The 57671-nt window shown below is 37.8% G+C and carries 58 protein-coding genes (2 of these 58 only partly in view); 32 read left to right on the top strand and 26 right to left on the bottom strand.

Translation table 11 applies throughout. The annotated features are described in order from the left end of the window. The 5 genes from hisB to hisIE all read left to right on the top strand — a co-directional run. On the top strand, positions 1-77 hold the final stretch of the coding sequence (hisB, locus tag AC4IF5_RS09700; RefSeq protein ID WP_490733976.1) for a bifunctional histidinol-phosphatase/imidazoleglycerol-phosphate dehydratase HisB. It extends 1018 nt beyond the left edge of the window; only the last 77 of its 1095 coding nucleotides appear in the window; the start codon falls outside the window, past its left edge; it ends in the stop codon at positions 75-77. Positions 78-199: 122 nt separating this feature from the next. Further along, positions 200-781 carry an imidazole glycerol phosphate synthase subunit HisH gene (gene hisH / locus AC4IF5_RS09705; protein ID WP_490733977.1) on the top strand — a complete coding sequence of 194 codons (582 nt, stop codon included), beginning with the start codon at positions 200-202 and terminating at the stop codon, positions 779-781. Positions 782-881: 100 nt separating this feature from the next. After that, entirely contained in the window at positions 882-1604 is a 723-nt protein-coding gene (gene hisA / locus AC4IF5_RS09710; protein ID WP_490733979.1) for a 1-(5-phosphoribosyl)-5-[(5-phosphoribosylamino)methylideneamino]imidazole-4-carboxamide isomerase, read from the top strand. Next, on the top strand, positions 1597-2349 hold the full coding sequence (gene hisF, locus AC4IF5_RS09715) for an imidazole glycerol phosphate synthase subunit HisF (RefSeq protein WP_490733981.1): 753 nt from the start codon (positions 1597-1599) through the stop codon (positions 2347-2349). Before hisA ends, hisF begins: the two co-directional genes overlap by 8 nt. After that, positions 2346-2933, top strand: coding sequence for a bifunctional phosphoribosyl-AMP cyclohydrolase/phosphoribosyl-ATP diphosphatase HisIE (hisIE, locus tag AC4IF5_RS09720; protein WP_490733983.1), 588 nt, complete (start codon positions 2346-2348; stop codon positions 2931-2933). Before hisF ends, hisIE begins: the two co-directional genes overlap by 4 nt. A gap of 149 nt (positions 2934-3082) precedes the next feature. Here the strand turns inward: hisIE and AC4IF5_RS09725 are convergent, their stop codons facing one another. The 8 genes from AC4IF5_RS09725 to thrS all read right to left on the bottom strand — a co-directional run bounded on the left by AC4IF5_RS09725 (position 3083) and on the right by thrS (position 12180). After that, positions 3083-4258: a M28 family peptidase gene (locus tag AC4IF5_RS09725; protein WP_490733985.1), complete on the bottom strand. Its 1176-nt coding sequence runs from the start codon at positions 4256-4258 to the stop codon at positions 3083-3085. A 194-nt stretch (positions 4259-4452) separates the two neighbouring features. Continuing rightward, complete coding sequence (locus tag AC4IF5_RS09730) at positions 4453-5631, bottom strand: M28 family peptidase (protein WP_490733987.1); 1179 nt, start codon at positions 5629-5631, stop codon at positions 4453-4455. Between the two features lie 74 nt (positions 5632-5705). Next, the gene (locus AC4IF5_RS09735; RefSeq protein WP_490733989.1) at positions 5706-6890 is read right to left on the bottom strand and encodes a M28 family peptidase; all 1185 of its coding nucleotides are present in this window, start codon (positions 6888-6890) and stop codon (positions 5706-5708) included. A 560-nt stretch (positions 6891-7450) separates the two neighbouring features. Further along, on the bottom strand, positions 7451-7795 hold the full coding sequence (gene rplT, locus AC4IF5_RS09740; protein WP_490733991.1) for a 50S ribosomal protein L20: 345 nt from the start codon (positions 7793-7795) through the stop codon (positions 7451-7453). 119 nt (positions 7796-7914) lie between these two features. Then, positions 7915-8112, bottom strand: coding sequence for a 50S ribosomal protein L35 (rpmI, locus tag AC4IF5_RS09745; protein ID WP_002979658.1), 198 nt, complete (start codon positions 8110-8112; stop codon positions 7915-7917). A gap of 504 nt (positions 8113-8616) precedes the next feature. After that, the gene (locus AC4IF5_RS09750) at positions 8617-9438 is read right to left on the bottom strand and encodes an alpha/beta fold hydrolase (protein ID WP_490733994.1); all 822 of its coding nucleotides are present in this window, start codon (positions 9436-9438) and stop codon (positions 8617-8619) included. Between the two features lie 155 nt (positions 9439-9593). Continuing rightward, a complete protein-coding gene (gene infC / locus AC4IF5_RS09755) occupies positions 9594-10094 on the bottom strand; it encodes a translation initiation factor IF-3 (RefSeq protein ID WP_172617123.1) in 501 nt (166 codons plus the stop codon). Between the two features lie 166 nt (positions 10095-10260). Continuing rightward, complete coding sequence (gene thrS / locus AC4IF5_RS09760; RefSeq protein ID WP_490733996.1) at positions 10261-12180, bottom strand: threonine--tRNA ligase; 1920 nt, start codon at positions 12178-12180, stop codon at positions 10261-10263. 92 nt (positions 12181-12272) lie between these two features. Between thrS and AC4IF5_RS09765 the strand changes: the two genes are divergently transcribed. Both AC4IF5_RS09765 and AC4IF5_RS09770 read left to right on the top strand, forming a co-directional pair. Continuing rightward, entirely contained in the window at positions 12273-13460 is a 1188-nt protein-coding gene (locus AC4IF5_RS09765) for a DUF4932 domain-containing protein (RefSeq protein ID WP_490733998.1), read from the top strand. Between the two features lie 23 nt (positions 13461-13483). Further along, entirely contained in the window at positions 13484-14458 is a 975-nt protein-coding gene (locus AC4IF5_RS09770) for a dipeptidase (protein WP_490734000.1), read from the top strand. A gap of 193 nt (positions 14459-14651) precedes the next feature. Here the strand turns inward: AC4IF5_RS09770 and AC4IF5_RS09775 are convergent, their stop codons facing one another. Beyond that, a complete protein-coding gene (locus AC4IF5_RS09775) occupies positions 14652-16196 on the bottom strand; it encodes a hypothetical protein (protein ID WP_490734002.1) in 1545 nt (514 codons plus the stop codon). Positions 16197-16344: 148 nt separating this feature from the next. Between AC4IF5_RS09775 and AC4IF5_RS09780 the strand changes: the two genes are divergently transcribed. Genes AC4IF5_RS09780 through leuB form a run of 4 tightly spaced genes read left to right on the top strand, consistent with a single transcriptional unit; the run spans position 16345 to position 20656 of the window. Continuing rightward, positions 16345-17508 (top strand): 2-isopropylmalate synthase, encoded by a 1164-nt coding sequence (locus AC4IF5_RS09780; RefSeq protein WP_490734004.1) that lies wholly within the window; start codon positions 16345-16347, stop codon positions 17506-17508. Between the two features lie 29 nt (positions 17509-17537). Continuing rightward, positions 17538-18926 carry a 3-isopropylmalate dehydratase large subunit gene (gene leuC, locus AC4IF5_RS09785; RefSeq protein ID WP_490734006.1) on the top strand — a complete coding sequence of 463 codons (1389 nt, stop codon included), beginning with the start codon at positions 17538-17540 and terminating at the stop codon, positions 18924-18926. A 16-nt stretch (positions 18927-18942) separates the two neighbouring features. Continuing rightward, positions 18943-19551 carry a 3-isopropylmalate dehydratase small subunit gene (gene leuD / locus AC4IF5_RS09790; RefSeq protein ID WP_490734008.1) on the top strand — a complete coding sequence of 203 codons (609 nt, stop codon included), beginning with the start codon at positions 18943-18945 and terminating at the stop codon, positions 19549-19551. Further along, entirely contained in the window at positions 19532-20656 is a 1125-nt protein-coding gene (gene leuB, locus AC4IF5_RS09795; protein WP_490734010.1) for a 3-isopropylmalate dehydrogenase, read from the top strand. Before leuD ends, leuB begins: the two co-directional genes overlap by 20 nt. A 171-nt stretch (positions 20657-20827) precedes the next feature. Here the strand turns inward: leuB and AC4IF5_RS09800 are convergent, their stop codons facing one another. From AC4IF5_RS09800 to AC4IF5_RS09845, 10 genes are all read right to left on the bottom strand, one after another. Continuing rightward, positions 20828-21013, bottom strand: a complete 186-nt coding sequence (locus AC4IF5_RS09800) for a hypothetical protein (protein WP_490734012.1) — start codon at positions 21011-21013, stop codon at positions 20828-20830. A gap of 77 nt (positions 21014-21090) precedes the next feature. Then, positions 21091-21696: a DUF4230 domain-containing protein gene (locus AC4IF5_RS09805; RefSeq protein WP_490734014.1), complete on the bottom strand. Its 606-nt coding sequence runs from the start codon at positions 21694-21696 to the stop codon at positions 21091-21093. A 3-nt stretch (positions 21697-21699) separates the two neighbouring features. Further along, positions 21700-22263, bottom strand: a complete 564-nt coding sequence (locus tag AC4IF5_RS09810; protein ID WP_490734016.1) for a TlpA family protein disulfide reductase — start codon at positions 22261-22263, stop codon at positions 21700-21702. Positions 22264-22266: 3 nt separating this feature from the next. Beyond that, positions 22267-22734 carry a pyrophosphohydrolase domain-containing protein gene (locus AC4IF5_RS09815; protein WP_490734018.1) on the bottom strand — a complete coding sequence of 156 codons (468 nt, stop codon included), beginning with the start codon at positions 22732-22734 and terminating at the stop codon, positions 22267-22269. Positions 22735-22983: 249 nt separating this feature from the next. Further along, positions 22984-23403: a hypothetical protein gene (locus AC4IF5_RS09820; protein WP_490734020.1), complete on the bottom strand. Its 420-nt coding sequence runs from the start codon at positions 23401-23403 to the stop codon at positions 22984-22986. A gap of 11 nt (positions 23404-23414) precedes the next feature. Further along, positions 23415-24128, bottom strand: a complete 714-nt coding sequence (locus tag AC4IF5_RS09825) for a hypothetical protein (RefSeq protein ID WP_490734022.1) — start codon at positions 24126-24128, stop codon at positions 23415-23417. A gap of 476 nt (positions 24129-24604) precedes the next feature. Continuing rightward, complete coding sequence (locus AC4IF5_RS09830; RefSeq protein WP_490734024.1) at positions 24605-26839, bottom strand: zinc-dependent metalloprotease; 2235 nt, start codon at positions 26837-26839, stop codon at positions 24605-24607. Between the two features lie 190 nt (positions 26840-27029). Further along, entirely contained in the window at positions 27030-29963 is a 2934-nt protein-coding gene (locus tag AC4IF5_RS09835) for a reprolysin-like metallopeptidase (RefSeq protein ID WP_490734026.1), read from the bottom strand. A 411-nt stretch (positions 29964-30374) separates the two neighbouring features. Continuing rightward, positions 30375-30872, bottom strand: a complete 498-nt coding sequence (locus AC4IF5_RS09840) for a DinB family protein (protein ID WP_490734028.1) — start codon at positions 30870-30872, stop codon at positions 30375-30377. A 15-nt stretch (positions 30873-30887) separates the two neighbouring features. Further along, entirely contained in the window at positions 30888-32027 is a 1140-nt protein-coding gene (locus AC4IF5_RS09845) for an acyl-CoA dehydrogenase family protein (protein ID WP_490734079.1), read from the bottom strand. 190 nt (positions 32028-32217) lie between these two features. Here AC4IF5_RS09845 and AC4IF5_RS09850 point away from each other — a divergent pair, with 190 nt between their 5' ends. From AC4IF5_RS09850 to AC4IF5_RS09880, 7 genes are all read left to right on the top strand, one after another. After that, the gene (locus AC4IF5_RS09850; RefSeq protein WP_490734030.1) at positions 32218-34131 is read left to right on the top strand and encodes an endonuclease; all 1914 of its coding nucleotides are present in this window, start codon (positions 32218-32220) and stop codon (positions 34129-34131) included. Positions 34132-34504: 373 nt separating this feature from the next. Next, positions 34505-35110, top strand: a complete 606-nt coding sequence (locus tag AC4IF5_RS09855) for a SatD family protein (protein ID WP_490734032.1) — start codon at positions 34505-34507, stop codon at positions 35108-35110. 2 nt (positions 35111-35112) lie between these two features. Continuing rightward, positions 35113-35808, top strand: a complete 696-nt coding sequence (locus tag AC4IF5_RS09860; RefSeq protein WP_490734034.1) for a DUF3307 domain-containing protein — start codon at positions 35113-35115, stop codon at positions 35806-35808. Positions 35809-35844: 36 nt separating this feature from the next. Next, positions 35845-36567: a phosphoribosylaminoimidazolesuccinocarboxamide synthase gene (gene purC / locus AC4IF5_RS09865; RefSeq protein WP_050020993.1), complete on the top strand. Its 723-nt coding sequence runs from the start codon at positions 35845-35847 to the stop codon at positions 36565-36567. A 97-nt stretch (positions 36568-36664) separates the two neighbouring features. Further along, positions 36665-36787 (top strand): hypothetical protein, encoded by a 123-nt coding sequence (locus tag AC4IF5_RS09870; protein WP_490734081.1) that lies wholly within the window; start codon positions 36665-36667, stop codon positions 36785-36787. 149 nt (positions 36788-36936) lie between these two features. Beyond that, complete coding sequence (purF, locus tag AC4IF5_RS09875) at positions 36937-38436, top strand: amidophosphoribosyltransferase (protein ID WP_490734036.1); 1500 nt, start codon at positions 36937-36939, stop codon at positions 38434-38436. 264 nt (positions 38437-38700) lie between these two features. Further along, entirely contained in the window at positions 38701-39648 is a 948-nt protein-coding gene (locus AC4IF5_RS09880; RefSeq protein WP_490734038.1) for a glycerophosphodiester phosphodiesterase family protein, read from the top strand. A gap of 103 nt (positions 39649-39751) precedes the next feature. Here AC4IF5_RS09880 and AC4IF5_RS09885 read toward each other — a convergent pair whose 3' ends face one another. The 4 genes from AC4IF5_RS09885 to aroB form a co-directional block, all read right to left on the bottom strand. Continuing rightward, positions 39752-40459 carry a porin family protein gene (locus tag AC4IF5_RS09885; RefSeq protein WP_490734039.1) on the bottom strand — a complete coding sequence of 236 codons (708 nt, stop codon included), beginning with the start codon at positions 40457-40459 and terminating at the stop codon, positions 39752-39754. Positions 40460-41673: 1214 nt separating this feature from the next. After that, a complete protein-coding gene (locus tag AC4IF5_RS09890; RefSeq protein WP_490734040.1) occupies positions 41674-42264 on the bottom strand; it encodes a porin family protein in 591 nt (196 codons plus the stop codon). Between the two features lie 635 nt (positions 42265-42899). Beyond that, positions 42900-43529 (bottom strand): porin family protein, encoded by a 630-nt coding sequence (locus tag AC4IF5_RS09895; RefSeq protein ID WP_490734042.1) that lies wholly within the window; start codon positions 43527-43529, stop codon positions 42900-42902. A 277-nt stretch (positions 43530-43806) separates the two neighbouring features. After that, positions 43807-44853, bottom strand: a complete 1047-nt coding sequence (gene aroB, locus AC4IF5_RS09900; protein WP_490734043.1) for a 3-dehydroquinate synthase — start codon at positions 44851-44853, stop codon at positions 43807-43809. A 101-nt stretch (positions 44854-44954) separates the two neighbouring features. Between aroB and AC4IF5_RS09905 the strand changes: the two genes are divergently transcribed. Continuing rightward, positions 44955-46136: a pseudouridine synthase gene (locus tag AC4IF5_RS09905; protein ID WP_490734045.1), complete on the top strand. Its 1182-nt coding sequence runs from the start codon at positions 44955-44957 to the stop codon at positions 46134-46136. Between the two features lie 215 nt (positions 46137-46351). Here AC4IF5_RS09905 and pncA read toward each other — a convergent pair whose 3' ends face one another. Continuing rightward, positions 46352-46957, bottom strand: coding sequence for a bifunctional nicotinamidase/pyrazinamidase (gene pncA, locus AC4IF5_RS09910; RefSeq protein WP_490734046.1), 606 nt, complete (start codon positions 46955-46957; stop codon positions 46352-46354). Positions 46958-47172: 215 nt separating this feature from the next. On the opposite strand from pncA, the gene AC4IF5_RS09915 reads away from it, so the two are divergent. The 5 genes from AC4IF5_RS09915 (at position 47173) to AC4IF5_RS09935 (ending at position 50498) form a co-directional block, all read left to right on the top strand. After that, positions 47173-48315 (top strand): DEAD/DEAH box helicase, encoded by a 1143-nt coding sequence (locus AC4IF5_RS09915; protein WP_490734047.1) that lies wholly within the window; start codon positions 47173-47175, stop codon positions 48313-48315. A gap of 218 nt (positions 48316-48533) precedes the next feature. Beyond that, positions 48534-49070 (top strand): YfiT family bacillithiol transferase, encoded by a 537-nt coding sequence (locus AC4IF5_RS09920; protein ID WP_490734048.1) that lies wholly within the window; start codon positions 48534-48536, stop codon positions 49068-49070. Then, positions 49064-49525 carry a DUF1569 domain-containing protein gene (locus AC4IF5_RS09925; protein WP_490734049.1) on the top strand — a complete coding sequence of 154 codons (462 nt, stop codon included), beginning with the start codon at positions 49064-49066 and terminating at the stop codon, positions 49523-49525. The genes AC4IF5_RS09920 and AC4IF5_RS09925 overlap by 7 nt, the downstream gene beginning before the upstream one ends. Further along, positions 49522-49905: a bacillithiol system redox-active protein YtxJ gene (gene ytxJ / locus AC4IF5_RS09930; protein ID WP_490734051.1), complete on the top strand. Its 384-nt coding sequence runs from the start codon at positions 49522-49524 to the stop codon at positions 49903-49905. The genes AC4IF5_RS09925 and ytxJ overlap by 4 nt, the downstream gene beginning before the upstream one ends. Continuing rightward, positions 49902-50498 carry a Crp/Fnr family transcriptional regulator gene (locus AC4IF5_RS09935; protein ID WP_047099259.1) on the top strand — a complete coding sequence of 199 codons (597 nt, stop codon included), beginning with the start codon at positions 49902-49904 and terminating at the stop codon, positions 50496-50498. The genes ytxJ and AC4IF5_RS09935 overlap by 4 nt, the downstream gene beginning before the upstream one ends. 9 nt (positions 50499-50507) lie before the next feature. Here the strand turns inward: AC4IF5_RS09935 and AC4IF5_RS09940 are convergent, their stop codons facing one another. Continuing rightward, entirely contained in the window at positions 50508-51923 is a 1416-nt protein-coding gene (locus tag AC4IF5_RS09940; protein ID WP_490734053.1) for an aminotransferase-like domain-containing protein, read from the bottom strand. A gap of 96 nt (positions 51924-52019) precedes the next feature. Here AC4IF5_RS09940 and AC4IF5_RS09945 point away from each other — a divergent pair, with 96 nt between their 5' ends. The 7 genes from AC4IF5_RS09945 (at position 52020) to AC4IF5_RS09975 (ending at position 56078) form a co-directional block, all read left to right on the top strand. Then, positions 52020-52904 carry a DMT family transporter gene (locus tag AC4IF5_RS09945; protein ID WP_490734056.1) on the top strand — a complete coding sequence of 295 codons (885 nt, stop codon included), beginning with the start codon at positions 52020-52022 and terminating at the stop codon, positions 52902-52904. 694 nt (positions 52905-53598) lie between these two features. After that, a complete protein-coding gene (locus AC4IF5_RS09950; RefSeq protein ID WP_490734058.1) occupies positions 53599-54213 on the top strand; it encodes a Crp/Fnr family transcriptional regulator in 615 nt (204 codons plus the stop codon). A gap of 32 nt (positions 54214-54245) precedes the next feature. Further along, positions 54246-54413, top strand: coding sequence for a hypothetical protein (locus AC4IF5_RS09955; protein WP_490734060.1), 168 nt, complete (start codon positions 54246-54248; stop codon positions 54411-54413). 112 nt (positions 54414-54525) lie between these two features. Then, entirely contained in the window at positions 54526-54858 is a 333-nt protein-coding gene (locus tag AC4IF5_RS09960; protein WP_490734062.1) for a hypothetical protein, read from the top strand. A 15-nt stretch (positions 54859-54873) separates the two neighbouring features. Continuing rightward, positions 54874-55251, top strand: coding sequence for a hypothetical protein (locus tag AC4IF5_RS09965; RefSeq protein WP_490734064.1), 378 nt, complete (start codon positions 54874-54876; stop codon positions 55249-55251). Between the two features lie 59 nt (positions 55252-55310). Then, a complete protein-coding gene (locus AC4IF5_RS09970; protein WP_490734066.1) occupies positions 55311-55517 on the top strand; it encodes a hypothetical protein in 207 nt (68 codons plus the stop codon). 60 nt (positions 55518-55577) lie between these two features. Next, positions 55578-56078, top strand: coding sequence for a CinA family protein (locus tag AC4IF5_RS09975; RefSeq protein WP_490734068.1), 501 nt, complete (start codon positions 55578-55580; stop codon positions 56076-56078). Between the two features lie 110 nt (positions 56079-56188). On the opposite strand, the gene AC4IF5_RS09980 is transcribed toward AC4IF5_RS09975, so the two are convergent. Continuing rightward, the gene (locus tag AC4IF5_RS09980; protein ID WP_490734070.1) at positions 56189-56992 is read right to left on the bottom strand and encodes a helix-turn-helix domain-containing protein; all 804 of its coding nucleotides are present in this window, start codon (positions 56990-56992) and stop codon (positions 56189-56191) included. A gap of 84 nt (positions 56993-57076) precedes the next feature. Between AC4IF5_RS09980 and AC4IF5_RS09985 the strand changes: the two genes are divergently transcribed. Next, a protein-coding gene (locus AC4IF5_RS09985; protein WP_490734072.1) for an Atu1372/SO_1960 family protein crosses the window boundary here: on the top strand, positions 57077-57671 show its 5' portion. Its footprint extends 542 nt past the window's final position; the window shows 595 of its 1137 coding nt (coding positions 1-595); the start codon lies at positions 57077-57079; its stop codon lies off the right edge, out of view.

Below are 57671 nucleotides of genomic sequence, written 5' to 3' on the forward strand. Positions count from 1 at the left end.
TTGCAAAAGCGATGAAAATGGCTGTCAACCAATCGGATGCTAATTACAGTCTGCCTTCTACAAAGGGGAGTTTATGAATATGTAGCAATTAGAAATTAGACATTAGACATTAGAAGTTAGAAACTGCTGATTGGATTCTGATTTAAAATCAGCTGTATCAGCTTCAGGCTGAAGTAAACTATTCAATTATTTTAAAACTATGATAGCAATAATAAAATATAATGGAGGAAATGTCAATTCTGTTCAGAATGCTTTGGACAGGTTGAAAGTAAATTCTGTCATCACGGATGATCCGGAACTGATTATAAAAGCTGATAAGGTGATATTCCCTGGTGTGGGTGAGGCATCATCTACCATGAAACTGTTAAAGGAAAAAGGACTTGATGCACTTATTCCAGGCTTGAAGCAGCCTGTTTTGGGAATATGTCTGGGAATGCAGCTGATGTGTAAGCATAATGAAGAAGGAAATACTGAAGGAATGGGGATATTTGATATCAGGGTCAGAAAGTTTCCACCACAGGATCTGGTTCCTCATATGGGCTGGAATACAGTTTCAGGACAGGATTCTCCGGTGCTCTCCGGGATCAGGCGGGAAAGTGATGTCTACTTTGTGCACAGCTATTATTGCGAACTGTCAGACTACACGACTTCTGTTTGTGATTATATCCTACCTTTCAGTGCTTCCCTGCAGAAAGATAATTTCCATGCTGTGCAGTTTCACCCGGAAAAATCGGGAAGTGTGGGCAATCTTATATTGAGCAACTTTATCAACCTTTCATGATGGAATGCCTATGATGTATTTTACAGAAATAGCATAAATCAAGGCATTTCAATCAACAAAAATAATAACCGCAGAAGACGGCAACCTAAAAAATAGACGAATGAAAATTATTCCGGCAATTGATATTATAGACGGCAAATGTGTCCGTCTTTCAAAAGGAGATTACAGTACAAAAAAAATATACAATGAAGACCCTGTAGAAGTGGCGAAAGAGTTTGAAAGCTTTGGAATTCGCTTTCTTCACCTGGTGGACCTCGATGGAGCAAAATCAAAACATATTGTGAATCAGAAAGTTTTGGAGGAAATTGCCAGATCGACTTCATTGCATATTGATTTTGGAGGTGGTTTAAAAACCCGGCAGGATATAGAAACAGCATTTGATTCCGGAGCCAGGCAGATCACGTTGGGAAGCATAGCCGTTCAGGACCCGGAGTTTTGTTATCAAGCCATTGAAAGATATGGTGCTGATAAGATCATTCTGGGAGCAGATTTTGAAGACCGGAAGATCAGGACTTCAGGCTGGCAGGAAGGCAGTGACAGAGATGTTGTTGACTTCATTCTCCATTATCAGGAAAAAGGAGTTCAAGCTGCGATATGTACTGATATTTCAAAGGATGGAATGCTGGAAGGTCCTTCCACAGGCCTGTATATTGAGATTTTATATAAAACGGCAGTGCAGCTGACAGCGAGCGGCGGAATCTCAGGCATCAAAGATGTCTATAAAATGAAAGATATCGGATGTTCCGGAGCTATTATAGGAAAAGCTATTTATGAAGGCAGAATAAGCTTACAACAACTTCAAAATTTCATTGAAAATGCTTAAAAAAAGAATTATTCCATGTCTGGATATCAAAGACGGATGTACGGTAAAGGGAATCAATTTTGAAGACCTTAAGAATGCCGGAGATCCTGTGGAACTGGCCAAAAAATATGAACAGGAAGGAGCTGATGAGCTTGTCTTTCTCGATATTACGGCGACTCTTGAAAACAGGAAAACATTTGTGGGGCTGGTAAAGGACATTGCAAAGGAACTTAGCATTCCGTTTACCGTAGGAGGTGGAATTTCTACGGTTGAGGATGTGAGAAGGCTTCTGGAAGCCGGTGCGGATAAGATCAGTGTCAATTCTTCTGCGGTAAAAGATCCGCAGCTGATCTCTGAGCTGGCAAAAGAATTCGGAAGTCAGTGTGTTGTAGTCGCCATTGATACAAAACGGGTAGGGAATTCAGATCTTGTTCACATTAAAGGCGGAAAACAGGCAACTGACCTGAATACTTTGGAGTGGGCAAAAAAAGCCACTTCATTGGGAGCCGGTGAAATCCTTTTGACTTCTATGGATGGGGACGGAACAAAAAGCGGTTTTGATCTCCGGGTCACAAAGCTTGTTTCGGAAAATATCAGCATTCCGGTGATCGCTTCCGGAGGAGCAGGAACCGTTGCCGATTTTATTAAAGCATTCAATGAGACAAAAGCTACAGGAGCATTGGCAGCCAGCATTTTTCATTTTGGAGAATTAAGCATTCAGGAATTAAAGCAACAGTTAAAAACACAAAATGTAGAAATACGATGAATATTGATTTTAATAAAGATAATGGCCTTGTTCCTGTAATTATTCAGGATGACAGAACCCTGCAGGTTTTAATGTTAGGTTATATGAATGAAGAAGCTTTTGAAAAGACAAAAAAAGAAGGAAGAGTTACTTTTTTCAGCCGTTCCAAAAACAGGCTGTGGACCAAAGGAGAGGAGTCGAGTAATTTTTTAACGGTCAAAAGCATAGATACAGACTGTGATCAGGATACGGTTTTAATCAAAGCTGTACCCAGAAATGTGGTGTGCCATACCGGAAGCTTTAGCTGCTTCGGACAAAAGGATTCAAAAGGCTTTTTATATGAGCTGGAAGAAAAGGTATCCCAAAGGATCGACAGCAAAGCAGAAGATTCCTATACCTATTCACTATACAGCCGGGGAATCAATAAGGTTGCTCAAAAAGTAGGAGAGGAAGCGGTAGAACTCGTGATTGAAGCCAAGGATCATGATGAAGATCTCTTCAAAAATGAAGCAGCCGATCTGCTTTATCATTTCCTGATCTTATTGAAAGCGAAAGGATTTTCGTTGGAAGATATAGAAAAAGTCCTTCGAAACAGAAACAGATAAACCTTTGAAATACATGATAAGTGTTTAATATAAATTTTATCAGAGATAAATTATTAGCAATTAAATTTAAACAGGCTCATAGACTTTGCGCCATAAAAATAAAAAGGCTTTCTCAAATGTGAGAAAGCCTTTTTTCATAATTGTTACTTTTATTTCTCTATCAGAATATTCTTTACGAGGGTCTGGTCACCGGCTTTCAATACTCCGATATAAACTCCGTTTTCCAACGTGGAAACATTGATCTTTGTTTCGTTGTTTACTTTAAGCATAGATCTTCCTGCTGAATTAGTCATTTCAAAACTGAAATCGGTGTCTTTGGCATCCGGTAGCTCAATATTTAAAATGCTGCTTGCAGGGTTAGGGTAGATCTTCGCCATATCCAAAGCGCTCTTTGATGCATTTTTAGCTGTTCCGGATGTGGTGGCAGCAACGGCAAAATGCTGTAATGCTCCCACCGTAGCTTTTCCGATATTGTAAACATATACAGGATCTACATTGGCAAAAGTATCTTTTGTGGTATGAGGATAGGTGCTTCTTATTCTTTCAAAAAAGCCGGTGATTACTTCCCCTTTTTGCTCAAAAGGAATATAATCGGTATCTGCAGCAGGATCTACAGCCGTCTGAAGGGGAGAGTAGAGTGCCGTACAGTTTCTCAGCTGTTGTGTTACTGCAGCAGAGGCTGCATTGTTTGAAGAAAGTCCTCCCTGATCTTCATCACAGTATACGGTGTTATTATTATTCCCCTTTACGCCACCTACCTGATCAAGATTAAAAACCAGCTTTATATCCAACTTACGAACTCCTCCCTGATACACCACATTATTGACGTAATGGCTGCTGCCTCTGAGTCCTTGCTCTTCCCCGGAAAAATGAATGAACTTTATGGAATATTCAGTAGGGACATTCTTTAATATTCTTGCTGCTTCTAAGATGATGGAAGTACCGCTGCCGTTATCATTTACGCCCGGACCATAGATGGTATCAAAATGTCCGCATATAATTACATATTTGTTGGGATAGAGGGTTCCGGTTTTGGTGATGATCAGATTCTTTGAACTGGTCGATCCGAAGCTAAAGGGACTTTCTTCAATCTGGCCGGCCGTATATCCGTAAGAGATATATTTGTTCTTGATCCAGTTTAAAGTATTGGCATTGGCTTGTGAACCGGTAGTCTTCACTCCTAAATTGGCAAACTCCTGAAGATTGGTGGTGATATTGGCCTGGGTAACCAGATCAGCTCTGTTCTTATAAGCCTGGATAAAAGTCTGTGCGCTGATACTCTGCATGATCAGTGAGGTACACAGCAATGTGGTAAGTTTTTTCATATTGTTTATATTATTTGGGTAATGCGAATGTAGTAAATAAATCACAATAAAGTGTTTAATGTTTTGAAAATATATTAAAACATTAACTATTACTTTAATAAAACGATATGCTTTCCCTGGTTTTTTATAATTTAAAAAACCTTTGAAAATAATTCAAAGGTTTCAGTAAAATGTTTTTATTGGGCTATTAAAAGTTATCTCTCGATCAGAACTTTTCTTACCACGGTCTTATCACCTGCTTTTATAACCCCGATATAGGCCCCGTTTTCCAATCCGGAAACATTGATCTTTGTTTCATTATCTTTTTTAATAAATAAAGACCGTCCCGAGAAATCGGTTAATTCAAAACTGAACTTTCTTATACTGGAATCCGGAAGCTCAATATTGATAACATCTTTTACAGGATTGGGATATATTTTTAAGTTTTCCAGAGAATTTTTTACAACAGCTTCATGAGTACCCAGTGTACTGTTGGCAACGGCAAAATGCTGTAATGCCCCTAAAGACGCTTTTCCTATATTATAGATATATACAGGATCTGTATTGGCAAAAGTATCCTGTGTAGTGTGCGGATAGGTACTTCTTATTCTTTCAAAAAAACCGGTGATCACTTCTCCTTTTTGTTCAAAAGGAATGTAATCGGTATTCTCTGCAGGATCTACAGCAGTCTGAAGAGGAGAATACAGAGCAGTACAGTTTCTCAGCTCCTGGGTTACTACCGCGGAAGCGGCATTATTTGAAGAAAGGCCTCCCATATCCTGATCACAGTAGACCGTATTATTGTTATTGCCCATCACACCGCCTACCTGGTCAAGATTAAAGACCAGTTTTATGTCCAGCATGCGGTTGCTTCCCTGATAAACTACCGAATTTACGTAGTGGAAACTACCGATAAGACCTTGCTCTTCCCCGGAAAAATGAATGAACTTTATGGAGTATTCCGTGGGAACATCTTTCATAATTCTTGCCGCTTCAAGGATGATGGAAGTTCCGCTTCCGTTATCATTCACGCCCACACCGTTAATACTGTCAAAATGCCCACAGATGATCACATACTTATCAGGATACACTGTTCCTGTTTTTGTAATGATTAAATTTTTAGAGCCATTGGCCCCATAACTGAAAGGATCCTCCACGATCTGGCTGGCTGAATAGCCGTAAGAAATATATTTATTTTTAAGCCATGTCAATGCGTCCGCATTAGCTTGTGAACCGGTAGTTTTTACCCCTAAATTGGCAAATTCCTGAAGATAGGTCGTAATATTGGTTTGAGTCACCATATCAGCCCTGTCCTGATAAGCTTGGATAAAAGTCTGGGCTCCAATATTATGTAAAGCTATGGAAGTCAACAAAAAAGCAGCGATTTTTTTCATTTTTTATGATATATTATGGTATCTGTATACTTTTATAGAATATACTGTGATCGTATATTCCGGATGCTATATATTTATTTTTCAATAATTATTTTTCTGGTTGTATTTCCCTTATCTGTCTTTATCGTAACCATATAGACTCCGCTTTTAAGAGCTGAAGTATTTATTTTTTCCTGATTTTCAGCATTTAATACTAGATTTCCGGCCATATCATTAATTTCAATTTTAAAAGACGGTTTAGCTCTTTGCGGAAATTCAATGGTAATAATGTCTTTTGCCGGGTTAGGATAAATTCTGATGGCTTCCGGTGAATGCTGTACAGATGCATCATGGGTACTTAAAAGATTGTTGACTGTAGTGGCAACCGCAAAATGCTGTAAGGCGCCTACCGCAGCTTTGCCTACATTAAAAACATATACCGGATCAATATTGGCGTAGGTATCTGCCGGGCTATGCTCATTATAACTTCTCGTATATTCATAAAATCCGGTAATAACATATCCTTTGGCCTCAAATGGCATATAATCAGAAGCATAGGCATTAGAAATAAAGGACTGAAGAGGAGAGTAGAGGCCCGTACATGTAGCCAACTCCTGGGTAATTGTAGCAGAAGGCGCATTATTGGCGGACATTCCTGCTATATCTTTTTCACATATAATTGTATCATTGGTGTTACCTATGAGTCCTCCTACCTGATCAATATTTAAAACAAGCTTTATATCCAATTTACGGATGCCTCCTTCATAAGCCACATTGTTTACATAATGCAGGCTGCCGACGAGTCCCTGCTCCTCTCCTGAAAAATGAATGAACTTTATGGAATACTCAGTGGGAACATCTTTCAATATTCTTGCTGCCTCCAGGATAATGGAAGTTCCGCTCCCGTTATCGCTAACTCCGGGCCCGCCAATGGTATCATAATGCCCGCAGATAATAACATACTTGTCAGGATATAAGGTTCCTGTCTTGGTAATGATCAGATTCTTTGAGCTGCTATTATTATAAGTGAAAGAGTCTTCTGTCATTTCATTCGCAGCATATCCGTAAGACAGATATTTAGTTTTAAGCCAGTCCAAAGCATTGTTATTAGCTGTGGTTCCTGTCTCTTTTATTCCAAAACCGGCAAACTCCTGGAGATTTGTGTTGATATTGGCCTGAGAAACCATATCCGACCGGTCTTTGTAAGCCTGAATAAAACTCTGTGCAGCAATGCTTTGTACTGCAACAGAAGCCAACAAAAAAGCCGCAATTCTTTTCATTTTTGTTATACTGTTAATTGATTGCTAATATAATAATAAATCGGGATTATTTGTTATTAATTATGAGCTATTTACGCCGTTTTAATTAGTTTTTCAATAATAATATATCTTATTATACAATTTATCATTATAACAGTCTGACACTCATCTGATCGGAGAAATTTGTTTATTTTTTTCTTCGCTTTTCAGATTAGGCCATAAATTGTTGGGATTAAATAGCAATTCAGATAAATTCATAAAAATTATTACTTTCTAACCTTCTTATGACTAATAATTTGAATATCACTGGCAGGAATGCCAATACACAGATTCTTAAATGCTGAGAGCCTGTTTAAATTTGTATTAAAATATTATTTCTCGCTGATTTTGCAAATCTCGCTGATTCGATTTACGAATAATGATCTGCTGAATCGGCCAAATCAGCGGGAAAATAAAAAATAAAGCATTAAATTAATTAGACAAAATGATTAGCAATTAAATTTAAACAGGCTCTGAATATAATACAATAAAAAACCCGGGAAAAACCCGGGATTATATTGATAACAAAATAGTATTCTACATTATTTTACTTGATCTACAACAGCTTTGAAAGCTTCAGGGTGATTCATTGCTAAATCTGCTAAAACTTTTCTGTTAAGCTCGATGTTGTTCTTTTTAAGAGCTCCCATAAATTGAGAGTAAGACATTCCATGCTCTCTGGTTCCCGCGTTGATACGAGTGATCCAAAGTGCTCTGAAATTTCTCTTTTTCTCTTTTCTACCACGGTAAGCATATTGCATTGCTTTTTCTACCGCGTTTTTAGCTACAGTCCAAACGTTCTTTCTTCTACCGAAAAAACCTTTAGCTTGCTTAATAATTTTTTTTCTGCGAGCTCTTGAAGCTACTGCATTTACTGATCTAGGCATAATTTAAATTGTTTTTTTGAAAAGGGCGGCAACTGATGTTACTCTTATAGGCTCCGTTTCAGGGTTAAAATTTTGAATTTGTTTTGAATTCTTATAAACCGAATATAGATTTATAAAAACTACTTAATTGCTAATTGACGTTGAACGCTTTTCTCGTCCACTTTAGCTACGTAAGAAGTAGTAGTAAGATTTCTCTTCTGCTTGGTTTCTTTCTTAGTTAAGATGTGGCTTTTGTAAGCGTTTTTTCTTTTGATCTTACCGGATCCGGTAAGAGCAAAACGTTTCTTAGCACCTGATTTCGTTTTTAATTTTGGCATTGTTTTGCTTTTTTATTGTTTTGTTATCAATATCTGTTTATGGTTTCCTAAAGACATTAGGAATAATAGTTTGCAAAATTACGAAAAAAAAGTGATACCTGAAAGGATTTTTAAGCTTCCTGACAAGGAAAGTATAATCATGGATATTCAGACTTAAAATTGCTGTAAAGAAAACACATCATGATTTCTAAATATTCCAGCTTCTGCATCCATTTTGGATGCTCAATACTATTTATTTACAAGTCACAAACACACAAATAAAAAGGATTTGCGCATTGGTGGCTGAAGCTTTTAACGATATTAATCGTTATGGTATTTTATAGCCTGCTTAAATTTGTATTAAAATATTATTTCTCACTGATTTTGCAAATCTCGCTGATCTGATTTAGGAATAATGATCTGCTGAATCTGCAAAATCAGCGGGAAAATAAAAAAATAAAGCATTAAATTAATTAGACAAAATTATTGGCAATTAAATTTAAAACAGGCTCTTAGTCTGTAAATCTACGACTTAAAAAAAATCAAAAGATCTCTGTTGATGGTCTCTGCTTCCGTAGTCGGCATACCATGAGGAAACCCGGGATAGGAGATGAGCTTACCGTTTTTAAGCAGAGTAGCAGCCACTTTACCTGTTGTTTCAAACGGTACGATCTGATCATCTTCACCATGCATCACCAGTACGGGAATGTCCACACTCTTAAGATCTTCTGTGAAATCTGTTTCGGAGAAGGCTTTGATACAGTCATAATGAGCTTTGATAGAGCCGTTCATTCCCTGTTTCCACCAGTTTCTCTGGATTCCTTCGGAAACATTGGCTCCTTCTCTGTTATACCCATAAAAAGGGAAGGTAATGTCAATAAAGAACTGCTGCCTGTGGTTAGCCGTATTATTCCTGATATCGTCAAACACAGAAACAGGAACTCCGTTCGGGTTGTTTTCATTCTGAACCATAATCGGTGTTACAGCACTTACCAGAACTGCTTTTGCAACCCTTCCGTTACCATGCTTTGCAACATATCGGATAACCTCTCCACCGCCCGTAGAGTGTCCGACATGGATGACATCTTTCAGGTCCAGTGCTTCAACGATTTCCGCTACATCAGATGCGTAAGTATCCATATCATGTCCGTAAGGAGTCTGCTCAGACCTTCCATGGCCTCTTCTGTCATGGGCAATTACCCTGTAACCCTGTTCCAGGAAGAAAAACATTTGGGCATCCCAATCATCACTTGATAGCGGCCATCCGTGGTGAAAGAAGATCGTCTGTCCTTTTCCCCAGTCTTTGTAATAGATCTCTGTTCCGTCTTTTAATGTAAGTGTGCTCATAGGTTCTTTTTTTGTTATTAATAATGGATTGATCTTTATATCATAACAAATCTATGCCGAAATTTTTCCCTGAGTCTTGATATAGGATAATAATTCAATAAAATAAAAAAAACCTCAAAGTTACTTTGAGGTTTATATGTAAAATAATAATTGAATTATTTTGCCGGTTTTTTTGGACTCATCATCATTATCATCCTTTTCCCTTCAAGTTTAGGAAGCTGATCAACTTTACCAACATGCTCCAGTTCCTGGGCTAGTTTTAAAAGCAAGATTTCTCCCTGGTCCTTAAAGATAATTGAACGTCCTTTAAAAAATACGTAGGTCTTTAGCTTAGAACCTTCTTCAAGGAATTTTTCAGCATGCTTTTTCTTGAATTCGTAGTCGTGATCATCAGTCTGAGGCCCGAAACGGATCTCTTTTACAACCACTTTTACCTGCTTTGCTTTAAGTTCCTTCTGTTTTTTCTTTTGCTCGTATAAAAACTTTTTATAGTCTAATATTCTCGCAATAAATGGTTCTGCCTTATCGGAAATTACTACAAGATCCAATTCCTGTTCTGTAGCAAGCTGTCTTGCTTTATCGATTGGATAAACTCCCGGCTCTACGTTATCGCCCACTAAACGAAGCTCTCTCACACGAATTTTATCGTTGATCAAGTGAGCGTCCTCTTGTACCGGACGTCTCTGTGGGCCCCTGTTGTTAAATCTTTGTGCTATTGTATTATAATTTTATTGGTTAACTTTCTATTTTCTATTAAAAGATTGAGAAATTTAGAAATTAATAATCTATGAATCTCTCAATACCTTAATTTTTTTAATCTTATTAAATTGCTGCCTCCTTTTTAAAGTAAGTAACGAAATCCTCCAGTTTCATCACTCCAAGATCTCCTTCGCCACGTCTTCTTACAGAAATTGTGCCTTCTTTTTCTTCATTTTCTCCTACAACAAGCATGAAAGGGATCTTTTTCAATTCAGCATCACGGATCTTTTTACCGGTCTTCTCGTTTCTGTCGTCAATCTGACCGCTAATATCGTGATTTTCCAAAAATTGTGAAACTTTTTTTGAATAATCTACATATTTTTCACTGATCGGTAGAATAATAAACTGATCCGGGCTCAGCCACAGCGGAAAATCACCTGCCGTATTTTCTAATAAGATCGCGATAAAACGCTCCATAGAACCGAAAGGCGCTCTGTGAATCATTACCGGTCTGTGCTTTTCATTATCACTTCCTATATAGTGAAGATCAAATCTTTCCGGTAAGTTGTAATCTACCTGGATGGTTCCCAGCTGCCATTTTCTTCCCAATGCATCTTTCACCATGAAATCAAGCTTAGGACCGTAGAATGCAGCTTCACCATATTCTATTACCGTTTTTAATCCTTTCTTTTCTGCTGCATTGATGATCGCGCTCTCTGCTTTCTCCCAGTTCTCATCAGATCCGATATATTTGTCTCTGTTTTCAGGATCTCTTAAAGATACCTGAGTCACAAAATCTTCAAATCCTAATGATTTGAAAACATACAGCGTTAAATCGATTACTTTCTCAAATTCTTCGGAAAGCTGATCCGGAGTACAGAAAAGGTGAGCATCATCCTGAGTAAATCCACGAACTCTTGTTAATCCGTGAAGCTCTCCACTTTGCTCATATCTGTATACAGTACCGAATTCTGCATATCTTTTTGGTAAATCTCTGTAGCTCCATTGCGAAGTTTTATAAATTTCACAGTGGTGAGGACAGTTCATTGGTTTTAGAAGGAATTCTTCTCCTTCATTCGGAGTTTTGATCGGCTGGAAGCTGTCTGCTCCATATTTATCCCAGTGTCCTGAAGTGACATACAATTCTTTTGCCCCGATATGAGGAGTCATTACAAATTCATACCCTCCTTTTTTCTGTGCTTCTGAAAGGAAATTTTCCAGTTTTCTTCTTAAAGCGGTTCCTTTTGGCAGCCAAAGTGGTAGCCCTGCACCTACTTTTTCAGAAAATGCGAAAATTCCAAGTTCTTTACCAAGCTTTCTGTGGTCTCTTCTTTTAGCTTCTTCTAATCTTTCAAGATATTCAGTAAGTTCTTTCTGCTTAGGGAAAGAAATACCGTAAACTCTCGTCAGCTGAGGGTTCTTTTCATTTCCTCTCCAATACGCTCCTGCGGCATTTAAGATCTTCACAGCCTTTACAATTCCTGTATTGGGAATGTGTCCTCCACGGCACAGATCTGTAAAGTTATCGTGGGTTACAAAAGTGATTTCTCCATCATTAAGATTAGAGATCAGCTCCACTTTGTAAGGGTTATCAGCATACGTCTTTAAAGCATCTTCTTTAGAAACCGGGTATAAAGAGAACGTTGAGCCTTTCTTTGCATTTTCAAGGATCTTTTTTTCGATCTTCTCAAAATCTTTTTCAGATAAGCTTTCATCTCCGAAATCCACATCATAGTAGAATCCGTTCTCAATGGCCGGACCAATGGTCAACTTAGCATCAGGATAAAATTCAAGGATAGCCTGCGCCAAAAGGTGGGCAGAAGAATGCCAGAAAGCCTTCTTTCCAAGATCATCGTTCCAGGTCAAAAGCTGTAGCGTAGAATCCGTGGTTATAGGCGTGGTCGTCTCTACTTGTTTGTCATTAACAATTGCGGAAATGGTATTTCTAGCCAATCCCTCGCTTATAGATTTTGCCACATCTAGGGGAGTAACTGCTCCCTCGAATTCTTTGACACTATTGTCTGGAAGTGTAATTTTTATCATTGTTTACTAAGAAATTTTAAGAGGCAAAAATACGCATTTTTTAGATAAAATACTATATTAGCATATATTTAGAATGAGAATTAATATTAAAAATGAAAAAGGCACTGGTCGTTTTTGTCTCGCTGAGTTTCGCATTGGGGTTTTCACAGAAAAATAGATCCAAATTTTCGGTGGCTTACCATAAAAATATTGAGACCTACTTCCTGGCAGAAATTCTTTCGGCAGAGCACAGAAAGAACAATAAGGATTTTGAACTTTACAAAATAAAAGAATGTTCTGTTTATCAACCTGTTGTTAAGAATGCTTTACAGAAATACGACCATTTGAAAAATTCAAATATTGCTGTTTCAACAGCAAAGCTTAATGATATTCTGATGGAAAAATACGGTTCAGGAAACGATGTTCTGATGAAACCATTAATGTATCACAAAGAATTTCCTTCTTCTGAATGGATCAATGAGTACAGGTTTGATAACAATAATCTGACCGGAGAACAGAACCGGGAAGCAACTGATCTGATTAAAAATTACCTCGCTGAACTTTCAAAATTCTATATCCAGGAGAACATTGGTCAGTTTTTTCAAGATCATAAAGACTTTTATAATGGAGGAATACATGAATATAATCAACAGATTCCGGCTGGGTTTACCAATGCGATGGAACAGTTTTACGGCGAAGGTTTTCATTCGTACACGATACTTATTTCTCCTATGATGATGTGGCCGATTGAAGATAATGAAGGGAGAGGTATTGCTACGGATGTCGTATTAAAATCAGGAGCCAGGAATATATATGAGATCGCAAGCCCGTTTATGAGGGTGGAGAAACCAGGGCAATTTGGGTATAATAATCAGTTTCAGGCCAGATTTTTAAGCGTTCATGAATTCGGACATTCTTTTGTGAATAAAGAGGTATATAAATATAAAGATCGTCTTACAAGATTCCAAGACCTGTTTGAGAAATCAAAACTCAGGGAAACGATGATCAAAACAGGAGGGTATGGAGATTATCAGATCTGTGTTGCAGAGCACCTGGTAAGATTGGGAGAAATCCAGACTGCAAAAATCCAGAAAGATTTTGAAAGAGCCGAAAAGCTTGAAGAATACCATTTAAAAAACAATTTTATTTTCCTTCCACAACTGGAAGAAAAGCTGAAAACCTATAACTCCGACCGGAAAAAATATAAAACATTCGGGGATTTTATCCCTCAGTTGCTGGAAGTCTTTGAAAACAGTTCCGTTGAGTTCATTGACAATAAACTTAATGCTATTAACAAATAAAATTATCTAAATTACAATTCGTTATGAGTAACATAAATATTGATCTGCACTGTGATTTACTATACTACCTCCTGGGATCAGGTTCAGCCATTGATGATAAAGAGCTGGGCTGTTCGCTGCCTTATTTACAGGAAGGAAACGTAAAGCTTCAGGTGATGGCGATGTACGCGGGAACAGGGACAAACAGTGCCGTTTACGGACTGGAGCAGAGTAAATTGTTTTCAAACCTTATTAAGAACGACAGCTTTTTCTTATTTGATGGGGAAAATTATAAAGATGATGACAATAAAAACAGGATAGGAGTAATAGCTTCCATTGAAAATGCATCCGCTTTCTGTGACGAAGATCAGAGCCTGGAATCCGGTTTCAAAAACCTTGAAACCATTATTGAAAATACACAGAAAGTCTTTTATATCGGAATAACCCATCATTCAGAAAACCGTTTCGGGGGAGGAAACAATGCTGCTGCTGGTCTGAAAGATGATGGAAAGGTTTTGATCGATTATATTGCCGACAGGAAAATTGCGATTGATCTTGCTCATACAAGTGATCAGCTGGCTTATGATATATTCAATTATATTGATCAGAAGAATTATTCAGTTCCTGTTCTGGCGAGCCACTCCAACTACAGGAGCATTTACAAAAATAACAGGAACCTTCCTGATGAGCTGGCAAAAGAGGTGATCAAAAGAAAAGGGCTGATCGGCCTTAATTTCATCAAGGATTATGTCGATCTTGACCGTCCGGAAAGGCTGTATGAACATATTCAATACGGACTGGACCTGGGAGGAGAAAATAATATTGCCTATGGAGCAGACTATTTCTATTGGAAGAATCATCCGGACAAGGCACGCCATCCGTTTTTCTTTCCTGAACATTCCAATGCGTCTGTTTATCCGGCGATCAACAAAGAGATTGAAAACAGATTTTCATCTGAATTGATGGAAAAAATAAGTCATAGAAATGCGCTGGATTTTATACAAAGTATCGAGAAATAAAGCGAGTTGCAGGCAGAATATTTAAGATGAATCTATTCTCTTACAGATTGAGCAGATCGGGCAGATTTTTTTATGTCATCTGCTCAATCTGCGAGAGAATATTATTTATAAGAACAAGCTTTTTTGATGTTTTATTTTAACATTAATTGAATTTTATTAAATGTCTTAATTACAGCTTGTTGAATTGTTTTACTTAATGCTTTCTTTTATACTTGACCTTCTGCTTGATAATTTCAATCACGTCTACATTCCGGACTTTAGATTTGATCCATCCGTGAATGTCGATATAAAATAATGATCGTCTGTAATATTCATTTTTAGAGAATCCTTCCAGCTTTTTATCAAAATTTTCAAATGCCTTCTGTTTTTGATCCAGCACCTGATTATTAAGGTTTTTAAAGAACTGAATGCTTTCAAAATGAAACTCTTCAGGTTTCTTCATTTTTTTAGCAAACTTTAAGGTAGAAGCGATGAACTCATCATAATCTTCATCATTTCCGGACTCATACTTTGCCATTAAGATCAGGATTCTGGTATGGAATAATAAATCTTCCTGTACATTTCCTTTGGATTCGATGATCCTCATAGAATATCCGATCGATTTTTCAAACATTTTACTGCCGAAAAACATTGCTGCCATTTTAAGGTAAAGGATCATAAAGTGGTGCTCATCGATCCGTTCCCGGAGTTTTTCCATTTTAAGCTCAACTTCAGGAATAAGCTTTGTACCTGCAAAAAATTCCCCTTTTACAAAGTGGATATTCATGAGGGTATTGTAGTGCGTAAGAAAGATCAATGCCTGAAGATTTTCATTCTGGGCAAAGTTCTCTGCATTGACCATCTTGTTAAAGCTCGCAAAATGTTCCTCCAGAATATCAATATTTCCATACAGGAACAGGATCTTAAGCAGATAAGTGTTTCCTTTGATATACCAGACCGGATGGCTGAAGATCATCTCTGGTTTTTTATGGAAGAGGTCTACCCACTGATAGGCGTATTTCAAAGTATATTTATAATCCTGCAGGAGCTGGTTTTTCCAGACATGGGCTTTAAAGTACCACAGCTTTTCAGTAAAATTCAGCTTTTCCAGACTGATATTTTTAATTTCTTCGTTGAAAAGGTCCAGAACTTTTTCACGGTCCGAATCGTTTTTTACATATCCATGGGTAAGCATTTCGCTGTATAATTTCAGCGAAAGGTTCGAAAGCTTTGTTGTGTAACGGTTCTGCTTGCTTATTTCCCGGGATTCCCGGATAAGCTCATCTGCACGGCCTTCAATACTTCGGGTAATAAACTGGGACTCGATCACCTTTTCCAGGTCTATAATTTCAGATGCAATGCTTTTTTCATCCAGTTCCAGTGCGGTCTGCTTCGTTTTATCTAATATTTTTAAAGCCTGTTTATAAAGTCCTTTCTGGTATAGAATATTGGCAAAATCCAGCTGTTCCCGAAGCTGGATCCTGTAATTCTGATGGCTGGGGTTCATACGGAGACTCACCAGAATCTGCTTGTAAAGGTGTGCCTTCAGGTTGGAAAGCTGTTGTTTTGTTGATATTTTCTTTTCTATAATGATGCTTTCATCATATTCTTTCATCTTTTCTATTTCAGAAAAAAGCAGGAGGAATTTGGCGTCTACGTTGATTCCGAGGCGGTTGACATATAGCCTGAACTGTCGTTTTTCCGAGGTGGTCAATGACTTTACCAATACAAACAAAAAATCTTTCTGCAATTCTGCCATTGTAAATTTTTAAATATTAAAATATTGATTAATAAATAGATATGAGTGTTTCTTCAACAGTTGAATATTGTAATTTTCAGAAAAAGTGAAAATGAAAAAATATTGCAAGCTGTAGTTTTGAACCAAAATTAAGTAAAAAACTTCATTTATGAATTCCGAAAAAATTGAAATTTTTGATACCACACTGAGAGATGGGGAACAGGTTCCGGGATGTAAGCTGAACACGGAGCAGAAACTGGTTATTGCCGAAAGGCTTGATGCCTTGGGAGTTGATATCATTGAAGCAGGATTTCCTATTTCCAGTCCGGGAGATTTTGAATCTGTTTCGGAAATTTCAAAATTGGTAAGAAACGCAAAGGTATGCGGACTGACAAGAGCCCATAAAAAGGATATTGATACGGCGGCTGAAGCATTGAAATGGGCAAAAAAACCAAGAATACATACGGGGATCGGAACTTCTGATTCTCACATCAGGTATAAATTCAATTCTACGAGAGAAGATATTATTGAACGTGCTGCAGAAGCTGTAAGATATGCGAAAAGCTATGTGGAGGATGTGGAATTCTATGCAGAGGATGCGGGCAGAACTGATAATGCGTATCTGGCGCAGGTGTGCGAGGCGGTGATCAAAGCCGGAGCAACAGTACTGAATATCCCTGATACAACAGGGTATTGCCTGCCGGAAGAGTACGGACAGAAGATAAAATACCTGAAAGAGAATGTAAAAGGAATTGAAAAAGCGGTTTTATCATGCCATTGTCATAATGACCTTGGATTAGCCACTGCTAATTCCATTGCCGGAGCCGTCAACGGGGCACGCCAGATCGAATGTACCATCAACGGATTGGGAGAAAGAGCAGGAAATACAGCCTTGGAGGAAGTGGTTATGATCTTGAAGCAGCATAGGAATTTACATCTGCATACGGATATCAATTCCAGAATGCTGAATGAGATGAGTACCATGGTCTCTGATCTGATGGGAATGTCTGTACAGCCGAATAAAGCGATAGTAGGAGCCAATGCCTTTGCGCACAGCTCAGGAATTCATCAGGATGGTGTCATTAAAAACAGGGAAACCTATGAGATCATAGATCCTGCAGAAGTTGGGGTAAATGCCTCTTCTATTATCCTTACAGCCAGAAGCGGGCGCTCAGCATTAGCATACAGATTCAAGCATATCGGCTATGATGTTACTAAAACTGAGCTTGATTATCTGTATCAGGAATTTTTAAAGATCGCTGATCTTAAAAAAGAAATAGGAAATGACGATCTGAACCTTATTATAGAGGCTTTCAACAGGAAAATAGGATAGGTTTGATTGTAATCAATATAAAGTAAAAAATGAACAACAATAAAAAGACTCTTTTTGATAAGGTTTGGGACGCTCATGTTGTTGAAACCGTTCCTGACGGTCCGCAGATCATCTACATCGACAAGCATCTGATCCATGAGGTAACGAGTCCTCAGGCTTTTGCAGAGCTTGAATCAAGAAATCTGGAAATATTCAGACCGGAACAGATTGTAGCCACCGCTGATCATAATGTGCCCACCCTTAACCAGGAGCAGCCGATCAGGGATGAATTATCAAGAAACCAGGTACAGCAGCTCACGGAAAACTGTGCAAAAAACAATATTGAATTGTTCGGATTGGGACACCAGTATCAGGGAATCGTTCATATCATTGCCCCTGAATTGGGGATTACCCAGCCGGGAATGAGCATTGTATGCGGAGATAGTCACACTTCTACCCACGGAGCCTTTGGAACGATCGCATTCGGGATAGGAACAAGCCAGGTAGCGCAGGTATTTGCAAGTCAGTGCCTGTTGCTTAATAAGCCAAAATCAATGAGAATTACCGTGAATGGTAGACTTAATGAAAATGTTCAGCCTAAGGATGTGATCCTTTATATCATTTCAAAGATCGGGACTGATGGCGGAACGGGTTACTTCTGTGAATATGCCGGAAGTGTATTTGAAGAAATGTCGATGGAAGGGAGAATGACCGTTTGTAATATGAGCATTGAAATGGGAGCCAGAGGAGGAATGATTGCCCCTGACGAAACGACTTTTCAGTATGTAAAAGGAAGAGAATTTGCTCCGAAAGGAGAGGAATGGAATGAAAAAGTAGCGTATTGGAGCACTTTAAAAACTGACGAAGGTGCTGTTTTCGATAAAGAGCTTAGCTTCGATGCATCGGAGATTTATCCAATGATTACTTACGGAACCAATCCGGGAATGGGAATTTCAGTTCATGAAACGATCCCGGTTCCGCAGAATGAATCAGAAGAAAAAGCCTTGAAATATATGGGGTTGGAAGCCGGGCAGCCGCTTTCCAGTATCAAAGTGAATTATGTTTTCATAGGAAGCTGTACCAACGCGAGGATAGAAGATTTCCGTTCCGCAGCCCAATATATTAAAGGGAAAAGTAAATCGGAAGCGGTAAAAGCGTTGATCGTACCGGGATCTCAGCAGGTTGTAAAACAGATCTATGACGAAGGACTGGATAAGATCTTCAGTGAGGCGGGATTCCAGATCCGCCAGCCCGGCTGTTCAGCATGTCTGGCTATGAATGATGACAAAATTCCGGAAGGAGAGTACTGTGTTTCAACTTCCAACAGGAATTTTGAAGGCAGACAGGGACAAGGGGCAAGAACAATCCTGGCGAGTCCGCTGACGGCTGCCAAAGCTGCCATAGAAGGTAGAATTTCAGCTTTTGAAAGCTTAAACTAAACAGAGTAAAGAACAAATGCAAAAATTAGTGCTTATAACATCCCGTGCAGTTCCTCTGCCGGCGGAAAATATAGATACGGATCAGATCATTCCTGCAAGATTTTTAAAAAGTATAGACAGGAAAGGTTTCGGAGAAAATCTGTTCAGAGACTGGAGGTTTAATATTCATACCGGTGAGCCGAATCCTGATTTTGTTTTGAATGATCCGAAATTCGAAGGGGAAATTCTGGTTGCCGGAAATAATTTCGGATGTGGAAGCAGCCGTGAGCATGCCGCATGGTCTTTGACGGATTATGGCTTTAAGGTGATTGTTTCCAGCTATTTTGCCGATATTTTTAAAGGCAATGCCTTGAATAACGGTCTTTTACCTGTAAAAGTTTCCGAAGAATTTTTAAAAGAAATTTTAAAAGGAGTTAATGAAGATCCTGAAAGTGAAATTACTGTAGATGTAGAGCTGCAGACGATAAGCTTTAATGGAATAACGGAAACTTTTGAGCTGGATTCTTATAAGAAAATATGCCTACTAAACGGCTATGACGATATTGATTTTTTAATCAGCAAAAAACAGGCGATCACAGAATTTGAACTAAAAACACAAAAAACAAATGAACAACAATTATTTTAAAATCGCAGTCCTTCCAGGAGATGGAATTGGTCCGGAAATCATCAGTGAAAGCATTAAAATACTGGATGTAATCGCTGAAGCTTTTCAATATAAATTTCATTTTGAATATGGATTGATCGGCGCTGAAGCTATTTTTAAAACAGGAGATCCTCTGCCTGAGGAAACCTTGAAAATCTGTAAAGAATCTGATGCGGTTCTTTTCGGAGCCATTGGTGATCCTGCTTTTGACAATAACCCGGAAGCTAAGGTAAGACCGGAACAGGGACTTTTAAAACTTCGTAAGGAATTAGGATTATTTGCCAATATCCGCCCTTTGAAAACCTATGCCTCATTGATCGAAAAGAGTCCGCTTAAAAAAGAAATCATTGAAGGAGCGGATATTCAGATCTTCAGGGAGCTGGTGAGCGGGATCTATTTTGGGGAAAAGTTTACTGATCCTGAAGGGGCTTATGCTTATGATGTATGCCAATACAGCAGAGAAGACATTCTCCCGATTGCCCATATGGCATTTCAGGAAGCCCAAAAAAGAAGCAAAAAGCTGACCCTCATTGATAAAGCGAATGTGCTGGATACTTCAAGATTGTGGAGAAAGATCTGTCAGGAAATTGCCCCGGAATATCCGGAAGTACAGCTGGATTATATGTTCGTCGACAATGCGGCCATGCAGCTGATTCTTAATCCTAAGCAGTTTGACGTTATTCTGACCGAAAATATGTTCGGAGATATTATTTCTGATGAAGCAAGTGTCATCGGAGGCTCGATCGGATTGCTTCCGTCAGCATCCGTAGGGGACAAAAATGCTTTGTTTGAGCCTATTCACGGATCTTATCCTCAGGCAAAAGGAAAAGGAATCGCTAATCCTATTGCGTCTATTCTAAGCGTTGCCATGATGCTTGATCATCTTAATTTGCAGCCTGCTGCCAATAAGTTAAGGCAATCAGTAGAGCATGCTATTGAGAATAAGTATGTGACTATCGATCTTAATACCAAGCAATATTATTCTACCAGAGAAGTAGGAAGCTTTATTGCAGATCATATCAGATATTCGGAAAAGTCCTATTATAATTTTGAAAACGTAAAGATCGGAAAGTCAACCATTGTATAGAGATAAATTCAGTTCACTTATATAGATAGTTAGAAGAAAGGTTCTGCCCCCCTTGGAGGCAGAACCTTTCGCTTTTTATTCCTCAATTAAAATAAGGATAGATAAAGTATTTTTTAAGATGATCTGCTTTAAGCGAAGCTCCGCTTAAATTTCTTACGTCTTACGGTTTGTTTATTCTTTCGTATTATCCGTTTTTCCTGACTTATTTTTGGAAGCTTTCTGAATGTCTTCTTTATCTATGTCAGGCGGGTTGGTCTTTTTCGATGAGGCAGGAATATTCTGAAAATCCTGATTCTGTTTTTTAGTCTCTGCAGCGTTGGCAGATTCGTCTTTTTTGCCGTTTCCTTTTGAGTTCATAACTTTAAATTTTTAATTTCAGGAATATTGATCATTATATATCATTCAAAGTTTTTGCCAAACGGAAATATTTGCTGCTAAAGACCCAGAATACCTATTTTTCCTGTTTGATCTTCTATTGTATAATTGAGCGCTTTTGCCAAGACGAAGATATTATTAAGATTTTCCATTAATTGTTTACGGCCTTCGTTTCTTAACTGATTCTGATCAATAGATTTAACCGCGGCTTCTTTGGCTTTTGCCGTTACGTTTTTAATATCTTTTTCAGAAATTCTGTTAAAGAACGAATCATCTAAAGACTGGATCTCAACGCTTGGGGTAATTCTGATATCAGCGTCAGGAAGTTCTGTAATGATCAGCTTTTTATTGATCGAATCCACTTCGATCTTCATTTTATTGAGATCATAGGAAACCTGGGCATTGGTCTTTGTATAGGTAATGATACTGTTGCTTGAAACCTCTTTCCCCAATACTTCATACCCCATTTTGGTCTTCTGCATACTGGAAGTATTCTGCTCCATCACCACCATCTTATTCATCTTGGAGATCTGGTTGGTCAGGATGTAATAATCAGACTGCTCTGTCTTTTTTCCCAGATTCAGACAGGATTTAAGCCCAAAGAACAGAAGCACCATGGCTCCTGCGCCTGCAATAAACGATAGAATTGTTTTATAATTTCTCAAAACCTATTTAAAAATTTCTTTGATGACAGAAGAATCATTTTTTTTCAGAATCTCAGCCAGATCTCTTTCAATATAGCCTGTAGTAGGCATTTCTACAATTCGTCCGGCCTCTTTTCCATACCTTTTCAGAATGATGGTAGGAACTTTCTGGATGTTGTAAAGGCTTTCGTCTCCGGTAGGAGATTCTTTTTTACGGTTCACAGCAATAATGGTCAGCTTACTATCCGGAAAGTTAACTTCCTCCAGGATTCTCATCAGTCTCGGAACGTCTCTGTGGCTGTCCTCACACCATGTTCCCATGAAAACAATAAGGTCATAAGATCCTATCTTTTCTTTTTTCAGTTCAGCAATAGCTTTCTGATCAAGAGTATATTCATCATGCTCCTTTACATACCAGTCTGCATAAGGTTCTTTTAAGAACTGATCTTTCAGCTGATGTCCCAAAAGCATTTTTCCATCCTTCTCAGTAGTAACCTCACGGTTTACCACTACTTTCTGAGCGCTGAATTGCTGGGCAGCTAAAAATAAGCTTGAAAAGGCAACAAGATTTGTAATAATTTTTTTCATATTTTATTTCTCAATAATTGATTTTAAATCAGCAGGAGAGTAGTATTTGTTTTTTAGTACCTTATGATCAGCCTGTCTGTATACATTGAATTTCTCACCAGACTTTTCATAAAAAGACTCTACCTCCTTTTCTTTGTAAAATTCAACAGTTTCCTTTGCCTGTTCTTCATTATCGCATGCTTTCGACATATTGGAACGCTGAACCTCGTTGAATAGTTCTACAAATTTATTGCCAAGTCCGAATTCAAGCACAGCACCACTCAAAACATACTGCAAATCACAAAGCGCATCAGCAATTTCTACAATATCATTGTCAGCAATCGCCTGCTTCAGTTCGTTCAGCTCTTCCTGCAGAAGTTCTACTCTGAGGTTGCATCTTTCGGGAGAAGGAATTTGTGGGGTATCTAAAATAGGGGCTTGGAAAGTAGTATGGAATTCTGCTACTTGGTTCAGACTATCAATTTTATCCATGAATTTTTTTATTTACCACAAAGATAGAAAAGGATTTGTAAAATGTAAAATCTATCATGCAAAATGTATTGATGAAGAAAGGATAGAGCCGTATTCTCTGATAATTTTTATACTCAATGTAACGCGTTCGCAGATCTTGCGGATCAAGCTGATGATTGTGCTGAAAATAAAAAATCCACAACTCAAAAATTGTGGATTTTCAGGTTTTTAAATCAATGAATTAAAAGATTCATTGACTGCATTCAAAAATTAGTCTAATTCTTCATACTTCCAGATCCCTGAAATGTTCAGTGCCGTCAATCCCGGCTGTCTTTCACCATAGCTGAACACACAGATGTATTTTGCGTGACAGGATGAACAACCGGTTCCAAAATATAAGGTTGGCAGATTATTGACAGTTAGCTCACCAAAGTGCGACATCATTTTGGACGTTTCTGAAACCATTCCGTTTTTTAGCAATTCATTTTTGGAAAGCACTTTATTTTCCTGATAGATTTGTAAAATTGGGAAACCGGAATTATAGGGAATAATTTCAATGGTATTTTCATGGCCGCAATCACAGCAGGTGAATGTAGTGACTGCGGCTGGAATCATCTCATCATTGATGAAACTGCTTTTAGCAGTAAGCGCTTTTTTATGAATGCTTATTTTGTTTGATATTGAATACATCTGAATTTTATTTAGGGCTCAATAACCGTGCCTACTAAGTTAGGATATTTTCCGCTGGGGCTCTTTTTGATGGTTATTTTTATATATCCTTCTTCTGCCAATTTATTCCATGTTTTCTGATAGCCGGTTGTAATATCGATCGGGATCTTCCACATCGTTTGCTTTCCCTTTCCTGCCTGATCGAACCATGGAATAATGTCCGCTGTTTGCGTTTTGAACTGCATGGCATTATTCAGCACATCAATCTCGTAATAAAAATCGTATTTGTCTTCAGTCTGATTTAAAGCTCTTTGAGTAAAAGTATAAACATATCCGTTGATGATAGGGCTTGTAAAGCTTCCTCCCAAAGTAGGAACACCGGTTCCGTTATAACTGCCTACGGCACCGCTATACCTGTCAAATTTCTGCCCGGCCTGAAGCGGAACATCATCAACAATATTGTAGCCGCCATTGGCAGGTGGCCATCCGCCATTAAGATTATTGGCTTTAAAAAGAGCTTCCAGCTCACTCCATTTACCTTGCTTATACAATTCGAAAATCTGGTTTCTGACAGCAGCACTTACAGCACCGCCTGGGTCATAGGTTTCTGCCAGTTCATCCGCATTTTTGTAGAATACCGTCGTAACGTCACCAGGAGGATTGATTTCTTCTTCCCGGTCTGAACTACAAGCTACCGAAAACAAAGTCACGGATAAAAAAAAGAAGTACTTAAATAAATGTTTCATATAAAAAATTTTAAATTATTTTAAAAATTTAACAAGGTATCAGAAGGGCGGTATGCTCAGAGACCTCTTTGAAACATAATTTCTTTTTAATGATCTGTCAAAGTGCTTTCTTTATAAAGTGATGGTAACCGGAGAGGTTGATAGTGGGGTTCTATAGATGATTTTTCTAATATCATCAAAGAAATAGAATCAATAGAGGCAGCAGGATCTTCAATCATAAAAATGATTGTTGTATCCCTACAATACCAACTGGGTAAACAGTACAATAAAAGGATTTTATCAGGTGATAAAATTAAATTAAAAAACTCAAATATCTGTAATTTTATTTTAAAGAAAATATTTTATTTAAAATTAATTACATTAATAAATTGATTTTTAATGATATTTTACGTTTTTTATTTTTAAATAGCGATTCAAAAATACCCATAAAAAAAGCTGCCCGTTAAGACAGCTCATTTAATTTAATTCAATTTCATTTATTTTTTAATGAATCTTTTGGCAAACTTTTCAATTTGAATCACATAAGTTCCTTTTACCAGCTTGCTTACATTGACGGTTCCGCCCTGAAGGTTTCCTTCACTCACCAGTTTACCGGACATATCGTAGACCTTATATTCTTCCGAATTGGTATTGGAGAGGGTCAGGATATCTTTTACAGGATTTGGATACAGTTTGATTTCAGTTGATTCTGCCGCTGAAGTTTCAGTGATCGATTTTCCATTAGGGGAAGTTACTGAAATATTGGCATTGTTCACATCGAAGAAAATATGATTACTTCCTTTTACCATGATCCTTCCTGAATTTGTTAAACCAATTGGAATGGTAACAGCCTGTGTACCATCATTTGGAGTTCCGGCTAATAGAGTAGTCCATGTATTTCCATTGTCAGTAGACCATAGAATATCAACATTAGCAGTATTGATGCCGTTCGATGTGGTTCCGGCTACATTCCAGGTTACGGTCTGTGAGCTTCCTCCAGGATAAGTAACGGCATTATTTTGTGAAGTGACGGTAAAAGGACCTGCCGCCGCAGTAACAGTTATCTTTGTATCATCCGAATTATTCCCCGCACCTCCGGCTCTGTTATCCCGGACTGTCAATCTGAAGTTCAGAGTTCTGGCCACTGAGGATAGCGCCTCAACATTTATTTCCGTCCCTGCAGTGGTAGTTGCCCCTGCTAAAACAGAGGACATTTTTGGAAAATATCTCACCGGTGAAGATGAAGGTGTCCAGGATCTGAATGTAGGCCCTGCTGTTTTGGTTGCTGTAGCTGCGGAATTAGAACCTGTCTGGGAAGAAGTTCCTTTATCCATCTGTTCCCAGATATAGGTAAGAGCATCTCCGTCTGCATCCGTTCCGGAGCCTGTGAGTATAAAAGGCGTGCTTTTAGGAATTGTATAATCCGCTCCGGCATTGGCTGTAGGAATCGAATTTCCTGTAGATGTATTGGCAGAACACGTTTTTGATTTAATATTATTTGTTATCTGCTCAATGCTCAGGGCATGAAAAAACGGATCTGAATTTTTCTGAATATCATAGTTGGTAATCCCTGCATATCCCATAATGGTAGATCCGGATCCCGGTTCAACCGGCTTCAGATCTGTCTGGGTAGTATAGGACCATGTATGGTTCCCTCCGAACTGATGCCCCATTTCATGGGCAACATAATCTATGTCAAAGGTGTCTCCTGATGGAATAGCATTGGCCGGGGAAGTATATCCGCTTCCTTTATATGCACTGGGATAAGTAATTCCCTGATATACATAAGTCGACATATCATTACTGCATATACATCCTATACATCCGGCATTACCTCCGCCGCCATCTCTTCCGAAAAGATGTCCGATATCAAAATTGGCATTGCCGATAGTCGAATTTAAGGTATTCATCAATTGAAGATTCCAGTTATCCATCTGAGAGGATGGAGAATAAGGATCGGTTGCTCCGTTGGTATAAATTACAGCATCATTATTGGCAATCAAAACCATTCTTGCCGCAAAATCTTTTTCAAAAATGCCGTTTACACGGGTCATGGTATTGTTCATTGCGGCTAAAGCCTGAGCTTTAGTTCCTCCAAAATAAGAAGCATACTCTCCGGTACAGGAAAGTGCCAGCCTGAATGTTCTCAGTGTGGAATCGTTGGCATTTTTGGCAACGGCAGCATTGGAAGTTCCTTTTTGTGCTGTTTCAAGTACTGTACATTCAAATTGATTTAAACTGTCCTTTCTATCTGATTTTTTGTATACGACATATGTTGACAGGTCCTGAGTATAAGGCTCAATAAAGACTGCGGATTTATCTCCGTAAATTTCCATAGAGGAGAGTCCTAAAGATGAAATACTGAAATAGACCGTTGAAGCAGGATCTTCAATACCTTCGCCAACGTAAGATTTAATATCCGGGTATTTTGCAGCCAGCTCAGGATCAAAATTTGAATTTTCTGTGACTTTAAAATGCTCCATCTTTCCTGATGAGCCTGGAAAAGAAATGATGATCTCCGATTTTTCTGTTAATCTCTTAGGTGCCCGTGCTAATGTGCTTTTCAGACTATTGATATCCAGGCGGTAAAGTTGAGGATTATCAATGTTTGACATATTTTCGAAAATAGAGGAAGATGTTCTCTTGGAATCCGGGCTCCATAGCTGATCTGTTTGTGCAAAAGAAATACCTGACAGAGCCAGCATTCCCATCATGAATAATTGTTTTTTCATATAAGTGTGTATTTTTTGTGCCAGGCCAAAACTAATAAAAAAACAGGAAAAAAAACACCTTTTTAAAAATAAAATTTCACCCTGAATCCCTTATGGATATTGGGAATGTTTATAATTTTCACACAAAGTAGTGAAAAATAAAAAACTGTCCTACAAAGGACAGTTTTCACATTGTTTATTTTAAAGTTTATTAGTTTTTAATGAATCTCTTGGCTGTTTCTCCGATCTGCAACATATAAGCTCCTTTGATCAGGCTGCTTACATTAACGGAACCTCTTTGAAGTTTTCCTGAGTCGATCAGTTTTCCTCCCATATCGAAAATTTTATACTCCTCCGAAGTTGTATTTGAAATATGCAGTACGTCTTTTACCGGATTAGGATAAAGCTTGATATCTGTGATCAGATCTTTTGTTTCTGAGGTAACGGCTCTTCCTGAAGACGTAATATTAAGGGTATAATCTTCAACCTGTCCATATGTGTACGTTTCACATGATGAAGTTGGAATTGAGCTGTATTTCATCATAACTCTCATTCTTGTTGACCCTACAGCAGCTGTAGACGGAATTGTAATAGATCCTGTAACAGGAGTCGTTGTAGAACCCGCTTTTGTCCAGGCTAGTTCTCCACTGTCTGTAAAGTCACCGTCACCGTTATAATCAATATAAACAGCATACGCTTCACTATACTTTGTAGATGTCCAGACCGGAGTTATAGAAATTGTATAAGTGCTTCCTTTCGTTACATTGGTAGAAATAGAAGTGAAGTTTTCATAACCCGCTGTACCTGTTGACGTATTGTTGATCGTTCCGAATTTTACATTTCCGATTCTTTCGTCAGAAGTATTGGTTGCTGAAGCTGAACAATACGTCACGGTTCCGCCTCCTGGAAGAGTCGTCACATTCACTGTATTGCTTGAAACTGAAGTGTTTCCTGCTGCATCTTTTGCTTTCACAGAGAAAGAATAGGTTGTAGAAGGGGTTAATCCTGTTACGGTGTAGGTAGTTGAAGCCGTAGAACCGATCAGTGAGGCTCCCTGATATACATCATATCCCGTAACACCTACATTATCTGTAGCTCCTGACCAGGAAAGATTAGTGCTTGTAGAAGTTGTTCCCGAAGCTGCAAGGGTGGGTGCTGTAGGAGCGATGGTATCAGGTGTTCCCGATCCTGCATTTACAGAGATATTAGCATTATTTACATCAAAGAAGATATGATTGGATCCTTTTACCATGATTCTTCCGGTCGTTGTAGTCACATTAGGAATAGTTACGGCTTGTGTACCATCATTTGGAGTTCCTGCCAATAGGGTAGTCCATGTATTTCCGTTGTCTGTTGACCAAAGGATATCTACATTGGCTGCATTGACACCGTTTGCCGTAGTTCCGGCTACATTCCAGGTAACGGTTTGAGAGCTTCCTCCGGCATAGGTAGTTGCTGAGTTTTGAGAAGTTACGGAAAACGGTCCTGCGGTTCCGTTAACAGTGATCACAGCATCATCGGAATTGTTTCCTGAACCTCCGGCTCTGTTATCCCGCACTGTAAATCTGAAATTTAATGTTCTGGCGACTGAAGGAAGCGCTTCTACTGTAATTTCCGACCCTGCCGTAGTTGTTGCCCCTGCTAATATGGAAGCCATTCTTGGGAAATATCTTACCGGAGAAGTGGTAGGGGTCCATGATCTGAAAGTAGGACCTGTGGTTTTTGTAGCGCTGGCAGCGGAGCTTGATCCTGTCTGGGAAGAAGAAGCATTGTCCATCTGTTCCCAGATATACGTTAAAGAATCACCATTGGCATCAGTTCCCGTACCGGTCAGTACAAATGGAGTTCCTTTTGGAATGGTATAATCCGCACCTGCATTAGCGGTTGGAATTGAGTTCCCTGTGTTTGTGCTTACCGGGCAGGTTTTGGCTTTAATATTATTAGTGATCTGCTGAATGCTTATTGCATGGAAGAATGCGTCAGAATGCGGCTGAACGTCCTGGGAGGTAATTCCGGCATATCCCATAATGGTAGATCCTGAACCTGGTTCCATGTTCACGCCGGTACCTTCATTTCCGTGGGAGAACGTATGGTTTCCGCCGAACTGATGTCCCATTTCGTGGGCCACATAGTCAATATCAAAATTATCTCCCGAAGGAATGGCATCTGCCGGAGAAGTATATCCTCTTCCTTTTGATCCGTTGGTACAGATACAGCCGATACAGCCCGCATTTCCTCCACCTCCGGATGCTCCGAATAAGTGCCCGATATCATAATTCGCTTCACCGATTACAGAAGTCAGTGTGCTCTGCAGCTGAGAATTCCAGCTGCTCATTCCTGAAGCGGAAGAATAGGGGTCTGTAGAAGCATTGGTATAGATGACAGCATCGTTATTGGCGATCAGAACCATTCTTGCGGCAAAGTCTTTTTCAAAAACACCGTTTACACGGGTCATGGTATTGTTCATTGCGGCTAATGCCTGTGCTTTTGTACCTCCGAAATAGGCAGTGTATTCTCCTGTACAGGATAAAGCCAGCCTGAATGTTCTTAGCTTCGCGTCGTCAGCATTAGGTCTTGCTGCAAGATCAGAGGCTGACACACCTTTCTGCGCAGCGTCCACTACAGTACACTCAAATTTGTTAAGATCATCTTTTTTATCAGACTTTCTGTATACAACGTAAGTGGAAAGATCTTTGGAATAAGGTTCAATAAATACAGCGGATTTATCACCATAAATTTCCATTGACGATAATCCAAGCGGGGAAACACTGAAATAAACAGTAGAATTCGGATCGTCAAGGCCTTCGCCTACATACGATTTGATGTCCGGATATTTTGCTGCCAGTTCAGGGGCAAAATTGGAATTCTCTCTTACTTTGAAATTTTCCATTCTCCCTTCAGAGTTTGGAAAAGAAATGATGATTTCTGATTTTTCGCCGGCTGCCAGTCTTTTAGGAGCTTTTGCCAGTACATTTTTCAATCCTTCGATATTTAAGCTGTATACCTTTGGATTGGCAATGCCTGATTTGTTTTCAAAGATCTCTGATGACGTTTTTCTGGAGCTTTCAGACCAAAGACGGTCGGTCTGTGCGAAAGAAATACCGCTAATAAGGAGCATTCCAATCAGGGTTAATTGTTTTTTCATATTAAATATAAGTTTTGATTGTGGAATATCAAAGCTAATAAAAAATATGTTACAGAAAACAAAAATATTTAAGAAAAATTTTGACTATGAGTTTATTGTATTATGTAATACATTAAATATAATTGAAATACTCCGATTAATAAAAGGAAAGTGAAATAGTAAAAATGAATTTTGTATTAGAAAAAAAATTAAAATCAGAGTTAAATTTTATTATTTTCTGAAAATGAGACATTTATATTTTGAAATTTTTGAGAATTCATTAATAAAATCCGGAGATTATTCTTAGTGTCCGTATGTATATTTTTCGTTCAAAATTGTCCTGGTGAAAATTTTTTCTTTGTAGTTAAAACACAAATAAGGCTGTTTCCAACTTGAAACAGCCTTTGTTTTATCATGATAAATAATATTCAGTTACCTCCTGTCATCAGCAGTAGGTCCGTAAAGTCCGGGAACTTTATTGCCGGTTGATCTTAAATAAACCACCAGCTCACCTCTGTGATGATACAAATGATTGTACAGAAAACCTCTCACCACCTGAATTCTTGGAGCAGGAGGGAAAAGAATATTACCATTCATTTCCATTTTCCATTCATTGAAATAAGTGGATTCATCAGAGTTTTCCAGCGCTTTCTGTGCTTTGGCAACATTTTCTTCAAATTTGGTAAGGATATTTTCAGCTTTGGAAATATCTCCTTTGTCATACTCATATTTTCCCATATCAAAAGTATCCTGATTGAAAGTGGAGTCGTACCAGTTGTATATTTCGGCAATATGAGAGGCAAGCTGGCCGGTTGTCCAGTTCTTTTCAGACGGTTTCCAGTCCAGAGCGCTGTCGGGGATTGCTTTTAAAATTTTCCTGGTGTTTTCCGCCTCATACAGAAATTCACCTAAAAGTGCCTGTTTAATCATTTGTATAAAGTTCGGTTATTTTGTAATATCTCTTCCTATTACCAATCTCTGGATCTCAGAAGTTCCCTCACCAATAGTACAAAGCTTGGAATCTCTGTAGAATTTTTCAGCAGGGAAATCTTTAGTATATCCGTAACCTCCGAAGATCTGAACGGCGTTATTGGAAATCCTTACACAGGCTTCAGAAGCATATAGTTTTGCCATAGCTCCTTCTTTAGTCATTTTCTGCTTCGCATTTTTCAAGGTTGCAGCTCTTTGGATAAGCAGTTCTGCCGCATCGATTTCTGTTGCCATATCAGCAAGCATGAAGTTGATGGCCTGGAATTCAGAGATTGATTTTCCGAACTGGTGTCTTTCTTTAGCATATTTTAAAGCAGCCTTATAAGCTCCTCTTGCTGTTCCCAGACTTAGGGCAGCGATAGAAATTCTTCCGCCATCCAAAATTTTCATAGCCTGCTTGAAACCTTCACCTACTTCTCCCAAACGGTGAGAATCCGGTACGCGTACATTATCAAAAATAAGTTCCGCTGTTTCGGAAGCACGCATTCCCAGTTTGTTTTCTTTTTTCCCGGAAGTAAAACCTGGCATTCCTTTTTCTAAAACAAAAGCGGTAGAATTGTTTTTGGCTCCTTTTTCTCCTGTTCTTGTCATGACCACAGCGATATCTCCAGAGATCGCATGGGTAATAAAGTTCTTCGCTCCGCTGATGATCCACTCATCGCCATCTTTTACAGCAGTAGTAGACATTCCTCCTGAGTCTGAACCTGTATTATGTTCTGTCAGCCCCCATGCTCCGATCACCTTTCCGGAAGCCAGCTGTGGAAGCCATTTGTTTCGTTGCTCCTCGTTTCCAAACTCATAGATGTGGTTTGTACACAGAGAATTGTGTGCCGCTACAGAAAGACCGATTGATGGATCTACCTGAGAAATTTCGTCAAGAATAGCCACATATTCATGATATCCCAAACCGGAACCGCCGTATTGCTCAGGAACCACAATCCCCATAAATCCCATTTCGCCTAATTGATGAAACAGGTCTTTTGGAAATGTCTGGCTTTCATCCCACTCCATAATATTCGGTCGGATATTCTTCTCTGCAAATTCTTTAGCTGTCTCCGCTATCATTTTGATGTTGTCAATAGTCTCTGTATTCATATAGATAATAGTTAGTTCCCAAAGATAACCAAATTGACGGAATGCTAAAAAAATTATTTCACTCATACTGTTTTATCCTCAATATTCTATATTTCAATTTCTTATATTTTAATATTTAATGTTTTATTAATAAAATATTCAGTCTTTTCCATTTTTTATTTCACTATTTTAGTCCCCCAATTTTTAAGGCATGAAAAAAATTCTACTTCCTCTTATTTTAATTTCCTCTTATATATCTGCGCAGGCTCCTGCCGGATATTATGACGGGACAGCGGGACTGACAGGCTATGCACTGAAATCGAAACTTCATGATATTATTTCGGAGAAAACGATTAACTGGCATTATGATGATCTTCCGGGGCTCTATAGCCAGACTGATCTTGATAGGTATTATGATCATGATGCGTCCAATACCGAATATCTGCTGGACATTTACTCGGAAATACCTTCAGGTCCGGATGCTTATGAGTATAAGGTAGATCAGCTGATAGGCAGTACCAGCGCAGAAGGTCAGGGATACAACAGGGAACATATGATGCCGCAAAGCACATTCAGTACAAGCTCTTCAATCAGTGATTACCCCATGTATTCGGATCTGAACTTTATCATTCCTGTTGACGGATATATTAATCAAAGACGAAATAACTATCCTTATGGAATGGGAGGAAATACCAACTTCTATAATTTTACCAATGGCTCCAGAATGGCTAATGCGGCTATTCCCAATTATCCATATACGGGGAGAGTATATGAGCCTATTAATGAATTTAAAGGAGATATTGCGAGAACATTGCTTTATTTCGCGGTAAGATATGAAGGGAAATTAGGATCATTTAATACTGCTTACAGCACGTCAGCGAATATCACGCCTGCCACGGATCAATGTCCGCTTGACGGTACAGAAGAGAGAGCGATCGATCTTCCTTATATAGCAATGCTGAAACAATGGAGCGCTTTGGATCCTGTTTCGCAAAGAGAAATAGACAGGAATAATGCTATCTATACAATACAGAAAAACAGGAATCCGTTTATAGATCATCCTGAATGGATTGATATGATCTGGTCTGAAACTCCGGATGCTATAGCGCCTGCGGCTCCGGGATCACTTAGTTCGTCTCAGCAAAATGCTTATTTTGTCAATCTGAACTGGGTGGCTTCTCCTGACACAGATGTATTGGGATACAGGGTTTATATGAATGGCTCAACCACTCCTGTGGCTATTACAAAAGAAACTTCAATAAGTATAGATCATCTGAATCCTTCTACCACCTATACTTTTAGTGTAAAGGCTTTTGACAAAGGGTATCTGGAGTCGCCGTTCAGCAATACGGTTACAGCTACCACTTTAGATTCAGACTCGTATGCCAAAGATCTTATTATTACAAAGTACATATCAGGAACCAACAATAACGTAATTAAGAATAATGCCTTAGAAATCATTAATAAAACAGGGCATGAGGTTAATTTGAATAATTACAGGATTAATGTCCAGATGAAAAATCCTAATACCGGATCTTTTTATAATGCTGATACTTATGAACTGGAAGGTAAAATAGGAAACAACGAAACTTTTGTTATTTTGAATCCAAAGGCAACCTTATCGTGCTATACCAGTGATCAGGCAAAATTTGTTACGGCTTCTGATCCTATGAGGTTTTCCGGAGAAAACTATGTAGAGCTTGCTTATAACAAAACGGTTACTGTAGATGCTATAGGGGTGAAATATACTTCTAATAATAATGGTAATGTATCTTTATACAGGAAAAATACCATCAATCAGCCTGCCGGTACATTTGATATCAATCAATGGGATTCTTATCCTTCCAATTACTGTCAGAACCTGGGCGGTACATTGTCTGCCGTAGAACCGATTGCTTCTAATGATCAATTTAAAATTTACCCGAATCCGGTTGATGACAACCTTTATGTATCCGGAGCAACGGAGAAAGTAAAAATAGCTCAAATCATAGATCTTTCCGGAAAAGTAATTTATACAGAGAAAGATCCGTTCAGAAATAAGAAAAACATTTCTGTACAGGGAATTCCTGTTGGGATGTATATATTAAGGCTGGATGATAAGGCAGAGCAGTTTATTAAGAAATAGACTAAGAATAAATATTGTTCTTACATCATATTAAACCTAACAGGTTTTTAAAACCTGTTAGGTTTATTTATATAACAATTAGCCCTGATAGAAGCGGTTACCCCGCAGCATGAAATGGGAAAGGAAGAGGAGCGAGAAGTATGAGCGGATAGCAGGAAAAAGCTTCTAAAAACAAAAAAAGAATTAAGACCAACTAATCGTAAAAATTTTCATCAGTCTTTTTGTCTTTTCGCAATTTTACGATTGTACTAAAGCTTTTAAAAACCTTATATTTACCACATAATCGATATAAGCAGATTCACTAATAATCAATATCTATAAGTGTTTTTGCTTATATTTTTTATTTATAAGTAATTATGCTTATATTTGCAGTATGATAGCGGTCATTACCGGGGATATTATAAATTCACAGCATGCGGACACTGAAGTTTGGATTACCAAGCTTAAAAATCTTCTCGAAACCTGGGGAAGCACTCCTGACACATGGGAAATCTACAGGGGAGATGAGTTTCAGTTCAAATGCAGTATTGATTCCGTTTTCTGGCATTTTCTAGCCATAAAATCTCTTATTAAAAGTCTGGAAAACCTGGATGTAAGAATAGCTATAGGCATAGGTGAGGAGAGTTTCTCTTCAGAAAAGATCACTGAATCTAACGGAACCGCTTATGTAAACTCCGGAAGATTGCTGAACGACCTGAAAAATGACGGTCATACCGTTGCGATCAAAACGTCCAGCGATTCTTTAGACAGAGACCTTAATATCCTGCTGAAATGGTCTTCCAAGGATTTTGACAACTGGACTATGGCTACGGCAGAGATCATCCATGAAATGATCATGAATCAGGATATTACCCAGGAGGATCTTGCCAAAAGATTTGCTATTTCACAGTCTTCCATCAGCCAGAGACTGAAACGAGCCAACTATGAGCTCATCGTGGAAACCAACCAGTATTTCAGAAAGAAAATCTCAGAACTATAAGCATGATCTTTATCAAACTCATATTGGCACATCTACTCGGAGATTTTATACTTCAGCCAAATTCATGGGTTGCAGATAAGGAAAACTATAAACTGAAAAGTAAGTTTTTATACTTTCATGTTCTGATTCACACCGCTTTAAGCCTTATTCTCCTTTGGGATTTACAGCTTTGGTGGGTTGCCGTGTTGGTTGGGATTACCCATTTCATTATTGATGCGGCAAAGCTTCAGTTCCAGAATGTAAAAACGAAAAAAAGATGGTTTTTCATTGACCAGCTGCTTCATGTCCTGGTTATTGCAGGAGTATCTTTTTATTTCGATGAGTTTAATTTCAGCTTTTTACAAAACCAGAAATTTTTAAAGATAGGTATGGCAGCTTTGTTTCTGACAACACCGGCTTCTATTTTTATCAAAATACTCTTGTCATCATGGACGCCCGCTCCGGATGGCCCCAATAATATTCAAACCGAATCTTTAACAAGTGCCGGGAAATATATCGGAATTTTAGAACGTCTGCTGGTATTCACCTTTATTATGGTGAACCACTGGGAAGGTGTAGGTTTCATGGTGGCTGCCAAATCTGTATTCAGGTTCAGCGACCTTGCACAGGCAAAACAGAGAAAGCTTACGGAATATGTATTAATTGGTACACTCCTGAGTTTTGGGCTGGCTGTCTTAACAGGAATAATAATACAATAAATCAATAAATCTAACTACAATTTAGAAAGTAAAATTATGAGTCAAAAGAAAGAAATGTTGTACGAGGGGAAAGCAAAACAAGTATTTGCTACCGATAATCCTGATGAAGTAGTAGTACGTTTCAAAGACGATGCTACAGCATTTAACGCTCAAAAGAAAGGTCAGGTAGACCTGAAAGGGGAGATGAACAACGCCATCACTACCCTTATTTTTGAATACTTAAATGAAAAAGGGATCAAAACTCATTTCATCAAACAATTGAACGAAAGGGAGCAGCTGGTAAGAAAAGTATCTATCATTCCTTTGGAAATGGTAGTGAGAAACTATTCTGCAGGAAGTATGGCGCAAAGATTAGGAGTGGAGGAAGGAATCAAATCTCCGGTAACCATCTTCGATATCTGCTACAAAAAAGACGAATTGGGAGATCCGCTTATCAATGATCACCATGCTGTTTTCTTAGGGGCCGCTACTTATGAAGAGCTTGACGAGATGTATGAATTAACTTCAGACATCAACGAAATCCTTATTGACCTTTTTGATAAAATTAATATCATCCTGGTTGACTTCAAGATCGAATTGGGTAAAACTTCAGACGGTGAGATCATCCTTGCAGACGAAATTTCTCCGGATACCTGCAGACTTTGGGATAAAGATACAATGAAGAAGCTTGATAAGGATAGATTCAGAAGAGACTTAGGAGAAGTTACTGAGGCGTATGTTGAGATCTACAACCGTCTTAAAAATTTACTTGGGAAATAAATTTTAGAAATTAGTATGAAATCGCATCGGATAAAGGGATCTGAAGGTTTGTACTCCAATCCCAATCAGAAGATGTGCTGTTTCAATACCCTCTAATATTGCTGAAGGGGCCGGAAGAAATAATAAAAGAGTTTTGCCAATTTCCCGGAATTGCGTTTGGGTCTACTATGAATCGCAAACTCAGATTCGAGTTATGTTTGACTTAAAGTTTTATTGCTGAAACCCAAATAGCTCCCTTAAAGGAACTTTTAGCTGAAATTCAAAAAAATGATTTATTCATTAAAAGCAAGTTTAAAATTATAATTGAAGTTAACTTAGACTAATTTCTAACATCTAATATCTAACTTCTAATCATTAGAAAAAATAGAAATGAAAAGTTTAGACATTCATAAAAGTGAATATTTAAAACAGTTTGAAAACCAGGTTTACGGAAGGAATCTTTTCAGAACTCAGGAAGAGGAAAGACTGGATGCTCCCAACGAAGAATGCGGGATCTTCGGATTGTACTCGGATAATGATCTGGATACGTTCTCTCTTTCACAGTTCGGGCTTTTTGCATTACAGCACAGAGGCCAGGAAGCTTGTGGTATTTCCGTTCTAAAGGATGGGAGGATCACCAATATGAAGGATGAAGGACTGGTTTTAGATGTTTATAAAGACATTAAGGAACCTGAAGCTTTTATGGGAAATTCTGCGATCGGACACACCCGTTATACGACTGCAGGAGATAAAAAGAAATATAACTTCCAGCCATTTTTCGCCAAAAACGAATATGACCAGATTATACTTTCTATAGCACACAATGGTAATCTTACCAATGCGAAAGAACTGAAGGCGGAATTAGAAGCTGAAGGCGTGGTTTTCAGAGCAACTTCCGATTCTGAGGTTATCCTGAGACTTATCCAGAAAAACCTTGATCTGGGTCTTCGTGGAGCCATCAAAGCTACTATGGAGAAAATTGAAGGCGCATATTCCGTAGTGGGAATGACAAGAAATAAGTTCTTTGCTTTCAGGGATTTCAATGGAATCCGTCCGTTGGTTTTGGGAGCAATAGATGAGAAGTCCTATGTAGTGGCATCAGAATCTGTTGCACTGGATGCCGTAGGAGCACAATATGTACGTGATATCCTTCCGGGTGAGATCATTTACACCAATGAGAATGAACCCGGAAAACTTCAGTCTTATATGATGGATGAAGCCAAAGGGAAACAAAGGATCTGTTCTTTTGAATACATTTATTTTGCAAGACCTGACTCTACCTTAGAAAACATTAATGTTTACGAGATCAGAGAAAAATCTGGAGAGAAAATCTGGGAGCAGTCTCCGGTAGATGCTGATCTTGTTATTGGAGTTCCGGATTCCGGAGTTCCGGCTGCTATTGGTTTCTCAAAAGCTTCAGGAATCCCTTTCCGTCCTGTTCTGATCAAGAACAGATATATCGGAAGGAGTTTCATTGTTCCTACCCAGGAAATGAGAGAAAGGGTGGTTAACCTTAAGCTGAACCCGATCATTTCCGAAATGAAAGATAAGAGGGTCGTGATTATCGATGACTCTATCGTTCGTGGAACAACATCCAAAAGACTGGTGAAGATCTTAAAGGATGCAGGGGTGAAAGAGATCCACTTCAGAAGTGTTTCTCCGCCGATCATTGCTCCATGCTATCTGGGAATTGATACTCCGTCAAAAGATGATCTGATCTCTGCGAATATGTCTACGGAAGAGCTCAAAAATTATTTGGGAGTAGATTCCTTAGAATTTTTAAGCATAGATAATCTTAAGGATATTTTAGGATCTGCCAACCACTGCTTCGGATGTTTTACAGAAGAATATCCGGTAGGAAAAGGAGAGGAGGTAGAATTATTCAATTAATTTTATTTTCAATATAACAAATGAGCCAGGTACATTCACCTGGCTTTTTTATTACACAAGATATTTTTATATGTTATTCAGGGGAAGGAGGAAATCTCAGAGATTCTTCATTCCGCTTTTAAACCACGTTCGCAGCCTTCAAGCCTGTATTCAGAGTGACATGCCTTCTTTCACGGTATCATATAAATGTAGCAAAAGCTTAATATTCCGGTATTATACAGTATATATGCAAGTTTTAATTTTATAGGATTAAAATTTGAGGATATGAAAAACATATTTTTTGCAGGCATTCTTATTGTGTGGACTCAGCTATGTTCCGCACAATCGTTTGATAAGCAGGCGCACCGGGGAGGAAAATCCCTATACCCCGAAAATACAGTTCCGGCTATGAAGAATGCTTTGAAAATGAATGTTACTACGCTGGAAATGGACCTGGCCATTACAAAAGATAAAAAGGTCATTCTTTCCCACGATGCTTTTCTTTCCCCTGAGCTGATTACCAAACCTGACGGAACCTATATTCCAAAAGATTCCGGGTTTTATTATAAAATTTATGATATGCCCTATGCAAAGATCCAAACCTTTGATGTAGGCTTAAAAAAACTCAGCAATTACCCCGATCAAAAGAAAATGAAGGCCCGTAAACCTCTTTTCTCGGAAGTAATAGATGTCTGTGAGAGCTATTCCCGTGAGCTGAAAAGACCGTTGCCTTTTTACAATATAGAAACCAAAACCCGTCCTTTCTCTGATAATATCTTTCATCCGGAACCGAAAGAGTTTGTAGATCTGATGATGAAGATCATTATGGAAAAAGGGATACAGGACCGGGTGATTATTCAGTCTTTTGATCCGAGAACCCTGGAAATCATCCACAAGGAGTATCCCGGGATAATGACCGCTTTACTGGTAGAGAAAGTGGATGATAAAAAGCTGGCACAGCAGCAGGCCCATTTCAATAATATACCGGCAGAGAAATTCAAGCTATATCCTGATCATCTGAGTGGTGTGGCGGGAGATATGAAGTTTCTGAGCTTTACTCCAACCATTTATAGCCCGGATCATACACTCGTAACTTCGGAATTGGTACAGGAATGTCATGCGTTAGGTATGAAAGTAATACCCTGGACCGTTAATTCTAAAGAGCGGCTAAAGGCATTGAAAGAAATGGGAATAGATGGAGTGATCAGTGATGATCCAAGGATATTTGAATAAACCTTTATAGATTAATGATAAAAATAGCCTGAAGAATTTCTTCAGGCTATTTTGTATAATGCAGAAATCTGCATCCGGGTTAAAAAATTGGTTTCTTTTTTGATTAGAACTTATAGTTAAGACCTAACTGGAATACTCTGTTGTTGTTTTCAGCAGCAGGTCTGCTTTTATCGATCTTTGTCAGGCTGTTTGTATATCTTGCACTGATCCCGATATTATTGGTAATATCATATCCTAAACCAAGACCTAAACCAATGTTGTATTTATTGATATTATCTTTATTAAGGTCTTCAGAATGAGATTGCGTTGTAGTGGTAGTAACCCCTCCTGTAGTGCTTGATACAGTCGCTTCTCCCTTGGTTTTACCGTTGATGAAGTAGCTGAACTCAGGTCCTGCTTCGATATAGAAATTATCCACAGGTCTCATCTGAAGCATTAAAGGAACTGAAATATAGTTCATAGTAACTTTATTTTCTCCTTTAGTTTTTACCGTAGTATCTCCTGTTGTAGTCTCTGTAGAATAAGCGACATCTCTTGCTCCCATCTGGTTATATAATACTTCCGGCTGAAGGCTGAATTGTTTAGAGATTGGAATATTAACAAACGCACCTGCATGGAAACCAAGTTTCTGGCTGTTCATCCCAAACTTCTGCTCACTGAAATAAGCAGAGTTTCCACCCGCTTTAATACCGAATCTAACCGGCTGAACATCTTTTTTAAGAGGTGATGCATTTACTGTTTTTGTTTCTGTTTCTTGAGCGAAAGCTAATGTACCAGCAGTTAATGCTAATCCTAAAAATAACTTCTTCATAATTTTATTTTTTAATTTTACTATTTGCTTTTTTAGAATGATTTATCAATCAGACTTGAATTATTTTGCAAATTGCTTGCCAAAGTTGAAAAAGTCTTATTTTAAGGCCTGTCGCAAAGATTTTTATTATGATTTTATTTTATGCTTTTAACTGTTTTTTATATGAAAACTTATCATTAAGATCATTTTTTTGAAAACATTTTAAAACTAAAAAAGCTTTTATGTGTATAATTTAAATAAGCGATAATTTAAAATAATAAAGCTGTTTAAACTTTTCCAATGCCCCCAAAAAAGCCCCAAAAAGATTAAACGCTTAAGTTGTTTTTAAGTCACAAGCTTGCTGCACAATAAGTACACCTGAGCTTTATGAAAATCTTTGATTTTCTTCTTATGTGAACTTTTTATACAGTATCATTTTAAACTAACTTAAGTGGACTTAAGTGTTTAGAATAAAAGCTTTTTCAAGTCAAAAAATAGCTATGATTCAACCGAAAGAACAAACTCACATTCATATGGCTGTATTCTCTTCATGATCCGTTTTCAACTTGTCCGGTATATGCGAAAAAATCAGGCCTAAATGAATAAACCTGACTTTTTCTATTGAAATCAAAATGTATTTTTATTATTTTTCCACTCTTTATTTCAAGCGTTTACTTTACTACAGTGATCAAAATAGAAGCTGATGGATCTATATTCCGATCTTTGAAGGGTAAATTGGGGTTAAAAAACCGGATCAACATATCTTTCCTGAGGAAAACCGGAAACTGTAAGCTGGAAACGTTTGGAATAGGGTACAACTGATACACAAAACACAAATTTCTTGCCAAACGTTAAAATTTTCCAAAAAAAATGCTGTGGTTTTTCTGTTCTTATTATAAAGCTGTTTAAACTTTTCCAATGCCCCCCAAAAAAGATTAAACACTAAGTTGTTTTTAAGTCACAAGCTTACTGCATAATAAGTATACTTGAGCTTTATGAAAATCTTTGATTTCCTTCTTATGTGAACTTTTTATACAGTATCATTTTAAACTAACTTAAGTGGACTGAAGTTGGTTAGAATAAAAGCTTTTTCAAGTCAAAAAAATAGCTATGATTCTTATGAAAGTTTAAACAAATTCTATATATATTGAAATATAAAAAATAAAAACCGGATTAAATAAATAATCCGGTTCTATGAATATAAAATTTGTTATCAGTGAAGATTAAACCAGTGATTAGAATTTGTAAGCTAAACCAACCTGGAATACTCCGTTTTTAGATTTGTCTTCAGAAAGATCAGGTCTGTTCTTTAAAACATCCGTTAAACCTGCAACGTATCTTGCGCTAACTCCGATATTTTGTGTAAAATAATATCCTGCACCAAGACCAAGACCAAAATCAAAACCTTTAAACAGATCTTTAGCGTCTACAGAGCTTGACTTATACTTCAGTTTTGAATTGATCAGAAAGCTGAACTGAGGTCCTGCTTCAAGATATAAGTTAGGTAAAGCATTATACTGAAGCATTAATGGAACTGAAATATAATCTAAATTTACTTTTACATCACTATCTTCTTTAGCTTTTGCGCCCATTCCACTGTATAATACCTCTGGTTGAAATGAGAAGTCCTGAGATACAGGGATATTGGCAAATACACCTCCATAGAATCCTGCTTTAGAATTGGAATCACTATCAGAAAGGCTGGAAATATTAAGACCGGCTTTTACACCAAATCTAGCAGGGGATGAATAAGCAGTAGAAGCTGTCTTCTGAGCGAAAGTAAAAGTACCGGCTACAAGAGCAAGACCTAAAAGAATCTTTTTCATAGATATTTTATTTAATAGTTATTTTAAGTTTTATTTAACATTTTGTTAACTATCAAATAATATGCCAAAAAAATAAAATTAAGATTCAGACTATATGTAAGTGTCTATATTTAATGATTTTACACTTTAAATAACTAAAAAAATATTTGTTTTTAAAATTTTTATATTGATAACTTTTTGATTCCTTTAACATAATTTACCATTTAAAGGCTTAAAAAATCAAAAAATTAAGATGTCAGCTGCCATCGTTTATACCTATCTATTTACCGCCATTGCATTAATAAATAGCTCATTCATTCAAAGTCAATACAAAGATGGCTGTGCTAAATGATACAGTCATCTGTTGAAGTATCAGCTTATTTGGAAAATATAATATTTAGAGCTTGTTTAAATTTAAATTGCTAATCATTTTGTATAATTAATTGAACGCTTTATTTTTTTATTTTCCCGCAGATTTTGCTGATTCAGCAGATCATTATTCGTAAATCAAATCAGCGGGATTTGCAAAATCAGCGAGAAATAATATTTTAATACAAATTTAAACAGGCTCTTAACCGTTGGATAAAAAAAGACCAGACTAAAATTAATCTGATCTTCTTTATTGAATATAAAAATTTGTTAGTGAATGGGTAAGCTTATTTGAATTTATAAGCTAATCCTACCTGGAATACATTATTTCTGATAGCATCAGATCCGCCAGGTCTGTCTTTTGCGATGTCCGTTAGACCGGCAACATATCTGGCTGTGATTCCTAAGTTTGGAGTGAAGTAATATCCTGCACCCAGACCGATACCAAAGTTGAATGTACTTAAATTATCTTTGTAATTATCAGTAGTGGATGACTGTCCGGTAGATTCATTTTTGAATTTGTTCTTAGCACTTACCATAAACCCGAATTCCGGTCCAGCCTCTAAATAAAGGTTAGGAAGCGCATTATACTGGAACATTACCGGTACTGTAATATAATCTAACTTAGTAGAAGCCGAATATTTTGTTCCCGCTAAAGTATAGTCTGATTTATTACCATATTGTGAGTATAATACCTCCGGTTGGATGCTGAATGAAGTCGCTACTGGGATGTTCGCAAATACACCTGCATTGAAACCGATTTTAGATTTCTGATCATCTAAACCACTGTCTTTTGAAAGTGAGGATACGTTCATTCCTCCTTTTACCCCAAATGATACCGGGCTGGAAGAAGTTGTCTGTTGAGCGAACGCTAATGTTCCTGCAGTTAATGCTAATCCTAAAATTAACTTTTTCATAACTTTAAATTTTTAATTTTTTACTCTTTCTTAATTTTAAATTTTACTACTTGTCAACATTTTCAGTTGAACGCAGAGTATCTTTCAAATTGCTTGCCAAAAACATTTTTCATGAGTAAAATCAATAAAAAAACCATTTGATATACAAATGGTTTTATATTTAGTATTCTGATTTACAGCAAATTAAAAACTTAATTAAACATTTGTTTAGAAAAGATCTAAATTGACAATTTTGTCAAAACCGATCTTAAAATCAGATAATTTACTGAATTTCATATCAGGCGTCATTCAGTTTTCTGTAAAAATGGATGGCTTCAAGGATGTTTTTCTGGCTGCACTGATGATCATAGGTACATGAGCCAATTCCGGAAAGCAGGGAAAAGTTGATCTTGCTATCGGTATTCTTTTTATCATTCATCAATAATGCGGTAATATCTTCATCCTTAAAATCGCTGATATCTAAATAAGGATAATATCTCTGGATGTTTTCAATGATTATTTTAGAATCTTCTTCAGAAATAAGGCTTTCAAGATAAGCAAGATGGGCTTCTGCGATCATCCCCATAGCTACCGCCTCTCCGTGAAGGATAGGGTTTTCCTGCTGCAGGCATAAGCTTTCAACAGCATGGCCTATGGTATGTCCGAAGTTCAGTGTTTTTCTGATATCCTTTTCATGGAAATCTTTTTCCACCACATCCTGCTTGATATCCATAGAGGTCTGAATATGGGGAGTTACAGAGGCTACGTCAAGCTTATGAATCTGAATCAGCTGATCCCAATGTGCTTTATCAGCAATCAATCCGTGCTTCAGCATTTCTGCAAAACCGCTTCTCAGCCCTTTGAAAGGTAATGTTTCTAAAAACTTCGGATAAATAAAGATCTGTTCCGGGAATGCAAAGGTTCCTACCATATTTTTATAATGCATCAGGTCAATTCCTGTTTTACCTCCTATGGAAGCATCACACATGGATAAAAGGGTAGTAGGGATATTGATGAACTGTATCCCCCTTTTATAGGTAGAAGCTACAAAACCGCCCATATCTGTGATCACACCGCCTCCCAGGTTGATGACCAATGCTTTTCTGTCCGCCTGCATCTCTGTAAGAATTTCCCAAAGCTGATTGGCTGTCTGAATATTTTTCATTTCCTCACCGGCTTCAATCTCCAGGATTTCAAATCCAAGATCTGTCTCCATATTTCCTAAAAGAACAGGAAGACAGTACTCATGAGTATTTTCATCCACCAGAATAAAAATTTTACTGAAAGTTTTTTCATGAAGGAAATCGTTCAGCTGGGAGAATTTATCGTCTAATATTGTTATCATCTTCAATTGTATGTAAAGTTAAAAAGTAAACTATACTGCAAAGTTATGATTCTTAATTTTTAACTCGTAACTAAATTACTATCTTTGCAGAAATTTTTAGAATGAGCAGAGATAATAATAATTCAGACAGACCAAAGAGACCAAGAATTTCAACCAAGAAAAGTTCTGATGATTCTCGTGCTTCCAGATCTGGAAATTCTTCAGGATCAAAACCTTTTAAGAAAACCTTTTCTAAAGACGAAGGACGAAAAGGCCCCGAACATAAAGGATCCAATTCAAAATTTGAAAAGAAACCTTTCAAAAGAAATACGGACAGCTTCGAAAGTTCCAGTGAGGATCTGGGTTCAAAATCTGAGAGAAAGCCCTACATCACGAATAAAAGTGAGAGCTATGAGAGAAAATCTTTCGGAAAACCTAAAAGAGGCGGGAAAAATTTCGATACAAGAGATAAGTATGAAAGAGGCAGTCTGAAATACGGAAGAAGACCCTCTAATGGCGAGGACAGAAATGATGACAGAGCAAAGTCTTTTGTACAGAAGAGAAGGCTGAATAAAATCGAAAAGGATGTCCATAAAGACAGCATCCGTCTTAATAAGTATATCGCCAATTCCGGAATCTGCAGCAGAAGAGAAGCTGATGAGCTGATCACGCAGGGACTTGTGGAAGTCAACGGAAAGGTAGTAACCGAAATGGGTTATCAGGTGCAGAAAACGGACAGAGTTGTGTTTGACGGACAAAGCATTACTCCGGAAAAGCCTGTTTATGTACTTTTAAATAAGCCAAAAGGGTATATTTCCACGACAAAAGACGATAAAGCAAGAAAGACCGTAATGGATCTTGTAGCCAACGCTTCTCCGTACAGACTTTTCCCTGTCGGAAGATTGGACCGTTCCACAACAGGGGTTATATTGCTGACAAATGACGGCCACATGACTAAAAAGCTGACGCATCCGTCTTTTGATGCTAAAAAGATCTATCATGTAACACTGGATAAAAAACTTACAGGAGAAGACTTACGTCTTATTGCTGAAGGGATTCGTCTTGATGAGGGAGTAGCCGTTGTTGATCAGATCTCCTATATTGAAGGAAAACCTAAAAATGAGATCGGTATTGAGATCCATATCGGATGGAACCGAGTGATCAGAAGAATATTCCAGAGATTAGGATATGAAGTGGAGGCTTTAGACAGGGTAATGTTTGCCGGTTTAACAAAGAAGAATATCAAGAGAGGACACTGGAGAATCCTTACAGAACTGGAAGTGAATAACCTTAAAATGCTTTAGAATAGTGATGAATTATGAATTTTTAGGTTCAGGCTTATAATTGATTTCATTCTTTTTACACTATATTTTAAGATAATTAAAAAGCGCAGAATTTTCTTCTGCGCTTTTTGTTTATGCTTTATATAATATAAATAGCTTTATATAATATAAATATATAAGTTGCGGAATCTGAAAGCTCAATATTGTCAAATACTTATCATTCACCATTAAAATGATTATCCCAGTACTGTTACTCCTTTCTGAATCATTTCATAGATCGCGTCTCTGCCGTTATCAGGCTTTACATTTACGGCACGGGTTCCGTTGAAATGTAAGCAGGTAACATATCCATTAGCTACAGCATCCAAAGCCGTGAATTTTACACAATAGTCCATTGCCAGGCCTACAATTTCCACCAGCTGAATGTCATGATATTTCAGGAAATCATCCAATCCGGTCTTCATAAAGTGGTTATTATCCTGAAAACCACTGTAGCTGTCAATTTCAATATTTTTTCCTTTTTGTATGATGTGGGTTACTTTTTCCTGGTTCAGGTCTTTATGGAATTCCGCTCCAAAGGTTCCCTGAATACAATGATCCGGCCACATAAACTGAGGAACGCCGTTCAGAATAATACTCTCTCCAACTTTTCTTCCATTGCTGCTGGCGAAACTTTTATGTCCGGCAGGATGCCAGTCTTGTGTCAGAACAACCTGATCATATTCATTTTCTTCCATCAGAAGATTGATGTAGGGAATAATTTCATTCGCTTCCGGTACTGCAAGTGCTCCGCCTTCACAAAAATCATTCTGTACATCGACTATTATTAACGCTTTTTTCATATTTAGATTTCTCGAATTTTTGATAAATTTACAAAACTAATTGGCAAAAATTTGTCCAAAATAAAATTATCGGACAAATCGGCAATATAAATTCTTAATACTGATGGAATCAGGACTTAGAAGGTAAAATAACTGAACTTTGTTTTATTAAGTATCGTGTTTTTGGGGTATAAACCAAATATCAATAGCTTACCTTTGCACTAAATAAGTATTTTATGTCATTTGAGTCTTTAGGATTATCACACAATATTATTCGTTCTGTCAAAAAATTAGGTTACTTAAAGCCATTTCCAATTCAGGAACAGGCGGTCCCTGTTATTTTGCAGGGGAAAGATCTGATGGGAATTGCGCAGACAGGATCCGGAAAAACGGCGTGTTTTGTAATGCCCATTTTAGAGAAACTGCAACATTCAGAAGCTAAAAAAGGCCGTAGCGTTCAGGTTTTGATATTGGTTCCCACGCGTGAATTGGCAATTCAGATTGATGAAGTTTTCAGAGCTTTTACAGGAAATTTAAAGCGGGAGATTCGTACAATGGCTGTTTATGGTGGTGTTTCTATCAATCCACAGATGAAGGGAATGTTTGGGGTGGAGGTTCTTATAGCAACTCCCGGACGTTTATTAGACTTAATTGATCATAATGCATTGAGTATTTCAGAAATTCAGCATTTGGTGATTGATGAGGCAGATAAAATGTTTCAATTAGGTTTTGGTGAAGAAATGGATAAGCTTTTCGCTCTAATGCCAGCAGTAAAGCAGACTACTTTGTTCTCGGCGACTTTAAATGATAAAGTTTCTGAAATGAAAGAACGTTTATCCATTGATCCGGTTATTATTGAAATAAAAAAGGAAGAGGTTGAAATTGATAATATCGAGCAGCTGGCGTACCATGTTTCTCCGGAAAAGAAAGGCCCTTTTTTACGTTATTTAATTAAAGAAAAAAAAGTTGAAAAGGCTTTGGTATTTGTTTCGTCCACAAGATCTGCAGATAATCTGGTGGAAAAACTTAAAAAAAATAAAATTAAAGCAGTGGCCGTTCACAGTCAGAAGTCACAAGGCGCCCGTAGAAATAATTTAGAAGAATTTAAAGTGGACGGGGCTCAGATTCTGGTAGCTACGGACTTAATTGGCCGGGGAATTCATATCGAGTCCTTACCCTGTGTTATCAATTACGAATTGCCACGCTCTCCTTTAGATTACATTCACCGTATAGGCAGAACAGGACGTGCTAACGAAAAAGGAACTGCTATCAGTATTCTGACAGATGATGAGTTGCAGCATTTCAGAGTGATTCAAAAAAAGATGGGAAGAAAAGTGGCCTTACAAAGAACGGAGGACATTGATTTACATGGTTATTAATAAGGCTATCATTTTAAATAATAAAGGCTTCAGTTTTATGAAACTGAAGCCTTTATTATTCGGTAAAAACATTCTTTATTATATATAAATACAATTAATGCTTTCTTCATTTAAGATTCTTGAATTTTTGATAAATTTACACAAACAGTAATTTAAAATTTGTCTCAAAGTTAATGACCGGACAAATCGACAATAATTAAAAAGTAAAAACCTGAATAATGAGCGATTTAGAGAAAAAGAAGTTTCCAATAGGACCGTTTGAAACTCCGGAAAACATTTGTGACACCACGTTGGACGCTTACATCAAAGTGATTAAAGATTTTCCCGGCAGACTCAAAAACCTCATTGAAGATTTTTCGGATGATCAGCTGGATACTCCCTACAGAGAAGGAGGCTGGACGGTGAGGCAGCTTGTTAATCACCTTTCAGACAGCCATATGAATAGCTTTATCCGTTTTAAACTGGCCCTGACAGAGGATAATCCTACTATTAAACCTTATGACGAAGCGAAATGGGCGGAACTTCAGGACAGCTTCCATATGCCTGTAAAACCGGCAATGAGAATGCTGAAAGGAACGCACCAAAGATGGGTGGTACTTCTTAAAAGCCTTACCAATAAGCAGTTTACAAGAACGTTTCACCATCCTGAACACAACAGGAACTATGATCTAAGGGAAAGCCTTGCTTTATATGTATGGCATTGTAATCATCATTTCGCTCATATTGAAAATCTGAAGAAAGAAAAAGGTTGGTAAAGAAATATCTTAACAGTCCTGTATATTATAAGGAAATCGTAGACAGAATTTCCAGACTCTCTGAAGACTCTCCCGGAAAATGGGGGAAAATGAATGTATGTCAGATGCTTAAGCATTGTGATCTGGTGCTTCAGGTAGCATTGAAAAAAATTGAACTTCCAAAAATTAATCCTCTTTTTGAGACAATAGGGATCATTACAAAAATGGAAATGTATGTTTTCAATAACGGAATTCCCAGAAACATGCCTACTTTTCAAAAACTAATCGTTAATTTTGAATGTGATTTTGATGAATCAAAAACCAATCTGCTGAAAACGCTGGAGGAATTCCGGGCAGCCTGCGAAAACAAAAAGCTGCCGGATCGCCACAGATTATTCGGAAACATGACTGAAAAAGACTGGGAATTTTTAGAATATAAGCATCTTGATCATCATTTAAAACAGTTTAATGTATGAGTTTTTTTGATAAAATATTCGGTGGAAACTGTGCATCATCCCCTGATCAAAAATCTTTCTGGAAAAAGATAGAATCTGAAGAGGATCTGGCTAAGGCCATTGAGCAGTCCTACCACCATAAAATAGCCGTATTTAAGCATTCTACAAGTTGCTTTATCAGCAGAACGGTATTGAAGAATTTTGAAAAAGAAGTGGAAAGTTCAGATCAGCAGCCTGAGCTGTATTATCTGGACTTGCTGGCCTACAGGCCCATTTCGAATAAAATAGCTGAAGATTTCGGGATCAGGCATGAAAGCCCGCAACTGATCGTTATAGAGAACGGAAAACCCGTCAACAGCGCTTCGCACCAGGACATTTCTTTAAGCCAGATCGTATCATGAAGAATATCAATAATTATTTAGCCAAGGTTTTAAATGTTCCGCTTCAAAATGTGAACACCTGCAGCCTTCATTATGAAGTAAAAAAGATTCCTAAAAATCAATTTCTTTTGCAGTATGGCGAAATTTGCAGGCATATATTCTTTGTGGAAAAGGGGCTTTTAAAGATGTATTCCATAGACAAGAACGGGAAGGAGCATATTATACAGTTTGCTCCGGAAAGCTGGCTTATTTCTGACCGAAGCAGCCTTTACTTTAATGAAAAATCAATTTATTATATAGAAGCCGTGGAAGATTCGGAGGTTCTGTTTCTTCACCCTGATTTCTTCAATAAACTGGTAGAACAATTTCCGAACAGTATCGAAAGGAGTGACTTCCTGCTTCAGAAGCACATCAGAAGTCTTCAGAACAGGATTAATTCTTTACTGGGAGAGACCGCAGAGGAAAGATATATGAAATTCATCAAAATGTATCCGGATTTGCTGCTGAGGGTCCCGCAATGGATGATCGCTTCCTATCTGGGCATTACTCCTGAAAGCTTAAGCCGTGTAAGAAAAGAGCTGGCAAGGAAAAATTTCGTTCCGGATAACAAATAATATAAAGGTTTAATAAATCTTCTTTGCAAGATTTCCGACCTGTCTGAGCTTTGCCTGCGTTTCTTCTGACCACGGAAGTCCGATACAAAGTCTCATACAATTTTCAAACTGCTCCTGGAAGGTAAACATTCTTCCGGGAGCTATGCTTATATTCTGTTTAATGGCAAGGTCATAAAGTTCTGTAGTACGGATCTTTTTATCAAATTCTACCCAAAGGGAAAGTCCTCCCTGCGGACGGCTGGTCTTTGTACCTTCAGGAAATGATTCAGCAATGGTCTGCACATAATTCTGATAATTACTCTGAAGGGTTTTACGAAGCTGCTGAAGATGTTTTTCATATTTCCCTGATTTCAAAAAGTTGGCTACGGCCTCATTCACGATCGAAATGGAAGATGTGGAATGAAGAAGCTTCAGTTTCAGAATCTTATCTTTGTACTTTCCCGGAGCAATCCAGCCTACACGATATCCGGGAGCCAGTGTTTTTGAAATGGAGCTGCAGTACAGTACATTTCCGTCATGATCAAAGGACTTACAGCATTTTGGACGGGATGATCCGAAATAAAGGTCTCCGTATACATCATCTTCAATCAGCGGAATATTGTTTTCCGATAATATTTTCACGATTTCCTTTTTGTTTTCGTCCGGCATACAGCTTCCAAGGGGAGAGTTGAAATTGGGAATGAGAAGACAGAGATCTATGTTGGGAATTAATTTTTTTAAGGCTTCAATTTCTATTCCTGTAGTAGGATGGGTAGGGAGTTCCAGAACTTTTAAACCCAATCCGTTGGCTAGCTGTAAAATTCCGGGATAGCAGGGACTTTCTATAGCCACTGTATCGCCCGGCTTACCTAATGCCATCAGACAGAAGGAAAGAGCATTCATTCCCCCGTTGGTGGTCACCAGATCCTGTTCTTTAAGGTCTCCGCCCCATTGAAGGGAACGTACGGCGATCATCCTTCTTAATTTAAGGTTTCCCTGAAGCTCTTCATATTCTGTTCCGCCTTCTTTCAGTTCACGGATAGCATTCACAATCTCCTTTTTCAGCTTGGCCTGCGGGAGAAGGTCCCCGGATGGAATTCCGATCGAAAAAAAGGTAAGATCCTTCCTTCCCATATTTTCATATACTTTACTGATCAGCTCATCAGGCTCATCATTATTGGCGATCAATGACGGGCGGCTTACATCAGGCAAAGGAAGCTTTACGGAAAGCAGCCGGCTTACAAAATAGCCGGATTGAGGCTTTGATTCTACCAGAGACTGTGATTCAAGCTCCAGAAAAACACGTTTTGCCGTGTTCATACTTACCTGATGCTCCTGGCAAAGCATTCTTACTGACGGAAGCTTATCTCCGGCTTTTAAAACACCATTCCTGATCTGATTTGCAATGCCATCTGCGATTTCAGTATATAAAAATTCTTTACTCATAATGTTAAACTGTGCTCATGCAAATATACAAAACTGATACTGTGTTTATCCATTTTTCCTCTTTAATTTTGAACCCATCAATTAAAACTTAAAAAAATGATGACAAATACAATTTCAAAGGACCAGGCTGTAAATGGCTGGATCAACGGATTCATCGGAGTACTGCTTTTCAGCGGTTCAATGCCTGCTACCAAACTGGCTGTAATGGAAATGGATCCTATATTCGTAACGATTGCCCGTGCCGTGATCGCGGGAATACTTGCTCTTTCGGTGCTGCTATTTTATAAGGAAAAGCGTCCTGCAAAAAGTCAGCTGTTTTCCTTAGTTCTGGTTGCCATAGGCTGTGTGATAGGTTTTCCATTGCTTTCCTCCCTTGCCTTGCAATATCTGACTTCGGCCCATTCTATCGTATTTCTGGGAATGCTTCCCCTGGCTACAGCTATTTTTGGGGTATTCCGTGGAGGGGAAAGACCCCATCCTATATTCTGGTTCTTTTCAGTGATCGGAAGTCTTTTAGTAATTGGTTATGCGTTTTCTCAAGGAATTTCAGCCTCTCCAATAGGCGATATCCTTATGCTTCTGGCTGTGATTCTTTGTGGATTGGGATATGCGGAAGGAGCGAAGCTGTCAAAAACATTAGGAGGGTGGCAGGTGATCTCATGGGCACTCGTACTTTCTCTCCCTGTCATGCTTCCGTTATTAATAATTTATTTTCCGGAAAATCTGGAAACGGTAAGTGCTAAAGGATGGTTCGGATTAGGATATATTTCTTTATTCAGTATGTTTATAGGGTTCATATTCTGGTATAAGGGATTGGCACAAGGCGGAATCACTACTGTAGGACAGCTTCAGCTATTGCAGCCTTTCTTTGGATTGGCTTTGGCTGCCTACCTGCTTCATGAACAGGTAAGTATAGGTATGTTAGGAGTTACCGTAGGGGTTATTTTATGTGTTGCAGGCACTAAAAAATTTGCAAAATAATCAATGAATATATTATGATCTAAGTCATAAATAATTGATAAATAATAGGCTACTTTTGATGTACCATAAATAAAATATACTATTATGAAATTCATTGTGGCAGCCGCTCATTGTCCCGAACTGCAAAAAAGAACAATCGTCAGGATACTGCTAAAATAACCAAAATAAGACTTTCCCGTCATAGATATAAAGACCCGTTTTCATAAAAATGAAACGGGTTTTATTACCTGTTTTAGAAAAACCGAAATAAATGATCGTGTGGTATCAAAAATGTAAATTTTAATTCTATTTAATAATAAATAATAGGTTCGTATTTTAAAATGTGTTTAAATTAGTTACCATTTTTAACCTTATTTAACATTGTGAATAATTGGCAAGGTTTGATTTTTGCATTTATATCAAAGGAGTTATCCATAATATTTTTACTAAGACAAAGAAGAAAATAGCACCAAAAACAATTTTACAAATTCGTTATGATGCAAAACATTTCATCACAAAATCCGTTTTCTTGGTTCCGCTGACGGGACAGCAGATGGCAAGCCTTACGGGGCTATGTGTGGAAACAGCCATAATAACGATAAAACATATGGAAAAAACAAAATTCTCAAAAATTGAAAACCGGAAGATTTTATATTAAAAAAGGTTTTATTATCAACTTTATATTTTCCCCTATAAATAAATACTCTATAAAATTATGAAAACGATAAGCTGTATGAATATCGATGAAAACATTCTGCATTTATTCGGTGCAGAAGATAAAATTTATAAGCCTAAAGAAATAATCTTCAAAGAGGGTGATCATGCGCTGTATTATTTTCAGATCATTAGAGGGAAGGTAAAGCTCAACAATTATAATGATGATGGGAAAGAATTTATACATAATATTTTAGGGAAAAATCAAAGCTTTGGAGATCCGCTGCTTTTCCTTGACAAACCTTATCCTACGAATGCTATATGTCTTGAGAGTTCTGAAATTATAAGGTTGCCCAAAAGTAATTTTATAGAAATGCTTAAGAAAAATCCTGAGCTTTCCATAGAAATGAACGCCTGTTTTTCCCAGCAGCTCTATTATAAACTTATTATGATGCAAAGTATGGCCTCAAATAATCCTGTGCAGCGTTTGAAAGGTTTACTTGACTATCTTAAAAGCTATGATGACAAGATCTGCGATGCCTGCTTTGAGGTGGGACTGACAAGACAACAGATTGCCAATCTTACAGGATTACGTGTAGAAACAGTAATCAGAACCCTGAAAAAAATGGAAAAGGTAGGCAGCATCCAGATAAAAAACAGAAAGATTTTATATTAATTATTGATCAACATGACTCAAGTCATAAAAAAGTGAGTTATTCAGTCGTACCTTTGAAAGGAGAGAAAATTATTAAATCTATTGAGGAAGGAGGCTTCAACAGGAGATGCAGGTCTGATCATTGTGGTACAAAAAGTAAAGCATTCATTGCAACTTATAAAGGTTTAGATCAACCTGCCAACAATGGGGCCGGGACATGATCAAGCAGCAGACCTTCTCAAAAGAACTCTTCAGGAAGAAGAAACATCCATCAATCTTGATGCAGAACAAGAAGACTAACGTACAATTATAAGCCATATAGAACAAAGCTATATGGCTTATTTAACCATGAAATCAAAATATATGGACAGTCAGAATATAATAAAAACCCTGAAGCATAAAGACTTCATCAGAGTTTCCAATAACGGAAAATGGTTTGAGGACGGAGCCGCCATCTATGCCAAAGAAATAAAGGATAATGTCTTTTTATTATTCGTTATTTTAAAAAATATAGATATTGAGAATATCCAGGCGCTGATCGCTCATTTTGACTGTTTCAACAGTATCGGACTAAAAGAACCGGAACAGATCATGTTCTATCTTTCCATTAAAGACAAAGATGACCTCCATTATTTTGAACAGTATTTACAAGCTTCCAACAATTAATAACCATGTTGAAATATGATTTTTGAAAACGATACTTTGCTGCATTCCGGGCTGAATGATAAAAATAATGCAATAGAAAATGAATCTTTGTTTCCGCCTATTATCAATTCATACGGAGTTACTGCTTTTCTGATCAAGTCTTTGGAAAAGATAAAAAACAACGCAAAATGTGAGATCCTTAAAAAAGTAATAGATACTTATATGGAAGAATATCTCCTTCATATCCGTGAGTTTCACACTAAAAACATAACGGATACCGCTGATATGGATACTGAAATAAGAATTGAGTCTCCTTCTTTTACTTTATATGCCAAGACCGCTTATTATAAAGTACTGAAGGAAGAAGAATATGTCAACAGGCTTCTTAGCATCCTGGAAAACAGAACAGATTGAGACTGTAAGATCATCCTTATTTAATAACTGTTTTAAAATACATCACAACCTAAAAGATTATGAAAGCAGCCGTTTTTCATTCACCGGATAATATTACCTGTGATACCGTTGATGATCCCAGAATTCTTATTAGCTATGTAGAGACCGGACAGGTTACTCCTGATGATGTTATTACCCATAATTTACCTCTTGAAGCCGTAAATAAAGGCTATGAAATTTTTGATAAAAAAGAGGACGGATGTGCAAAGGTAGTCCTTGACCCGTAGAAGCTGCCAGGCTTTTAATATAAATTATAAACCACAATCATTTAATAAAAATATAATACTATGGAATTTCAGCAGAATCTCCTTGAATATATAAGCCAGTCCCTCATAACAACGGATGAAACTATTTCAATTGCCGAAAGCGTCACTTCAGGATGCCTGCAGCTGGCTTTCTCACAGATGCCGAATGCTTCTATGTTTTACAAAGGCGGAATGACAGCCTATACCTTACCGGAAAAAGTAAGACTGCTGAACGTAAACAGACAGGAAGCCGAAGAATGTGACTGTGTTTCAGAAAATATTGCGGAGACAATGGCCCTGAATGTAGCCAGGCTCTATGAATCTGACTGGTCCATCGCGACTACAGGATACTTTACGCCAATCCGCAATTCCGGGTATAAGATTTTTGCTTATTTCTCATTTTCCTATAAAAATGAGATCATCCTTACTAAAAAACTGGAACTGCACCCCAAAACCCAAGCTCTGAATGCCCAGCTATATTATACGGAATTTATTTTAGGGTGCTTTAAAAGCGAGCTCAACAGGCTTTTAATCTTAAAATAAAACAATGGAACGCAAAATCAATATGCCCTGATCACAGGGAGCCATGACCTTATTATTGCCAGAGACCATGAAGAACTGAGAAAAAAGGCTCCAGTGAACCCAATCATGCCTCATGATGAAACCCCGTTATTTTTATTCAGTCTTGGCTTTTCTTTCATTACGGTAAAATAAGAGGAAGTAAAGGCTGATAAGCTTTTATAGCCTACTTTATAGGCAATTTCACTTAAGGTATATTGTCTGGCATCGATCAGTTCGATGCTTTTTAAAATTCTTGTCAGCTGAAGGTATTTTTGCAAAGTAATGCCTGTCTCATTCTTAAAGATCCTCTGAAGACTTCTTACCGACATCTGAGCTTTTTCTGCTAAAGAATCGATATCCAAGCTATATTTAAAATTGGAATTGATCTCATTACATACAGGAATCAGCCTGGCATCAGCAGGAACGGGAATTTCCAGCCTGTTGCTTTCTCTGCAGAAGTTAGGAAGGCTTTTTAAAATAGCTTTGAAGAAAATATCCTGTTCTTCATTTTCAGCTAAAGATTTGTTCCATTTTGAAGCATACAGCAGCATTTCTTTGAGGACTGGCGGAACTGCAAATACATGAACGTTCTGATAAAATTCTTCTTCAAAGACCGACCTGAACAGAAAAACGATCAGATTTACGGTTTTTGCTTCTGAAGTTATTTTGTGGGCTTTTCCGGAAGGTATCCAGATCACATGATATTGGGGAACAATATAGATCTTCTGATCAATATGAAAATACTGATAGCCTTCTTCCACATAAGTAAGCTGTGCCCGGTGATGCCTATGCTCATAATCATCATGCTTCCAGTCTTTTTCATACCATACATAGGCTTCTTTCTCAATAGTGTCTACAAACTGGCTTTCCGTTTTTTCAATCAGTCCACATTTCATGCTGTCGTTTTAGATGTATATATTGGCAAATTTAATAAAAACGCCAATATTAATTTTGTACTATCAATTTATATCTTATTCAGAATGAAAAAACTATGTTCTTTTTTTATTTTAATTTTACTATTTAACACCACCAGCATCATGGCACAAAATAAAGCTAAAATATTGGTTCTGATTCATTCAGACAATGGCGGAACCTATGAACTGGCTAAAGAAATAGCCAAAGGAATTGAAAGTGAACACAATGCCGTTCCTTATATCAAATTAGTCAAAGCGTCTCAAAATCCGGAACTGAAAAATCTGCCTGTGGCAACGGTAGACGAACTGACGAGCTATGACGGAATAGCTTTTGGCTCACCTGTTTATTTCGGAAATATCAGTACCGGAATGAGTGAATTTTTATCCAAAACCGTTCAGCTGTGGACCGACCATGGACTGGAAGGCGTTCCGGCAACCGTTTTCATGTCTGCAGGAAGCGGAGCAGGTAAAGAACTGGCACTTCAGGCATTCTGGAACAGCCTTGCCGTACACGGAATGGTATTGGTATCTAATGGAATTCGTGGAACAGAAGAACTGAATAAAGCCATTCCACAAGGAAACAGTGTTCTTGGAATTACCAGTATGGCTTCCTTAAAGGATGTTGACAGACCTACAAAAGGAGAGAGAAGTATTGCCCAGC

It is taken from the genome of Chryseobacterium sp. UF-290 (assembly GCF_058245615.1).

Coding starts and splice junctions, on each gene's coding strand:
- AC4IF5_RS09845 (WP_490734079.1), bottom strand. CDS start 32,027: ATGAATACAGAGACTATTGACAACATCAAAATGATAGCGGAGACAGCT.
- hisH (WP_490733977.1), top strand. CDS start 200: ATGATAGCAATAATAAAATATAATGGAGGAAATGTCAATTCTGTTCAG.
- rplT (WP_490733991.1), bottom strand. CDS start 7,795: ATGCCTAGATCAGTAAATGCAGTAGCTTCAAGAGCTCGCAGAAAAAAA.
- AC4IF5_RS09915 (WP_490734047.1), top strand. CDS start 47,173: ATGTCATTTGAGTCTTTAGGATTATCACACAATATTATTCGTTCTGTC.
- aroB (WP_490734043.1), bottom strand. CDS start 44,853: ATGATAACAATATTAGACGATAAATTCTCCCAGCTGAACGATTTCCTT.
- AC4IF5_RS09825 (WP_490734022.1), bottom strand. CDS start 24,128: ATGAAACATTTATTTAAGTACTTCTTTTTTTTATCCGTGACTTTGTTT.
- AC4IF5_RS09890 (WP_490734040.1), bottom strand. CDS start 42,264: ATGAAAAAGATTCTTTTAGGTCTTGCTCTTGTAGCCGGTACTTTTACT.
- AC4IF5_RS09815 (WP_490734018.1), bottom strand. CDS start 22,734: ATGGATAAAATTGATAGTCTGAACCAAGTAGCAGAATTCCATACTACT.
- AC4IF5_RS09850 (WP_490734030.1), top strand. CDS start 32,218: ATGAAAAAAATTCTACTTCCTCTTATTTTAATTTCCTCTTATATATCT.
- AC4IF5_RS09905 (WP_490734045.1), top strand. CDS start 44,955: ATGAGCAGAGATAATAATAATTCAGACAGACCAAAGAGACCAAGAATT.
- ytxJ (WP_490734051.1), top strand. CDS start 49,522: ATGAGTTTTTTTGATAAAATATTCGGTGGAAACTGTGCATCATCCCCT.
- AC4IF5_RS09810 (WP_490734016.1), bottom strand. CDS start 22,263: ATGAAAAAAATTATTACAAATCTTGTTGCCTTTTCAAGCTTATTTTTA.
- AC4IF5_RS09820 (WP_490734020.1), bottom strand. CDS start 23,403: ATGTATTCAATATCAAACAAAATAAGCATTCATAAAAAAGCGCTTACT.
- AC4IF5_RS09800 (WP_490734012.1), bottom strand. CDS start 21,013: ATGAACTCAAAAGGAAACGGCAAAAAAGACGAATCTGCCAACGCTGCA.
- AC4IF5_RS09835 (WP_490734026.1), bottom strand. CDS start 29,963: ATGAAAAAACAATTAACCCTGATTGGAATGCTCCTTATTAGCGGTATT.
- hisA (WP_490733979.1), top strand. CDS start 882: ATGAAAATTATTCCGGCAATTGATATTATAGACGGCAAATGTGTCCGT.
- AC4IF5_RS09735 (WP_490733989.1), bottom strand. CDS start 6,890: ATGAAAAGAATTGCGGCTTTTTTGTTGGCTTCTGTTGCAGTACAAAGC.
- AC4IF5_RS09945 (WP_490734056.1), top strand. CDS start 52,020: ATGATGACAAATACAATTTCAAAGGACCAGGCTGTAAATGGCTGGATC.
- purF (WP_490734036.1), top strand. CDS start 36,937: ATGAAAAGTTTAGACATTCATAAAAGTGAATATTTAAAACAGTTTGAA.
- AC4IF5_RS09775 (WP_490734002.1), bottom strand. CDS start 16,196: ATGGCAGAATTGCAGAAAGATTTTTTGTTTGTATTGGTAAAGTCATTG.
- AC4IF5_RS09965 (WP_490734064.1), top strand. CDS start 54,874: ATGATTTTTGAAAACGATACTTTGCTGCATTCCGGGCTGAATGATAAA.
- AC4IF5_RS09840 (WP_490734028.1), bottom strand. CDS start 30,872: ATGATTAAACAGGCACTTTTAGGTGAATTTCTGTATGAGGCGGAAAAC.
- leuC (WP_490734006.1), top strand. CDS start 17,538: ATGAACAACAATAAAAAGACTCTTTTTGATAAGGTTTGGGACGCTCAT.
- AC4IF5_RS09730 (WP_490733987.1), bottom strand. CDS start 5,631: ATGAAAAAAATCGCTGCTTTTTTGTTGACTTCCATAGCTTTACATAAT.
- pncA (WP_490734046.1), bottom strand. CDS start 46,957: ATGAAAAAAGCGTTAATAATAGTCGATGTACAGAATGATTTTTGTGAA.
- AC4IF5_RS09975 (WP_490734068.1), top strand. CDS start 55,578: ATGGAATTTCAGCAGAATCTCCTTGAATATATAAGCCAGTCCCTCATA.
- AC4IF5_RS09725 (WP_490733985.1), bottom strand. CDS start 4,258: ATGAAAAAACTTACCACATTGCTGTGTACCTCACTGATCATGCAGAGT.
- hisF (WP_490733981.1), top strand. CDS start 1,597: ATGCTTAAAAAAAGAATTATTCCATGTCTGGATATCAAAGACGGATGT.
- AC4IF5_RS09750 (WP_490733994.1), bottom strand. CDS start 9,438: ATGAGCACACTTACATTAAAAGACGGAACAGAGATCTATTACAAAGAC.
- AC4IF5_RS09960 (WP_490734062.1), top strand. CDS start 54,526: ATGGCTTATTTAACCATGAAATCAAAATATATGGACAGTCAGAATATA.
- leuD (WP_490734008.1), top strand. CDS start 18,943: ATGCAAAAATTAGTGCTTATAACATCCCGTGCAGTTCCTCTGCCGGCG.
- AC4IF5_RS09940 (WP_490734053.1), bottom strand. CDS start 51,923: ATGAGTAAAGAATTTTTATATACTGAAATCGCAGATGGCATTGCAAAT.
- AC4IF5_RS09950 (WP_490734058.1), top strand. CDS start 53,599: ATGAAAACGATAAGCTGTATGAATATCGATGAAAACATTCTGCATTTA.
- AC4IF5_RS09780 (WP_490734004.1), top strand. CDS start 16,345: ATGAATTCCGAAAAAATTGAAATTTTTGATACCACACTGAGAGATGGG.
- AC4IF5_RS09920 (WP_490734048.1), top strand. CDS start 48,534: ATGAGCGATTTAGAGAAAAAGAAGTTTCCAATAGGACCGTTTGAAACT.
- AC4IF5_RS09885 (WP_490734039.1), bottom strand. CDS start 40,459: ATGAAGAAGTTATTTTTAGGATTAGCATTAACTGCTGGTACATTAGCT.
- AC4IF5_RS09860 (WP_490734034.1), top strand. CDS start 35,113: ATGATCTTTATCAAACTCATATTGGCACATCTACTCGGAGATTTTATA.
- AC4IF5_RS09855 (WP_490734032.1), top strand. CDS start 34,505: ATGATAGCGGTCATTACCGGGGATATTATAAATTCACAGCATGCGGAC.
- purC (WP_050020993.1), top strand. CDS start 35,845: ATGAGTCAAAAGAAAGAAATGTTGTACGAGGGGAAAGCAAAACAAGTA.
- AC4IF5_RS09980 (WP_490734070.1), bottom strand. CDS start 56,992: ATGAAATGTGGACTGATTGAAAAAACGGAAAGCCAGTTTGTAGACACT.
- AC4IF5_RS09830 (WP_490734024.1), bottom strand. CDS start 26,839: ATGAAAAAACAATTATTCATGATGGGAATGCTGGCTCTGTCAGGTATT.
- thrS (WP_490733996.1), bottom strand. CDS start 12,180: ATGATAAAAATTACACTTCCAGACAATAGTGTCAAAGAATTCGAGGGA.
- AC4IF5_RS09765 (WP_490733998.1), top strand. CDS start 12,273: ATGAAAAAGGCACTGGTCGTTTTTGTCTCGCTGAGTTTCGCATTGGGG.
- AC4IF5_RS09935 (WP_047099259.1), top strand. CDS start 49,902: ATGAAGAATATCAATAATTATTTAGCCAAGGTTTTAAATGTTCCGCTT.
- hisIE (WP_490733983.1), top strand. CDS start 2,346: ATGAATATTGATTTTAATAAAGATAATGGCCTTGTTCCTGTAATTATT.
- AC4IF5_RS09770 (WP_490734000.1), top strand. CDS start 13,484: ATGAGTAACATAAATATTGATCTGCACTGTGATTTACTATACTACCTC.
- rpmI (WP_002979658.1), bottom strand. CDS start 8,112: ATGCCAAAATTAAAAACGAAATCAGGTGCTAAGAAACGTTTTGCTCTT.
- AC4IF5_RS09970 (WP_490734066.1), top strand. CDS start 55,311: ATGAAAGCAGCCGTTTTTCATTCACCGGATAATATTACCTGTGATACC.
- AC4IF5_RS09895 (WP_490734042.1), bottom strand. CDS start 43,529: ATGAAAAAGTTAATTTTAGGATTAGCATTAACTGCAGGAACATTAGCG.
- leuB (WP_490734010.1), top strand. CDS start 19,532: ATGAACAACAATTATTTTAAAATCGCAGTCCTTCCAGGAGATGGAATT.
- AC4IF5_RS09880 (WP_490734038.1), top strand. CDS start 38,701: ATGAAAAACATATTTTTTGCAGGCATTCTTATTGTGTGGACTCAGCTA.